Source organism: Pantoea sp. RG18, from assembly GCF_025910075.1.
In the GTDB taxonomy this organism is placed as follows: Bacteria; Pseudomonadota; Gammaproteobacteria; order Enterobacterales; family Enterobacteriaceae; genus Pantoea; species Pantoea agglomerans.
In genome coordinates this window covers 115,344-171,538 of sequence record NZ_JAPCIL010000006.1, presented here as the reverse complement: position 1 = coordinate 171,538, position 56,195 = coordinate 115,344, and the positions used below count along the sequence as shown (strand labels likewise).

General features: G+C 55.9%; 60 protein-coding genes (2 of these 60 cut by a window edge). 41 read left to right on the top strand and 19 right to left on the bottom strand.

Going from position 1 to position 56,195, the window contains the following annotated elements; genetic code table 11:
• From OK409_RS07470 to OK409_RS07435, 8 genes are all read left to right on the top strand, one after another.
• Positions 1 to 1,108: the final stretch of an MMPL family transporter gene (locus tag OK409_RS07470; protein WP_264366932.1), read on the top strand. The gene continues 1,199 nt to the left of window position 1, outside the view; only the last 1,108 of its 2,307 coding nucleotides appear in the window; its start codon lies beyond the left edge, outside the window; it ends in the stop codon at positions 1,106 to 1,108.
• Positions 1,105 to 1,677, top strand: coding sequence for a DUF3261 domain-containing protein (locus OK409_RS07465; RefSeq protein WP_033779437.1), 573 nt, complete (start codon positions 1,105 to 1,107; stop codon positions 1,675 to 1,677). Before OK409_RS07470 ends, OK409_RS07465 begins: the two co-directional genes overlap by 4 nt.
• A complete protein-coding gene (locus OK409_RS07460; protein ID WP_264366931.1) occupies positions 1,674 to 2,834 on the top strand; it encodes a beta-ketoacyl-[acyl-carrier-protein] synthase family protein in 1,161 nt (386 codons plus the stop codon). Before OK409_RS07465 ends, OK409_RS07460 begins: the two co-directional genes overlap by 4 nt.
• Positions 2,824 to 3,300 carry a 3-hydroxy-fatty acyl-ACP dehydratase gene (locus OK409_RS07455; RefSeq protein WP_010246435.1) on the top strand — a complete coding sequence of 159 codons (477 nt, stop codon included), beginning with the start codon at positions 2,824 to 2,826 and terminating at the stop codon, positions 3,298 to 3,300. Before OK409_RS07460 ends, OK409_RS07455 begins: the two co-directional genes overlap by 11 nt.
• Positions 3,297 to 4,028 (top strand): 3-ketoacyl-ACP reductase FabG2, encoded by a 732-nt coding sequence (locus tag OK409_RS07450; RefSeq protein WP_060679923.1) that lies wholly within the window; start codon positions 3,297 to 3,299, stop codon positions 4,026 to 4,028. The genes OK409_RS07455 and OK409_RS07450 overlap by 4 nt, the downstream gene beginning before the upstream one ends.
• Positions 4,025 to 5,260, top strand: coding sequence for a beta-ketoacyl-ACP synthase (locus OK409_RS07445; protein WP_171820328.1), 1,236 nt, complete (start codon positions 4,025 to 4,027; stop codon positions 5,258 to 5,260). The genes OK409_RS07450 and OK409_RS07445 overlap by 4 nt, the downstream gene beginning before the upstream one ends.
• Positions 5,261 to 5,392: 132 nt before the next feature.
• Complete coding sequence (locus tag OK409_RS07440; RefSeq protein ID WP_010246429.1) at positions 5,393 to 5,536, top strand: hypothetical protein; 144 nt, start codon at positions 5,393 to 5,395, stop codon at positions 5,534 to 5,536.
• 39 nt (positions 5,537 to 5,575) lie between these two features.
• A complete protein-coding gene (locus OK409_RS07435) occupies positions 5,576 to 5,749 on the top strand; it encodes a hypothetical protein (RefSeq protein WP_010246427.1) in 174 nt (57 codons plus the stop codon).
• Here the strand turns inward: OK409_RS07435 and OK409_RS07430 are convergent.
• Positions 5,737 to 6,900, bottom strand: coding sequence for a beta-glucosidase (locus OK409_RS07430; RefSeq protein ID WP_010669826.1), 1,164 nt, complete (start codon positions 6,898 to 6,900; stop codon positions 5,737 to 5,739). The two genes, OK409_RS07435 and OK409_RS07430, sit on opposite strands and share 13 nt — an antisense overlap.
• A gap of 155 nt (positions 6,901 to 7,055) precedes the next feature.
• Between OK409_RS07430 and OK409_RS07425 the strand changes: the two genes are divergently transcribed.
• Complete coding sequence (locus OK409_RS07425; protein ID WP_010246423.1) at positions 7,056 to 8,516, top strand: phospholipase D family protein; 1,461 nt, start codon at positions 7,056 to 7,058, stop codon at positions 8,514 to 8,516.
• A 296-nt stretch (positions 8,517 to 8,812) separates the two neighbouring features.
• Here OK409_RS07425 and mdoC read toward each other — a convergent pair whose 3' ends face one another.
• A complete protein-coding gene (gene mdoC / locus OK409_RS07420; protein WP_010246421.1) occupies positions 8,813 to 9,946 on the bottom strand; it encodes a glucans biosynthesis protein MdoC in 1,134 nt (377 codons plus the stop codon).
• 268 nt (positions 9,947 to 10,214) lie between these two features.
• On the opposite strand from mdoC, the gene OK409_RS07415 reads away from it, so the two are divergent.
• The 3 genes from OK409_RS07415 to OK409_RS07405 all read left to right on the top strand — a co-directional run bounded on the left by OK409_RS07415 (position 10,215) and on the right by OK409_RS07405 (position 14,669).
• Positions 10,215 to 11,750: a glucan biosynthesis protein G gene (locus OK409_RS07415; RefSeq protein ID WP_170933489.1), complete on the top strand. Its 1,536-nt coding sequence runs from the start codon at positions 10,215 to 10,217 to the stop codon at positions 11,748 to 11,750.
• Positions 11,743 to 14,295: a glucans biosynthesis glucosyltransferase MdoH gene (gene mdoH, locus OK409_RS07410; protein ID WP_010669828.1), complete on the top strand. Its 2,553-nt coding sequence runs from the start codon at positions 11,743 to 11,745 to the stop codon at positions 14,293 to 14,295. The genes OK409_RS07415 and mdoH overlap by 8 nt, the downstream gene beginning before the upstream one ends.
• A 134-nt stretch (positions 14,296 to 14,429) precedes the next feature.
• Entirely contained in the window at positions 14,430 to 14,669 is a 240-nt protein-coding gene (locus OK409_RS07405; RefSeq protein ID WP_033779799.1) for a YceK/YidQ family lipoprotein, read from the top strand.
• Here OK409_RS07405 and OK409_RS07400 read toward each other — a convergent pair.
• The 3 genes from OK409_RS07400 to OK409_RS07390 form a co-directional block, all read right to left on the bottom strand.
• Positions 14,660 to 15,061: a MysB family protein gene (locus OK409_RS07400; protein ID WP_010246413.1), complete on the bottom strand. Its 402-nt coding sequence runs from the start codon at positions 15,059 to 15,061 to the stop codon at positions 14,660 to 14,662. The genes OK409_RS07405 and OK409_RS07400 overlap by 10 nt on opposite strands.
• Positions 15,062 to 15,191: 130 nt before the next feature.
• The gene (locus OK409_RS07395; protein ID WP_010669830.1) at positions 15,192 to 15,458 is read right to left on the bottom strand and encodes a hypothetical protein; all 267 of its coding nucleotides are present in this window, start codon (positions 15,456 to 15,458) and stop codon (positions 15,192 to 15,194) included.
• Positions 15,459 to 15,987: 529 nt separating this feature from the next.
• The gene (locus tag OK409_RS07390) at positions 15,988 to 16,911 is read right to left on the bottom strand and encodes a Kdo(2)-lipid IV(A) acyltransferase (protein WP_010246409.1); all 924 of its coding nucleotides are present in this window, start codon (positions 16,909 to 16,911) and stop codon (positions 15,988 to 15,990) included.
• 252 nt (positions 16,912 to 17,163) lie between these two features.
• Between OK409_RS07390 and OK409_RS07385 the strand changes: the two genes are divergently transcribed.
• A complete protein-coding gene (locus OK409_RS07385) occupies positions 17,164 to 18,213 on the top strand; it encodes a rhodanese-related sulfurtransferase (protein WP_256844817.1) in 1,050 nt (349 codons plus the stop codon).
• A gap of 39 nt (positions 18,214 to 18,252) precedes the next feature.
• Here the strand turns inward: OK409_RS07385 and OK409_RS07380 are convergent, their stop codons facing one another.
• The 9 genes from OK409_RS07380 to grxB form a co-directional block, all read right to left on the bottom strand.
• Entirely contained in the window at positions 18,253 to 18,828 is a 576-nt protein-coding gene (locus tag OK409_RS07380) for a YceI family protein (protein WP_022625884.1), read from the bottom strand.
• 1 nt (position 18,829) lies between these two features.
• Entirely contained in the window at positions 18,830 to 19,405 is a 576-nt protein-coding gene (locus OK409_RS07375) for a cytochrome b (RefSeq protein ID WP_052270900.1), read from the bottom strand.
• Positions 19,406 to 19,700: 295 nt separating this feature from the next.
• Positions 19,701 to 20,813 (bottom strand): N-methyl-L-tryptophan oxidase, encoded by a 1,113-nt coding sequence (gene solA / locus OK409_RS07370; RefSeq protein WP_264366930.1) that lies wholly within the window; start codon positions 20,811 to 20,813, stop codon positions 19,701 to 19,703.
• Between the two features lie 94 nt (positions 20,814 to 20,907).
• Positions 20,908 to 21,162 (bottom strand): biofilm formation regulator BssS, encoded by a 255-nt coding sequence (bssS, locus tag OK409_RS07365; protein WP_010246399.1) that lies wholly within the window; start codon positions 21,160 to 21,162, stop codon positions 20,908 to 20,910.
• 246 nt (positions 21,163 to 21,408) lie between these two features.
• Positions 21,409 to 21,681: a hypothetical protein gene (locus OK409_RS07360; protein ID WP_010246397.1), complete on the bottom strand. Its 273-nt coding sequence runs from the start codon at positions 21,679 to 21,681 to the stop codon at positions 21,409 to 21,411.
• A 145-nt stretch (positions 21,682 to 21,826) separates the two neighbouring features.
• Entirely contained in the window at positions 21,827 to 22,072 is a 246-nt protein-coding gene (gene dinI, locus OK409_RS07355; protein WP_010246395.1) for a DNA damage-inducible protein I, read from the bottom strand.
• Between the two features lie 62 nt (positions 22,073 to 22,134).
• Positions 22,135 to 23,178 carry a dihydroorotase gene (gene pyrC, locus OK409_RS07350; protein WP_089414335.1) on the bottom strand — a complete coding sequence of 348 codons (1,044 nt, stop codon included), beginning with the start codon at positions 23,176 to 23,178 and terminating at the stop codon, positions 22,135 to 22,137.
• A gap of 501 nt (positions 23,179 to 23,679) precedes the next feature.
• A complete protein-coding gene (locus tag OK409_RS07345; RefSeq protein ID WP_010246390.1) occupies positions 23,680 to 24,243 on the bottom strand; it encodes a lipoprotein in 564 nt (187 codons plus the stop codon).
• 114 nt (positions 24,244 to 24,357) lie between these two features.
• Positions 24,358 to 25,005, bottom strand: coding sequence for a glutaredoxin 2 (grxB, locus tag OK409_RS07340; protein WP_033757257.1), 648 nt, complete (start codon positions 25,003 to 25,005; stop codon positions 24,358 to 24,360).
• Between the two features lie 299 nt (positions 25,006 to 25,304).
• Between grxB and rimJ the strand changes: the two genes are divergently transcribed.
• The 4 genes from rimJ (at position 25,305) to murJ (ending at position 29,133) form a co-directional block, all read left to right on the top strand.
• Positions 25,305 to 25,895 carry a ribosomal protein S5-alanine N-acetyltransferase gene (rimJ, locus tag OK409_RS07335; RefSeq protein WP_010246386.1) on the top strand — a complete coding sequence of 197 codons (591 nt, stop codon included), beginning with the start codon at positions 25,305 to 25,307 and terminating at the stop codon, positions 25,893 to 25,895.
• Between the two features lie 16 nt (positions 25,896 to 25,911).
• Positions 25,912 to 26,550: a YceH family protein gene (locus OK409_RS07330; RefSeq protein ID WP_033779429.1), complete on the top strand. Its 639-nt coding sequence runs from the start codon at positions 25,912 to 25,914 to the stop codon at positions 26,548 to 26,550.
• Position 26,551: 1 nt separating this feature from the next.
• Positions 26,552 to 27,472 carry a Gfo/Idh/MocA family protein gene (locus tag OK409_RS07325; RefSeq protein ID WP_010246381.1) on the top strand — a complete coding sequence of 307 codons (921 nt, stop codon included), beginning with the start codon at positions 26,552 to 26,554 and terminating at the stop codon, positions 27,470 to 27,472.
• Between the two features lie 122 nt (positions 27,473 to 27,594).
• Positions 27,595 to 29,133 (top strand): murein biosynthesis integral membrane protein MurJ, encoded by a 1,539-nt coding sequence (gene murJ, locus OK409_RS07320; protein ID WP_010246379.1) that lies wholly within the window; start codon positions 27,595 to 27,597, stop codon positions 29,131 to 29,133.
• 306 nt (positions 29,134 to 29,439) lie between these two features.
• On the opposite strand, the gene flgN is transcribed toward murJ, so the two are convergent.
• From flgN to flgA, 3 genes are all read right to left on the bottom strand, one after another.
• Positions 29,440 to 29,871 carry a flagellar export chaperone FlgN gene (gene flgN / locus OK409_RS07315; RefSeq protein ID WP_010246377.1) on the bottom strand — a complete coding sequence of 144 codons (432 nt, stop codon included), beginning with the start codon at positions 29,869 to 29,871 and terminating at the stop codon, positions 29,440 to 29,442.
• Positions 29,872 to 29,876: 5 nt separating this feature from the next.
• Complete coding sequence (flgM, locus tag OK409_RS07310; protein ID WP_010246375.1) at positions 29,877 to 30,185, bottom strand: flagellar biosynthesis anti-sigma factor FlgM; 309 nt, start codon at positions 30,183 to 30,185, stop codon at positions 29,877 to 29,879.
• 104 nt (positions 30,186 to 30,289) lie between these two features.
• On the bottom strand, positions 30,290 to 30,949 hold the full coding sequence (flgA, locus tag OK409_RS07305; protein ID WP_010246373.1) for a flagellar basal body P-ring formation chaperone FlgA: 660 nt from the start codon (positions 30,947 to 30,949) through the stop codon (positions 30,290 to 30,292).
• Positions 30,950 to 31,104: 155 nt separating this feature from the next.
• Here flgA and flgB point away from each other — a divergent pair, with 155 nt between their 5' ends.
• The 11 genes from flgB to flgL all read left to right on the top strand — a co-directional run bounded on the left by flgB (position 31,105) and on the right by flgL (position 41,076).
• Positions 31,105 to 31,518, top strand: a complete 414-nt coding sequence (gene flgB / locus OK409_RS07300) for a flagellar basal body rod protein FlgB (protein ID WP_009090882.1) — start codon at positions 31,105 to 31,107, stop codon at positions 31,516 to 31,518.
• 2 nt (positions 31,519 to 31,520) lie between these two features.
• Positions 31,521 to 31,925 (top strand): flagellar basal body rod protein FlgC, encoded by a 405-nt coding sequence (gene flgC / locus OK409_RS07295; protein WP_013357440.1) that lies wholly within the window; start codon positions 31,521 to 31,523, stop codon positions 31,923 to 31,925.
• 12 nt (positions 31,926 to 31,937) lie between these two features.
• The gene (gene flgD / locus OK409_RS07290) at positions 31,938 to 32,612 is read left to right on the top strand and encodes a flagellar hook assembly protein FlgD (RefSeq protein WP_010669841.1); all 675 of its coding nucleotides are present in this window, start codon (positions 31,938 to 31,940) and stop codon (positions 32,610 to 32,612) included.
• A 26-nt stretch (positions 32,613 to 32,638) separates the two neighbouring features.
• Positions 32,639 to 33,895 carry a flagellar hook protein FlgE gene (gene flgE / locus OK409_RS07285; protein WP_022625876.1) on the top strand — a complete coding sequence of 419 codons (1,257 nt, stop codon included), beginning with the start codon at positions 32,639 to 32,641 and terminating at the stop codon, positions 33,893 to 33,895.
• A 20-nt stretch (positions 33,896 to 33,915) separates the two neighbouring features.
• Positions 33,916 to 34,671 (top strand): flagellar basal body rod protein FlgF, encoded by a 756-nt coding sequence (locus OK409_RS07280; RefSeq protein ID WP_010669843.1) that lies wholly within the window; start codon positions 33,916 to 33,918, stop codon positions 34,669 to 34,671.
• Positions 34,672 to 34,688: 17 nt separating this feature from the next.
• The gene (flgG, locus tag OK409_RS07275; protein WP_003849881.1) at positions 34,689 to 35,471 is read left to right on the top strand and encodes a flagellar basal-body rod protein FlgG; all 783 of its coding nucleotides are present in this window, start codon (positions 34,689 to 34,691) and stop codon (positions 35,469 to 35,471) included.
• 60 nt (positions 35,472 to 35,531) lie between these two features.
• Entirely contained in the window at positions 35,532 to 36,242 is a 711-nt protein-coding gene (locus tag OK409_RS07270) for a flagellar basal body L-ring protein FlgH (RefSeq protein ID WP_029518984.1), read from the top strand.
• 9 nt (positions 36,243 to 36,251) lie between these two features.
• On the top strand, positions 36,252 to 37,361 hold the full coding sequence (locus OK409_RS07265) for a flagellar basal body P-ring protein FlgI (protein ID WP_010669845.1): 1,110 nt from the start codon (positions 36,252 to 36,254) through the stop codon (positions 37,359 to 37,361).
• A complete protein-coding gene (gene flgJ, locus OK409_RS07260; RefSeq protein ID WP_010246357.1) occupies positions 37,361 to 38,323 on the top strand; it encodes a flagellar assembly peptidoglycan hydrolase FlgJ in 963 nt (320 codons plus the stop codon). The genes OK409_RS07265 and flgJ overlap by 1 nt, the downstream gene beginning before the upstream one ends.
• Positions 38,324 to 38,446: 123 nt before the next feature.
• Entirely contained in the window at positions 38,447 to 40,096 is a 1,650-nt protein-coding gene (flgK, locus tag OK409_RS07255) for a flagellar hook-associated protein FlgK (RefSeq protein ID WP_264366929.1), read from the top strand.
• A gap of 14 nt (positions 40,097 to 40,110) precedes the next feature.
• Positions 40,111 to 41,076 (top strand): flagellar hook-associated protein FlgL, encoded by a 966-nt coding sequence (gene flgL / locus OK409_RS07250; protein ID WP_022625873.1) that lies wholly within the window; start codon positions 40,111 to 40,113, stop codon positions 41,074 to 41,076.
• A 488-nt stretch (positions 41,077 to 41,564) separates the two neighbouring features.
• On the opposite strand, the gene rne is transcribed toward flgL, so the two are convergent.
• Entirely contained in the window at positions 41,565 to 45,023 is a 3,459-nt protein-coding gene (gene rne, locus OK409_RS07245) for a ribonuclease E (protein ID WP_264353165.1), read from the bottom strand.
• Positions 45,024 to 45,596: 573 nt separating this feature from the next.
• Between rne and rluC the strand changes: the two genes are divergently transcribed.
• The gene (gene rluC / locus OK409_RS07240) at positions 45,597 to 46,553 is read left to right on the top strand and encodes a 23S rRNA pseudouridine(955/2504/2580) synthase RluC (RefSeq protein ID WP_010246350.1); all 957 of its coding nucleotides are present in this window, start codon (positions 45,597 to 45,599) and stop codon (positions 46,551 to 46,553) included.
• An 11-nt stretch (positions 46,554 to 46,564) separates the two neighbouring features.
• On the opposite strand, the gene OK409_RS07235 is transcribed toward rluC, so the two are convergent.
• The gene (locus OK409_RS07235) at positions 46,565 to 47,152 is read right to left on the bottom strand and encodes a Maf family protein (RefSeq protein ID WP_129062864.1); all 588 of its coding nucleotides are present in this window, start codon (positions 47,150 to 47,152) and stop codon (positions 46,565 to 46,567) included.
• 140 nt (positions 47,153 to 47,292) lie between these two features.
• Between OK409_RS07235 and yceD the strand changes: the two genes are divergently transcribed.
• The 12 genes from yceD to holB all read left to right on the top strand — a co-directional run.
• Complete coding sequence (gene yceD / locus OK409_RS07230) at positions 47,293 to 47,814, top strand: 23S rRNA accumulation protein YceD (protein ID WP_010246346.1); 522 nt, start codon at positions 47,293 to 47,295, stop codon at positions 47,812 to 47,814.
• 14 nt (positions 47,815 to 47,828) lie between these two features.
• Positions 47,829 to 47,999 (top strand): 50S ribosomal protein L32, encoded by a 171-nt coding sequence (gene rpmF / locus OK409_RS07225; protein WP_003849870.1) that lies wholly within the window; start codon positions 47,829 to 47,831, stop codon positions 47,997 to 47,999.
• 25 nt (positions 48,000 to 48,024) lie between these two features.
• Entirely contained in the window at positions 48,025 to 49,065 is a 1,041-nt protein-coding gene (plsX, locus tag OK409_RS07220) for a phosphate acyltransferase PlsX (RefSeq protein ID WP_061704083.1), read from the top strand.
• Positions 49,066 to 50,019, top strand: coding sequence for a beta-ketoacyl-ACP synthase III (locus OK409_RS07215; protein ID WP_010246341.1), 954 nt, complete (start codon positions 49,066 to 49,068; stop codon positions 50,017 to 50,019).
• Between the two features lie 16 nt (positions 50,020 to 50,035).
• The gene (gene fabD, locus OK409_RS07210; RefSeq protein WP_010669852.1) at positions 50,036 to 50,968 is read left to right on the top strand and encodes an ACP S-malonyltransferase; all 933 of its coding nucleotides are present in this window, start codon (positions 50,036 to 50,038) and stop codon (positions 50,966 to 50,968) included.
• A gap of 10 nt (positions 50,969 to 50,978) precedes the next feature.
• Positions 50,979 to 51,713: a 3-oxoacyl-ACP reductase FabG gene (gene fabG / locus OK409_RS07205; RefSeq protein WP_010246337.1), complete on the top strand. Its 735-nt coding sequence runs from the start codon at positions 50,979 to 50,981 to the stop codon at positions 51,711 to 51,713.
• A gap of 154 nt (positions 51,714 to 51,867) precedes the next feature.
• A complete protein-coding gene (gene acpP / locus OK409_RS07200) occupies positions 51,868 to 52,104 on the top strand; it encodes an acyl carrier protein (RefSeq protein WP_003849865.1) in 237 nt (78 codons plus the stop codon).
• Positions 52,105 to 52,189: 85 nt separating this feature from the next.
• Positions 52,190 to 53,431 carry a beta-ketoacyl-ACP synthase II gene (gene fabF / locus OK409_RS07195; RefSeq protein ID WP_010246329.1) on the top strand — a complete coding sequence of 414 codons (1,242 nt, stop codon included), beginning with the start codon at positions 52,190 to 52,192 and terminating at the stop codon, positions 53,429 to 53,431.
• Between the two features lie 91 nt (positions 53,432 to 53,522).
• A complete protein-coding gene (gene pabC / locus OK409_RS07190; protein WP_061901578.1) occupies positions 53,523 to 54,338 on the top strand; it encodes an aminodeoxychorismate lyase in 816 nt (271 codons plus the stop codon).
• On the top strand, positions 54,335 to 55,354 hold the full coding sequence (gene yceG, locus OK409_RS07185; protein WP_033757268.1) for a cell division protein YceG: 1,020 nt from the start codon (positions 54,335 to 54,337) through the stop codon (positions 55,352 to 55,354). The genes pabC and yceG overlap by 4 nt, the downstream gene beginning before the upstream one ends.
• Positions 55,344 to 55,976: a dTMP kinase gene (tmk, locus tag OK409_RS07180; RefSeq protein WP_064690120.1), complete on the top strand. Its 633-nt coding sequence runs from the start codon at positions 55,344 to 55,346 to the stop codon at positions 55,974 to 55,976. The genes yceG and tmk overlap by 11 nt, the downstream gene beginning before the upstream one ends.
• Positions 55,976 to 56,195: the 5' end (the start) of a DNA polymerase III subunit delta' gene (gene holB, locus OK409_RS07175; protein WP_264366928.1), read on the top strand. It continues 770 nt past the right edge of the window; the window shows 220 of its 990 coding nt (coding positions 1–220); its start codon is at positions 55,976 to 55,978; its stop codon lies off the right edge, out of view. The genes tmk and holB overlap by 1 nt, the downstream gene beginning before the upstream one ends.

Genomic DNA, 56,195 nt, shown 5'->3' with positions numbered 1-56,195 from the left:
ATTACCGGTGCGTCCGGTGCCGCTGATGGTGCCTCTGGCGCGCTGGCTTGCCGCCTGGCGTCGCCAGCGCGGGCTGCGCGTCGGATTACCGGTGGCGATGGCGATCTTCGCGCTGGCCGGTATCGCCCAGTTAAAGGTGGATGATGACATCGCCCATCTGCAAAGTGCGCCTGCGCATCTGCTGGAGCAGGATCGCCAGCTGGCAGCCCTGACCGGACAGCGCGCCGATCAGACCTGGTTTGTGGTCTGGGGCGATGATGCGCAGCAGACGCTGCAGCGGCTGGAAAAACTGGCACCGGATCTGCACCAGGCGCAGCAGCAGGGCTGGCTGCAGCACTATCGTCTGCTGCCGCTGACGTCGCTGGCGCAGCAACAGCGGGATCTTCAGCTGTTGAAACAGGCAGCACCGGATATTACGGCCCGCCTGCAGCAGGCGGGTATCACGCTGCCGGCACCGGATCTGACCCCGATGCCGGTAACGCCAGAGGCGTGGCTGTCGAGTCCGCTGAGTGAAGGCTGGCGACTGCTGTGGCTGACGCTGCCAGACGGGCGCAGCGGTGTTTTGATCCCCACCAGCGGCGTAAAAAACAGCGCTGCACTCGCGGAGCTGACCAAACAGCATCCGGGCGTCAGCTGGATTGACCGCAAATCAGGTTACGATTCGCTGTTCAGCTTCTGGCGCACCCTGCTGAGCGGGTTACTGGCGCTGGCGCTGCTGCTGATCACCCTGAGTTTTGTCCTGCGACTGGGGTTAAAGGCGGGCTTACGCAGCGCGCTGCCGTCAGTGCTGTCGCTGGCGATGGCGCTGGCAACGCTGGGCTGGATCGGCGCGTCGCTGAATCTGTTTGCCCTGCTGGCACTGATTCTGGTGCTGGGCATCGGCATTAATTACACGCTCTTTTTCAGCAACCCGCAGGGTACGCCGCTGACCTCGTTGCTGGCGGTGTCGCTGGCGATGATTACCACCTTACTGACGCTGGGTATGCTGGTATTCAGCAGCACCAGCGCGATTGCCAGTTTTGGCACAGTGTTATGCAGCGGCATCTTCAGCGCTTTCCTGCTGTCGCCGCTGGCGATGCGACCCACCCGATCAAGGAGTAAACGATGATCCGCGCCGCTCTTATTCTGCTGACGGCTCTGCTGCTCAGCGCCTGTGCCGGACCTGCACCCGACAGCAGTCGTCCCACCGCCTGGCTGAAACCGGGCGTGAAGGTGACGCTGCCACCGCCGGGCATCCGTCCCGCCTTTCAGCAGCAGCAGTTGCTGACCGGACAGGTGAAAGGCCAGAGTCAGTCACTGCTGGTGCTGCTCAGCGCCGATGAACAGCAAATTGATCTGGCCGGACTCTCCTCGGTGGGTATTCGCCTGTTCAGCCTGCGCTACGATGCCAGCGGTATTCACACTCAGCAGCTGATGCCGCTGCCGCAGATGCCGCCTGCCAGTCAGGTGCTGGCGGATATTATGCTCAGCTACTGGCCACGGGATCTGTGGCAAAAACAGCTGCCGCCAGGCTGGACGTTGCAGGATCAGGGGTTAAAGCGACGGCTGATCGATGCCGATAACCAGCTGGTTACCGAAATCGATTATCTGCAACGCGGTAATCAGCGCCAGCCCATCAGCATTCAGCAGCATGCGTTTGGCTATCAGATCCGCATTCAACATCTGGACGGCTCATGATTTACATCTCTGCCATCGGCATGCTGAATGCCCTGGGGAACAACACTCAGCAGATTGCGGCCAGCCTTACCAGGGGTGAGGCACCCGGCATGCAGCTGCGTCATGGCTGGCTGAGCGGCGACCGCGCCTGCTGGCTTGGCAGAGTTGAAGGTGATTTGCCATCGATTCCTGCTGCCCTGAGCGTGCACAACACCCGTAATAACCAGCTGCTGCTGGCCGCACTGGCGCAAATCCGTCCGGCGCTCGACGCGGCGATTGCGCACTATGGTGCCAGCAGAGTGGCAGTTGTGCTGGGAACCAGCACCTCGGGTGTGGATGAGGGCGATCAGCAGATTGCCGGCAGTCAGTCCGGTTATCACTATCAGATGCAGGAGCTGGGCGATCCCTCCCGTTTCCTGGCTCACTATCTAAGCCTGGATGGCCCGGCCTATACCATTTCAACCGCCTGCTCCTCCAGCGCCCGCGCCATTATCAGTGGTGGGCGGCTGATCGCGGCAGGGCTGGTGGATGTGGCGCTGGTGGGCGGTGCGGACTCGCTGAGCCGGATGCCGATCAACGGATTCGACAGCCTGGAGTCGCTCTCTGAACGTCGCTGCGCTCCCTTCAGCCGCGATCGCGACGGCATCTCGATTGGCGAAGGGGCCGCACTGATGCTGCTGACGCGGGAACCGCAGCCGCTGGCGCTACTGGGAGCTGGCGAATCGTCTGACGCCTGGCACATGTCCGCTCCCCATCCGCAGGGCGAGGGCGCTGAACGGGCGATGCGTATGGCGCTGCAAAAGGCGAATCTGTTGCCAGAGCAGGTGGGTTATATCAATCTGCACGGCACCGCGACGCCGCTTAACGACCAGATGGAAGCTGCCGTGATTCAGCGTCTGTTTGGCAATGCAGTGCCGTGCAGCTCGACCAAACATCTGACCGGCCATACGCTCGGCGCGGCGGGAGTGTGTGAAGCCGCCCTCAGTGCGCTGATCCTGCAAAACGATCTGCCGCTGCCCGCGCAGGATTTCAGTGAGATGGCGCCGGATGAGACGCTGCCGGATTGCGGATTGTTATTACAGCCGCAGGCGCTGCAACGGCCTGTCATCGCTTCTAACTCCTTCGCCTTTGGCGGCAACAACACCTGTCTGATTCTGGGACGCCAACATGGTTATTAATTCTCCCGCGGCACGCTGGCTGCCGCACGCTGCGCCGATGCTGCTGCTTGATCAGCTGATCGCCGTGGATGATGAGCAGGTCCACTGTCAGGTGTCGACCTGCGCCGGTGGCGTACTGACACCGTTTCTGACGCCTCAGGGTGAACTGCCCGCCTGGTTTGGCGTGGAGATGATGGCGCAAACCGTGGGCGTCTGGTCGGGCTGGCATGCAAAGCAGGGCGGCGCCACCCTTATCCCGCCCGGCATGCTGCTGGGCGGACGCGGCTGGCGGGCAGAGCGATCCCTCTTTCCCGCCAGTGTTACGCTGGATATCAGAATGACGCTGCTGATGCGCGACGACCGCATGGGCAGCTTTGAGGGCGACATTCATTACGGCACCCAGCGGCTTGCCAGCGGTCGTCTGAATACGTATCAACCCAATGAAGCAGAATTACAGCAATTGATGTCACAAGGAAATCAGCCATGACAGATTCGGTATTAGTGACGGGCGCCAGTAAAGGGATTGGCCGCGCGATTGCGTTGCGTCTCGCCCAGGATGGCTATCAGGTTATCGTCCATTTCAACCGTGACCGCGCAGGCGCTGAGCAGTGCCTGCAGCAGATCGAAACCGCAGGCGGCAGCGGCCGTGTGCTGGGATTTGATGTGGCCGATCGGGCGGCAACCCGCGCTGCGCTGGAGGCGGATATTGAGCAATATGGCGCCTATTATGGTGTGGTGAGCAACGCCGGTATCACCCGCGATGCGGCGTTTCCTGCCCTGACGGATCAGGAGTGGGACAGCGTCATCCACACCAATCTCGACAGTTTTTACAATGTGATCCAGCCCTGCGTGATGCCGATGATCGGTCTGCGGCGCGGCGGCCGCATTATCACGCTCTCGTCGGTGTCGGGGATAATGGGTAATCGCGGTCAGGTGAACTACAGCGCGGCGAAAGCGGGCATTATTGGTGCCACTAAGGCGCTGGCGATTGAGCTGGCGAAACGCAAAATCACCGTTAACTGCATCGCGCCAGGCCTGATTGATACCGGTATGGAGGGGCTGGAACCTCAGGTGATTGAGGAAGCGATGAAGATCGTGCCGATGAAGCGCATGGGCGCGGCTGAAGAGGTCGCCGGACTGGCGAGCTATCTGATGTCCGATATTGCAGGCTACGTAACGCGTCAGGTCATTTCTATAAACGGAGGCATGCTGTGATCCAGCGGGTAGTCGTAACCGGCATGGGCGGCGTAACCGCCTTTGGTGAGTCCTGGGCTGAAGTTTCGGCACGGATCCGTGCGGGCCGCAATGCGGTGCGCTTTATGCCGGAGTGGCAGATCTACGACGGGCTGCATACGCTGCTCGGCGCACCGGTGGATGACTTTGTGCTGCCGGCGCACTACACCCGCAAGCGCATCCGCGCCATGGGCCGCGTTTCGCTGCTGGCAACGCGCGCGACCGAGCTGGCGCTGACCCAGGCGGGCCTGATTGACCATCCGGTGCTGACCAGCGGAGAAACGGGTATCGCCTACGGTTCTTCCACTGGCAGCACCGGGCCGGTCAGCGAGTTCGCCACCATGCTGACCGAAAAGCACACCAACAATATCACCGGCACCACCTATGTGCAGATGATGCCGCATACCACGGCCGTCAATGCCGGACTCTTTTTCGGCCTGCGCGGCCGGGTGATCCCGACCTCCAGCGCCTGTACCTCTGGCAGCCAGGCGATTGGCTATGCCTGGGAAGCGATTCGTCACGGGTATCAGACGGTGATGGTGGCTGGTGGCGCTGAAGAGCTCTGTCCGTCGGAAGCCGCGGTGTTTGACACCCTGTTTGCCACCAGCCAGCGTAATGACGCGCCGCACACCACGCCCGCACCCTTTGATCAGCAGCGCGATGGTCTGGTAATTGGCGAAGGGGCGGGCACGCTGATCCTTGAGTCGCTGGAACATGCCCTGGCACGCGGTGCAACGATCTACGCCGAGATCACCGGTTTTCATACCAACTGCGACGCCGCCCATATTACTCAGCCGCAGCGAGAAACCATGCAGATTTGCATCGAGCGGGCGTTGCAAAGCGCCGGTATCACGGCCGCAGACGTTGGTTATGTGAATGCGCACGGCACCGCCACTGAACGGGGTGATATGGCCGAAAGTCTGGCGACGGCGGCGGTGTTTGGCGAAACGACGCCGATCTCTTCGCTGAAGTCATATTTTGGCCATACGCTGGGTGCCTGTGGGGCGCTGGAAGCCTGGATGAGCATTGAGATGATGCGGGAAGGGTGGTTTGCGCCAACCCTGAACCTGACGCAACCGGCAGCAGATGGCGGCCAGCTGGATTACATCATGGGTGAGCCGCGTGAGATTGAAACCGACTATATCCAGAGCAACAACTTTGCCTTTGGTGGCATTAACACTTCATTGATCTTCAAACGCTGGCGCGGCGTCTGATCTCAGGCCCGTGCCGCGCTGGCACGGGCCAGTTTATTTTTCGGACGAAAGAACCGGACGATAATCAGCCTTTCATCTACACTGTCACTCACCGCATCACTCCCGGCGGCCCATGTTTTTCACAGGATAGTTATGTCTTTACCCTTGCCACCCGACGATCACGATGAGCCAATTCGCCAGTCACTTGACGATGCGCACTTTGCGATAGTGGTGCTTGCGGTGACCTCGGTAACGCTTATAATCTTTGTCCTGATGATTACGCTCTGGATGAGCTGACACGCACAGGGATTCAACGGATTGAATAAGGAGAAGGCGATGGACTCCGGAGATGACAAATTAATCGCAATTATCGGTTTGCTGGCGGCCTGCCTGATCGGGGTGACCTTCCTGTTTACCATGGTCTGGCTGACCGACGTACGTCATCCTGCCGATCCCTCTCTCGACGTTCGCTCCTGTTACCCTAAAAAGCCACCTTCTCAGCACGTCTGATTTCGTGTCGCAAACTTAATCTGCTGACTGCGCAATACCAGCGCCAGCGGCTCATGCAGATTACGGTTGCCATTGGGATCGGCTAATCCCAACAGCGGGCCAGGGGAACGCCGGTCATCGGCCCAGGCGGGATACTCCACTACCGGATAGAGCGAAATCCCCTCCACCGCAATGCCCTGATCCAGCGCCACCGCCACGTTTTCACTGATCTCCTGCAGCCAGGGGGCACGCGCCTCACCCTCAGCGCCGGTTTCGGCAATCAGCATCGGACGCTGGTAGCGCTGCCAGCACTGCGCCAGCAGGATATGCAGCGGCACACGCTCCGGATCCTCCAGCGACATCGGCTGGTCGGGGAAAAACCAGTGGTTATCGGGATAGTAGTTCAGGCCGAGGATATCCAGGCAATCTTCACTGCCGCCTAGCTCCTTATCGACGCGACCGGCCAGCATGTCCCAGGCTTCGAACTGCGCCTGATGCTGCGCATCGGCATAGGGTTTGCTGTCCGGATTATCAGGATGATGAGCGATCTGCACCAGCGGGTCAGTCAGTACAAAACGCGCCTCCGGATAGACCTCGCGAATGGCATGTATCGCCGCCAGCGAGGCGCGAACCAGCTGGCGCTTCAGCTCTTTACCGCGCTGCGCAGCATGAGGATTAAACCAGGCCACATCCGCCCCGGCCCATGACCAGAATGAGATTTGATTAACCGGTGTAAAGAAGGGGCGTTCGATGCCCTGATCGCGCATCAGTTGTGCCATCGCACGGGCGAAACGACTAAAATGGTCAACAAATTCGGCTTTCCAGATATTAAGATGATCGGGATAACCGAAATGAGCCAGCTCCCAGATGATCTCCATCTGCTGACGTCGCGCGGCGTCGACCATCGGCAGAAAGCTCTGCCAGTCATACTGGCCAGGGATCTTTTCGATCAGATGCCAGCGCGCACCGTCGCGGGCGGTGAGCAGATGCTGCTCAGCCAGGGCGGCATAATCTTTTTCCAGCAGCATATCGTGTCCGCTGCTGATCACCATATCCAGCCGTTTACCGGGCGTACGGCAGGCAGTGGAACAGGGGAAACTGCCCTGGAAAAAGCTGCGAAACAGGCTGGGATGATAGCGCTGGCGGGCATCTGTAAGGGATTGATGAGACATATTCCTCTCCTGCCGGGATAATACCGGTCACAGATCGTCCGGTTAAGTCTAGACTAAAAAACGCCCGTGACCCCTCACTAACTCAGAACAGAGGAATAGCATCAGAGGTCGGACCGGGGAATAATAAAAATAACTGCATTTTACAGGGAAATGTCATGACCGAAGCGTTTGAGCTCTCCCAGCCATTGGAACGGTCCAGCTGGCTGGAAACACAGCTGGAGCCAGAGTGTCTGCGCCATCCGGGTCTGAGCGGCGTCCATCAGCTGAGCGACGGGCTGGATGCTTTTGCTGCCCGCTATCTGCTGATGCAAAAAGCGGAGCGTTCACTCGATATCCAGTATTACATCTGGCAAAACGATCTCTCTGGCCGGTTGCTGTTCAGCGCCGTGCTGGAAGCTGCCCGACGCGGGGTGAAAGTGCGGCTGCTGCTGGATGACAACAATACGCCGGGCCTGGACGACACGCTGGCCCAGCTCAACCGCCATCCCAACATTGAGGTGCGACTGTTTAATCCATTCTCGTTTCGCACCCTGCGCGCGCTGGGTTATCTCACCGACTTTGCCCGTCTGAACCGCCGCATGCACAACAAAAGCTTTACGGTGGATGGCGTCACGACCGTGGTCGGTGGGCGCAATATCGGCGACGAATATTTCGGCACTGGCAATGAACCGCTGTTTGCCGATCTCGACGTCATGGCAATAGGCCCGGTGGTTAAAGAAGTCGCAGAGGATTTTGAGCGCTACTGGCGCAGCAAGCCGGTCTCTCCGCTGCAGCAGGTGCTGGATGAAGAGGAGCCGGAAGAGGACAGTGTGAGTCTGCCAGCAGAGTGGCGTCACAGTGAACCGGTGCAGCGCTATCTTCAGCGGCTGGAAAATTCTTCGCTGCTGCAGGAGCTGGAAGAGGGCACGCTGGCTCTGACCTGGGCAAAAGCGCGACTGCTGAGCGATGATCCGCGTAAAGGGCTGGGCAAAGCGCGTGCCAGAAGCCTGCTGCCGCAGCGAATGCTGGAGGTGATAGGCACGCCGCAAAAGCAGTTCGACATCATCTCGGCCTATTTCGTGCCGACCCGCGCAGGGGTCGCTCAGCTGCTGTCGCTGAAGCGCAAAGGGGTAAAAATTGCCATTCTGACCAATTCGCTGGCGGCTAACGATGTGTCGATTGTCCATGCCGGCTACGCTAAGTGGCGCAAAAAATTGCTGCGTCATGGTATTGCGCTCTATGAGCTGAAACCGCAGGCGGGCGTGCCTGATGCCCCGCACGACCGGGGATTAACCGGTAACTCCGGCTCCAGCCTGCATGCCAAAACCTTCTCAGTGGATCAACAGACGCTGTTTATCGGCTCGTTTAACTTCGATCCCCGTTCAGCGGTGCTGAATACGGAAATGGGACTGGTGATTGAGAGTGCGGCGCTCGCCGGAGAGACGCATCAGCGTTTCAGCCAGTCAATGCGCGATCGGGCATGGACGCTGCGGCTGGATAAGTGGGGCAGGGTAAACTGGCTGGAGTATCCGGGTGAGCCGGAGCAGATTGTGCATAAACACGAGCCAGGCTGCTCCTGGTGGCAGCGCCTGCAGGTACGCCTGGTGTGGCGACTGCCGATTGAGTGGCTGCTGTAAGCTGGACCTTGCCTGGGTACAGGCGCTGGCTCAGGAAGCATGCGCCCTCCGTAAAGACGCAAAACCCGCCATCCCTGGCGGGCTCAGCGCGGGCGATTACGCACCTCATCCCTGAGGTGCGCCCGTTGCCGGGCCAACGCGTTGCTTTGTTCAAAAACGCTCCCGGCGTTTTTGTCCCTGGCCCGCTATGCTTTGCTACTGGCGTATGCGCCCATCGCTTTAAACTCTTAAGCTGTCTGTGAGACACATCATTTATAGCCTGACCTCACTTATGGCCCGAGGTCACTGATCGCCTGTCATTGTGCTTGTTTACGCTCAAATTTCCCCGAGAACAGGAACCGCAGCAGCGGGATGCGCAGGTGAATCTCATACAGCAGAAACGCGATGCCAAACACCATCAGCAGGCCAACGAAGAAGCCCAGCGTGTTATTTTCAATCCGTGGCGTCACGTAAATGCCATACAGTAGCGTCAGCGGATGGTGCACCAGATAGATAAACAGTGACGCATTGACCAGATACATAATGCGCGGCGAATGTGAATTCAGCAGCTTATGACCAAAGCAGAAGCAGACATTCAGCATGCAAATGCCCATCAGCGTCGAGATAATCGCATCCAGCTCATACAACCAGCCCTCACCGCTGCTCAGTCGCTGGTTGGCGCAATAGGCCGCAAACATCAGCAGCGCACCGACCCACATCACCAGATTGAAGCGGACAAACAGCTGCTTCAGCGGGGGATGTTTCCACGCCAGCGCTCCCAGCATAAAGAACGGCAGATAGAAGAGTGTCTGCATCACTATGATGCTAAACAAACCATCCATCAGCCACGCAGGCTGGAAAATAAACACCAGACGCCGGAACACGCACCAGAGCAGTGCCCACGCCAGTACGCCCGCCGTCAGCGATCCCCAGCCAACCCGCGAATAATCAATGGTGCGATGCTGATCGCGCAGCCAGCGGAAGGTCACCATCCCCAGCGTGGTCAGCATCACCAGCACCACCAGGAACCACAGGTGTGAAATCAGCTCCCACATCAGGTTATTAAACTTCTGATAGGGCGTGAAACGGGGCCAGTCAGCCAGCTTATCCGTCCACTCTTTCAGCATAAAAAATTGCGGCAGCGTCAGCAGCGGAATGGCGGTCAGCATTGGGATACCTACCCGTTCCAGACGCACCTTCAGGAAGCGACGTGGCTGATAGCGCAGATACAGCATGTAGGAGAAATAGCCCGAAATGACGAAAAACACCTGCATACGAAACGCATGAATAAAATCATTCAGCAGCGTCAGCCATAACGACGCTTCATGACTGTTTACTGCCCATTTCTGCGCAGAGTAGATGAGGGAAACGTGAAACGGCACCCCCAGTAACATCAGATACGCGCGGATGGAGTCGAGGAAGTATTCACGTTCAGGTTTTACAGTACTCATAAAGTTCCAGTTCGTTAGTACGTTTAACCGGTTTCACCCTGAAACCGGATTATGCTCTGTGAAAATTCTACCTGGGATAAACCAGGTATACTATCAGTGGAATCCGTAGTGTCTAATTGTCCTAAAAGCAGGGTTAAGCCTGACGAAATGCGGGAACAATGTTGCGCATAAGCTGTCGGAAAACCGAATAATCCTTTAAGATAAACGGGTTTGATTTAAGCACACGAAAGGGGGGGATGTGCTGACTAAAGAAAAAAATAAAGCCGGACTGATGAAGGTACGCTGGATTGGTACTGCAGTTCTGCTGGCGTTGTACGCCAATAACAGTTGGGCGTTTAACATCGACGATGTTGCCAAACAAGCCAAAGCGTTGGCAGGGAAAAGCTTCGAAGCGCCTAAAAGCAATTTACCCTCTCAATTTCGTGAAATGAAATTTGCTGATTATCAGCAGATCCAGTTTAACCACGATAAAGCGTATTGGGGCAAACTGCGCACGCCGTTCAAGCTGGAGTTTTATCATCAGGGAATGTATTTCGATACCCCGGTGCAGATCAACGAAGTGACCGCCAGCGCGGTGCGCGAGATTAAATACAACCCCGATTATTTTAATTTCGGTAATGTAAAACATGACGCAGATGCGGTAAAAAACCTCGGTTTTGCCGGTTTCAAAGTACTTTACCCACTCAACAACAAGGGTAAAAACGATGAGATCGCCAGCTTCCTGGGCGCGAGCTATTTCCGTGTCATCGGTGCCGGTCAGGTTTATGGCCTGTCGGCGCGTGGACTTGCCATCGATACGGCGCTGCCGTCCGGTGAAGAGTTCCCGCGCTTTAAAGAGTTCTGGATTCAGCGTCCTAAACCACAGGACAAACAGCTGGTGATCTACGCACTGCTCGATTCGCCGCGTGCGGCGGGTGCGTATCGCTTTGTGCTGCATCCGGGTGACGCTTCAACGGTTGATGTGCAGTCAAAAGTTTACCTGCGTGATAACGTCGGCAAACTGGGTGTTGCACCGCTGACCAGTATGTTCCTGTTTGGTCAGAACCAGCCATCGACGGTGAACAACTTCCGTCCGGCACTGCACGACTCTGACGGTCTCTCTATCCACAATGGCAACGGGGAGTGGATTTGGCGTCCGCTGAACAACCCGCGTCATCTGGCAGTGAGCACCTTCACCATCGAGAATCCGAAAGGGTTTGGTCTGCTGCAGCGTGGGCGTGACTTTAACAACTATCAGGATCTTGATGACCGCTATGATCTTCGTCCAAGCGGCTGGGTTGAGCCAATAGGCGACTGGGGTAAAGGCCGGGTTGAACTGGTTGAAATCCCGACGGCAGATGAAACCAACGACAACATCGTTGCGTTCTGGACGCCGGAGACGCTGCCAGAGCCTGGCAAAGAGATGAACTTCAAATATCGTCTGCACTTCTCGCGCGACGAAAACCAGCTGCACTCCGATGATACCGCCTGGGTCAAAAATACCCTGCGTTCAGCGGGTGACGTGAAGCAGTCTAATCTGGTGCGTCAGCCGGATGGCACCGTGGCTTTCACCATCGACTTCGTGGGTAAAGACATGAGCAAGATGGCGGAAAACAGTCAGGTGGCACCGCAGGTCAGCGTGGGTAAAAATGCTGATGTGGTTGAGCAGAGCGTACGTTATAACCCGGTCACCAAAGGCTGGCGTCTGGTGTTGCGTCTGCGTGTGAAAGATGCCAAGCAGTCCACCGAAATGCGTGCGGCCTTGGTTAGCGGCGACAAGACATTGACGGAAACCTGGAGCTATCAGTTACCTGCCAATGAATAAATCGACTTTTACACCTCAACGTTATGTGGAATCTCTGCCGCTGGATGCGGCAGGGAAGGCCCGACTGAGCGTCTCATTGCAGAATGCCAGCGAGTTCCACTTCATCCATGATGTGCTGGGCAGGGATGTCGCAGCCAGTGACCGTCCCGACGATGCGCCGTTAAAATCGGTCTCATCGCGGGTTGAAATGGCCTGGCCCGATTCGCTGGCCGAAGGTCAGCAGTTGGGTAAAGATTACCTCGACCGCACCACGCTGAAGGCGATGCCGAAGGTCAAACGCTCACTGATGTTCCCGGAAGCCTGGCGTACCAACCCGGTCGCCCGTGCCTGGGACTCACTGCGTGGACACAAATCGGTGCCGCGTTATAGCAATGCCGAAGAGCGGCGTGCCGAGGAGAAGTGGCGTCATGTCGGTTCAATTCGCCGCTACATTCTGCTGATCCTGACCATTTTCCAGACCGTGGTCGCCACCTGGTACATGAAGAGTATTCTGCCGTATCAGGGCTGGACGCTTCTGGATCCGATGGAGATGATCAATCAGAACTGGCAGCAGTCAGTGATGCAGATCCTGCCTTATTTGTTGCAGACCGGCATCCTGTTCCTGTTCGCCATACTTTTCTGCTGGGTCTCTGCCGGTTTCTGGACGGCGTTGATGGGCTTCCTGCAGCTGCTGATTGGACGTGATAAATACAGTATCTCTTACTCAACGGTCGGAGATGAACCGCTTAACCCGGAACATCGTACCGCGCTGATTATGCCGATCTGTAATGAAGACGTTGAGCGTGTTTACGCCGGTCTGCGTGCGACCTGGGAGTCGGTGGTTCGTACCGGTAACGCTGAACACTTCGACGTCTACATCCTCAGCGACAGTTACGATGCGGATATCGCGATTGCCGAACAGAAAGCCTGGATGGAACTGGTGCGGGATGTTGGCGGGGCAGGCAAGATTTTCTATCGCCGTCGTCGTCGTCGCGTGAAGCGTAAAAGCGGAAACATCGATGACTTCTGCCGTCGCTGGGGCAGCAACTACAGCTACATGGTGGTGCTGGATGCCGATAGCGTCATGAGCGGAGAGTGTCTCACCGGTCTGGTACGCATGATGGATGCCAACCCGAATGCCGGGATCATCCAGTCGTCGCCGAAAGCATCGGGTATGGATACGCTTTATGCACGCTGTCAGCAGTTTGCGACCCGCGTCTACGGTCCGTTGTTCACCGCCGGTCTGCACTTCTGGCAGCTGGGTGAGTCTCACTACTGGGGTCACAACGCCATTATCCGCGTGAAACCCTTTATTGAGCACTGTGCCCTGGCACCGTTACCGGGAGAGGGCTCCTTTGCGGGTTCAATCATGTCGCATGACTTCGTAGAAGCTGCGCTGATGCGTCGTGCCGGTTGGGGCGTCTGGATTGCCTATGACCTGCCGGGATCCTATGAAGAACTGCCACCGAACCTGCTGGATGAGCTGAAACGTGACCGCCGCTGGTGTCACGGCAACCTGATGAACTTCCGCCTGTTCCTGGTGAAAGGGATGCACCCGGTACACCGTGCGGTGTTCCTGACGGGTGTGATGTCCTACCTCTCGGCTCCGCTATGGTTTATGTTCCTGGCGCTCTCCACTGCCCTGCAGGTAGTGCATACGCTGATGGAACCGACCTACTTCCTGCAACCGCGGCAGCTCTTCCCGGTCTGGCCGCAGTGGCGTCCGGAGCTGGCGATAGCGCTGTTCTCAACCACCATGGTGCTGCTGTTCCTGCCGAAAATGCTGAGTGTCGTGTTGATCTGGTTTAAAGGATCGAAGGCCTACGGCGGACCTCTGCGGCTGCTGGCTTCACTGGTGCTGGAAACGCTGTTCTCGGTGCTGCTGGCACCAGTGCGTATGCTGTTCCATACGGTGTTTGTGGTCAGCGCCTTCCTCGGCTGGGAAGTGGTGTGGAACTCACCGCAGCGTGATGACGATGCAACACCGTGGAGCGAGGCGTTTAAACGTCACGGTTCGCAGATGGCATTGGGTCTGGTGTGGGCGATTGGTATGGGACTGCTGGATCTTAACTTCCTGTGGTGGCTGGCACCGATCGTGTTCTCACTGATTCTGTCGCCGTTTGTCTCGGTCATGTCGAGCCGCGCAACGCTGGGCATTAAGAGCAAGAAAGCGAAGCTGTTCCTGATCCCGGAAGAGTACTCGCCGCCGCAGGAGCTGGTGGATACCGATCGCTATGTGGTGCTGAACCGTGAGCGCGCGCTGGAAAATGGCTTTATGCATGCCTTATTCCATCCTGCTTTCAACGCGCTGGCAACGGCACTGGCCACATCGCGCCACAAGCAGAGTCAGTTACTGGACTATGCGCGTGACCGTCGGGTTGATCAGGCGCTGAGCGATGCGCCGGATAAACTGGGCCGCGAACAGCGTCTGCAGTTGATCAGCGATCCGGTGGTGCTGGCCCGTGTTCATACCCGACTGTGGGAAGATGCGGACAAGTATCATCAGTGGGTTGAGAGTTATCAAAAACTCACGCTCAACCCCAACGCGCTGGCAAACAACGCGTAATCTGAAAAAGCGGCAGCGATGCCGCTTTTTTTATCGGATTAAAACAGCGATTGGCTGATAAATTTATTGCTGGCAGTCACCGCGAGCAGCGCGTGACGATCTCAATGGCTGTTTCTTCATGGCGGATATGAGTGGTGAAAGGGTGCTTAAAGGCGGGTGTTATCGTCGTGGCTGTACTCTGCTTAAGCGGATGCGGCAGTATTATCAGCCGTACCATTCCCGGGCAGGGGCACGGTAATCAGTACTATCCCGGCGTACAGTGGGATGTTCGCGACAGCGGATGGCGGGTCCTGACGATCCTCGACCTGCCGCTGTCGCTGGTGGTTGATACCCTGTTGCTACCGGTGGATGCCAGCCACGGTCCTTACGAGTAACTGCGATCGGAATCGCTGTTATCATCTTCCCACTCTTGCGCGGCGGCTTCACCCTCTTCGGTGTCCAGCGGCGGCTCCAGCTGGAACTCGCCGTCATCCCACTCGTGCAGGGTATTTTCTGCTAACCACTCCTGACGTAGTTCAACTTCGTCAAAATCTGCATCAAAAATGGCCTGTGCCGCTTCACCGCTACGGTAAGGCAGACATTCGCCTGCTTCACCTTCTTCCGCCATGAACTCAGCCTGCCACATGATATCGCCATCCTGCATCACATACTTTTGCAGACCAAACTGACTGATCGATGCATCCCCTTCCTCGAGCTCCGGGTGGTTAGCGAGGAACTCTTCACGTGCAGCATCGATGGCTTCCTCTAAGGTACTGTACATGCTCATCGCTCTTCTCCTTCACGGGTCTTTGACTATGGATTTATTTGATTTCAGTGAAGGATAGACGAAATCTGAAGGAGGGAAAGGTCAGGCCGGTGCAACTGGCGGGAAATAAGCCATTTCCCGCCAGTCAGGGTCAGATCATCTTTTGCGGGAAATGCAAAACAGGTTGAACGGACTCATGAATCACGGGGGCTGAGTAGCGGATACAACATTTTATACATGGCTTAACTTTCTTAAAATTAATTCTGGCGATGGAGAGGGCCTGACTCAAATTATATAACGTGCCGATAAATATGACCTCTTCTTTATCAGGCATACGCTTGCACCCTTTACGATGAAGAAAGTGATAATTTTCCTGATCGGTACCGATTGTAACGTAATAGTAGAGACCTTTGTTCATATTAACTGTCCCATTAGAGGTTTGCTGTGTTGTCTTTTTTATAATTCTGGCCAGAGCCCTTAAAGGCCTGACTGTTACAAACGAAACTACCGATAAGCATTAATGAGTTCAAATTCCATAATGGTCTATCGGGGTGTTAAAAAAATGTAAAATGGAATATAAGCTAAATCAGCAAGGCAATCGCTTGTAAAATAAGTTAATTTTTATCGATTCATAAGCGGTGAGACACCGTTAAGACCAGCTAAATAGGATTAGGCCTGGCGTGCAGAATAATCAGCGCCATCACGCATTTAATAGCACTCGCTGCAATATTAATTAATAAAAAGCGAAACAGGCTGAATGCCGCCTGCCGTCCTGTTAATTGATAAGTAGTTTTAACTTTAAACAGAGAGAAATTATATTATCAATATAGGTGTTTATTAATTACTGGACCTGCGGTTTCGCTTACAGGCTGAGTCAGCCATGAGTGATTTATTTAGCAGGGGAGTAAAACGCGCTAAATGCCTGACAGACATTTAGCGCGAACAGATTAATAACGGGAGGGTTCGCCCTCGGGGCGCGTTTTAAAGCGGCGGTGGAGCCACATATACTGTTCAGGTGCCAGCAGCACACCCTCTTCAACAACCTGATTCATTCTGGTTGCGGTTGCGACATCACTTTCCAGCGTAAATTCGCCGCTGATGTCAGGCAGTATCATCAGTTCATAGCCGCGACCTCCAGGCAGACGACGCGGTACGAAAGGGATGACAGCCGGTTTACCGGTGCGGATCAGCAGATGAGTGCCCACCGTTGTGGCTGCTTTTTCCACGCCAAAGAAGGGGACAAAGACGCTGCTGCGCGGGCCATAATCGTGGTCGGGCGCATACCAGATAATGTCACCCTGTTTCAGTGCGCGGATCATTCCTTTGAGATCTTTACGATCGAGCATGCTTTTATTCGACCGCATCCGACCTTTGACCTGAAGCCAGTCGATCAGTTTGTTGTCATTCGGGCGATAGACGCCAATGCCAGGGTTATGGATACCAAACATGCGTGCACCAATCTCCAGCGTCAGAAAGTGCATGCCGATAAGCAGCACGCCGCGCTGGCTATCGCGCGCCTGCTGAATATGCTCCAGCCCCGAAGGCGTATGCCATTTATTGATGCGCCAGTCAGGCCAGAACCACGCCATACCGGTCTCAATTAATCCCATGCCGACCGATTCGAAATTGTGTTTAACCATCGCTTCGCGTTCATTTACCGGCATATCCGGAAAACTTAATTCCAGATTACGCCGGGAAATACTGACGCGGTGTTTCATAAAACGCATCCCAATGCGGCCAATATTACAGCCGAGAACATAAAGCAGGGGATAAGGAAGTAGCACCAAAAGATAAAGAGAAGCGACACCCAGCCAGGTCAGCCAATAGCGCGGGTGAAGCAGTTCTCGTGAAAACTGAGGCAACTGAGTCATGTGAAGGTTAATTTTCCTGCGTCGCGCACCGTGCGGTGCTGATATCTCGTTGATTTACGCCATTGTGCCAGTTTTTGACGTGCGCTTAAATATCACTATCGGAACGTGCCATCAATGAACAAAGGTTAATAGTCCAATGTTGCTGCAAAAAACGGCAACAGGCGATCAATCTGGTCACTGGCCTTTGCATCCCGGTGAAATCAGGTATCATGTGCGCGCTAAATTTCTTCTATTGATAACAGGACGAACACCATGCCAGTGTTACATAACCTCGTTTCCAATAAAGAGCTGAAGGCGCGCATGCTGGCTGAAACCGAGCCGCGCACCACTGTCTCTTTTTATAAATATTTCCAGATTGCCGATCCCAAAGCATTCCGTGACGCGCTCTATCTTGGCCTGACAGCTCTTAAGGTCTTTGGTCGCGTCTACGTGGCCCACGAAGGCATCAATGCGCAGATCAGCGTGCCAGCCAGCCAGTATGAAAAGATGAAAGAATGGCTGTATGGCTTTGATCCGGCGCTGAACAACCTGCGGATGAATATTGCGCTGGATGATGATGGTAAATCGTTCTGGGTGCTGCGTCTGAAAGTGCGCGACCGCATTGTCGCGGACGGTATTGAAGACGACAGTTTTGATGCCAGCGATGTGGGTCAGTATCTTAAAGCGGCGGACGTAAACGCCATGCTGGACGATCCTGACGCCCTGTTCGTGGATATGCGTAACCACTACGAATATGAGGTGGGTCGCTTCGACAACGCGCTGGAAGTGCCGGCTGATACTTTCCGCGATCAGCTGCCGATGGCGGTTGAGATGCTGCAGGATCAGAAAGACAAAAAGATCGTGATGTACTGCACCGGCGGGATCCGCTGTGAAAAGGCCAGTGCCTGGATGCGGCACAACGGCTTTGAAGATGTCTATCACATTGAGGGCGGTATCATCGAGTATGCCCGACGCGCCCGTGAGCAGGGATTACCGGTACGCTTCAAAGGCAAAAACTTTGTTTTTGATGAGCGGATGGGTGAGCGGATCTCTGACGATGTGTTGTCGAACTGTCATCAGTGCGGCGAACCCTGTGATACTCACGTTAATTGCGTCAATGACGGTTGTCATCTGCTGTTTATTCAGTGCAAAAACTGCGCGGAGAAGTTTGAGAACTGCTGTAGCCCGATCTGCCAGGAAGAGGCGAAGCTCTCACCGGAAGAGCAGCGCGCGCGTCGGGCAGGACGTGAAAATGGCAACAAGATCTTTAACAAGTCGCGTGGCCTGTTAAACATGACCATTCCCTCGCCGCTGAAGAAATAAGCGTGGCCGCCTGAAGTCAGCTTCAGGCGGCTTGCTGTTTTACTGGCGTACACCCTCAACCGAGATCATCAGCTGAACCTTCTGCGAAGCTGGCCCCAGATCTTTGGTGATGTTGAAATCTTTCAGTGCAATTTCCCCTTCAGCCTCAAAGCCAGCGCGGTAGCCGCCCCACGGATCTTTACCTTCACCCAGCATTTTCGCCTCGAGCGTTACCGGTTTGGTCACGCCATTCAGCGTAAGATCGCCAGTAATCTTCAGCTCATCACCCTCTTTTTCCACCGCTGTGGATTTGAACGTGGCCTGCGGGTTTTTGCTGGTGTTCAGGAAGTCGGCACTGCGCAGGTGCTTGTCACGTTCAGCATGGTTAGTATCGATGCTGCTGGTGTTAATGGTGACGTCGACTTTATCTGCGGCAGGATTCTTCTCATCAAAGGTAAAGCGGCCATCAAAATCCTTAAAGGTGCCGTAGAGCCAGCTGTAACCCAGATGCTGGATACGGAACTGAATAAAGGCGTGCTGGCCCTCTTTATCGATTTTGTAGTCAGCGGCAGAGGCGGTGAGTGAGCCGAGCAGCAGACTGGCACCGGTCATCGCCAGCAGGGTCTTTTTAAACATATTATTTATCCTTTTCAGAGGGAGAGGTGAAACGCAAACCCGACATCCGTTTTAAGGTGATATCGCGATCGATAAAGTGATGTTTTACCGCAGCCAGCCCATGCAGCAGTGACAGGACCACAACCGTCCAGGCCAGCCAGAGGTGAATGTCGCCCGCAAGATCAGCCTGTTCGCCAGCACCGCTGAACAGCGCGGGCAGGGTAAACCAGCTGAATACTGAGATGGGTTTGCCATCGGCGGTGGAGATCAGATAGCCGCTGATCAGAATCGCCAGCAGCAGGGTATACAGTAACAGGTGGGCCACCACCGAACTGATGCGTACCAGCGGGGAATAACTGCTAAGCGGTTTTGGCGGCGGTGAAATAACGCGCCACAGCAGGCGAATGATCAGCGTCAGCAACAGGATTACGCCGATGCTTTTATGGATCTCAGGCGCGTCGTGATACCAGCTGTCGTAATAGCCGAGGCCGACCATCCATAATCCCAGCGCAAACATGGCATAAATCGCCAGCGCCATCGACCAGTGCAGCAGCACGGCAACCAGGCCAAACTGATGAGATGAATTACGTAATAACATAATGGGGTTTTCATGAAGTAATAATCTGAAATAAGCATCCACATTATGAAATATAAAAGCAATCATCCTTACGCTTCTATAACTTTAATTTTATATTGTGAAAAGGTTGAATAAATCAGGTGTGAAATGCGCAATATTATTGAATGAGTTATTTCTGAGGCGCTGGTCGTCAACTAAAAAGAGCCGGAATTAACCAAAAGGGCGAAATATATTCTGACTTTATGTCAGTAATAGTCAATTTTCGTCAAAGTCTGTCATTCGGGCGGCATCAGGCTGATACCACCCTTTATCAGAGTCAGAAACGTGAGAGGCGGAAGGGTGTCAGATCAAAAGAGAACGTTTTTTGCTGGGCAAATTCTGCAGCCAGTTCGCCCAATACGCTGGCGAATTTAAACCCGTGTCCACTGAGCCCGGTAATTAACAAGCGGTCTGGTTCACCCGGCAGGGTATCAATAATAAAGTCTTCATCCGGGCTAAAATCGTAGCTGCAGGCTTCGCCATGCAGACAGACACCGACGCCAGGTAAAAACTGACGGAGGAATCCAAAAGCTTCACTGCCATCGGCCGCCACCGCGCCAAAAGGTTTACGATCCTCAGGCTGCTGCATCAACTGACCGCCATCATGACGACCCACTTTCAGGGCGTTGTTATCCGCCGGGAAGCCATAAAACTGGCTGCCATCGCCCATTTCCACCGTAAAACCGGGAAACTTATTGTTCTCACTGTAGCGGCCATCTGCCTGATACCAGGCGAACACCTTGCGGGTGGGCGCGACCGGCAGGTCAGGAACTAATTTGCCAACCCATGTGCCCGCACTGATCAACATTTTGCGGCCCCGATAGACGCCATCCAGGGTAGTGACCTGCTGCAGATCGCCATCGCGACCCAGTTCTGAAACCGGGCAGTTAAACAGCTGCGCGCAGCCCGCCTGCTCCGCCAGTTGGATCCAGCTGCGTACCGCCTGTTCACATTTCAGATAGCCGGACTGCGGCTCAAATACGCCCAGATAGCCCTCAGGGACATTGATTTGTGGCCAGCGCTTGCGCACGTCATCAGGCTGCATCACCTCAATATTGAGCTGCCAGCGGGTCGCGCTGTCGATGACGTTCTGAATAAACGGCGACTGATTCGGGGCGAGATTAAGTACGCCACTGCGATGCATGATGCGCTCACCGGCACGCTGTTCCAGCTCATCCCACAGCGTTTGCGCCCGCAGAACCAGGGGGACATAGCGTTCACCTTCACCATAGGCGTGACGAATCAGCCGGCTCTCGCCATGATGTGTGCCCTGATTATGGGGAGGATGGGCGCTGTCGATCATTAACACCGATAAACCCGCCTGGGTGGCATAGTAGCCTGCCGCCGCGCCCACGGAACCGCTGCCAACGACGATAAGATCATAAATCATGGTAACTACGCTCTAAGAGACAGATAATCAAAAGCATACCAGAAACAGAAACGAAAAAGGCACCCCTGAGGGCGCCTCTTTGATGCGGCAGAAATTAATGCTTTTTGAGGAGTCGTTCTATCTGCTCGGCTGATTCTATCTTGGCGATGCCTGCTTCGAGGATCGAGATAAATTGCCTTGCCACATCCGTTGTCAGCCAGTATGTCGGGCCAACATCCGCTTCTTCTTCTTTTTGATCCTGCGACGACAACGAGTGCAGGCGGATCATCATGGCGTCATAGCTGTCAACGGTACTGATATCCCAGCCCACCAGTGGGTGAGTCTGTATAACATCTTTTCTTCTGTCCATTATAACCTCCTTATTACTCGTTAAACGAAGTGCATGATGAGGTTCAATGCGGCTTTTTTATTCCAATAGCGAAACAATTATAACAGTAAACGAGGGTATCACTGTTTAAAAAATGCCGTGAGTCAGCTTCTCACAGAATATTTGCGTTTGAAAGGCGGACGTAAAAAAATAAAATGCCTGACGGGCAGGCATTTTTATCAGCAGTCAAAAGACAGGCAAAAAGCGGGCTTAGCCGCGTGACCGGACTCAGAGAGCCGGCGTTTCTGGCACTACGCCGCCGCCGCGTTTTTGCAGTGTTTCTGCCAGACGGGCAAAGTGCTGCTGAAGCTGCTCATCATGGTTTTGATTTTGGGCTTCCAGCGACAGATTGTGTACCAGTAGCTGACTGGCACGATCGTCAAGACAGAAAATCAGACTGGAAAAGGCATTTTCCAGCACCGTTAAACGACGCTTCTGATCACCAATCAGTGCTAACAACTCACCAAAGGTCATCGCCTCTTCCGGTTTATCAGTAGTCATGGTGTCGCACCTCCTGTTATGCGTGACGAGCGCAAGGATAGGGCATTGATCATTAAGAGTCTAGATGCAGGACGGGGTAAGTGCGAGAGGGGAGAAAAGATAAAAAAACCGGGTGGCGACACCCGGAAAAAAAGCACAGTGGCGGTTAATCAGTATTGAACCAGTCGTCAGCGCTTTCCCACGTCTGCTGCAGGATCTCGCTGATCTGGTCGCGCGTCTCTTTTCCACCGCCCAGCACGCTGAGATTATTGGCACTGGCATAACGTACCTTGACGTGATTGGTCGAGTCAGGGAACTGTTCATCAATGCGGCGCGATAATTCATCGCTCAACGCTTCTATCGCGCCAGCAGGAAGAGGTCGGGTATTTGATACGGTAATTTCAACGCGCATAACAGCCTCCGTTTAAGGTACTGTATATATTTACAGTATCAGCAGGCCGGAGGCAAGTAAAATTATGCGATGCGCCAGTTAAGCGTTTCACCCGCCAGGAACGGCACCAGTGAATGGCTGCCGAGGGCGATGGACTCTGGCACCTGCCAGGACTCACGCACCAAAGTAATCGTCCCTTCATTCAGCGGCAGGCCGTAAAAACGCGGGCCATTCTCCGAACAGAACGCTTCAAAATGTTCCAGCGCGTTCAGCTCTTCAAAAACGGTGGCGTAAGCGGGTAACGACGCTGGCGCATTAAATACCCCCGCGCAGCCGCAACTGGCCTCTTTGAGATGACGCAGATGCGGTGCTGTGTCGGTGCCTAGGAAGACGCGCGGATGACCACTCGCTACTAATTTGCGCAATGCTTCCTGATGCACGTTGCGTTTAAGAATCGGCAGGCAATAGAGGTGCGGACGAATACCGCCCACCAGCATGTGATTGCGGTTAAACATCAAATGCTGCGGGGTAATGGTCGCGCCCAGCGTCTCATCGGCGGCGGCAACATATTCTGCGGCGTCCTGAGTGGTAATGTGCTCCATCACCACTTTCAGTGCCGGAAACTGGCTGCGCAGCGGCACCATAACCGTTTCGATAAACCGGGCTTCGCGGTCAAAAATGTCGACATGCGCATCGGTGACTTCGCCGTGGATCAGCAGTGGCATACCGAGCTTCTGCATCCGCTCCAGCACGCGGGCAATGGAGGCGATATCGGTAACGCCATGGCTGGAGTTCGTCGTAGCGTGCGCCGGATAGAGCTTAGCCGCGGTAAACAGACCGGAGGTGAAACCGCGCTCAAGCTCATCAGGATCAAGCGAGTCGGTCAGATAGCAGGTCATCAGCGGCGTAAAGGCGTGATCGGCGGGCAGCGCCGCCAGGATGCGATCGCGGTACGCTTCACCTGCTGCCACGCTGGTCACCGGTGGCACCAGGTTAGGCATCACAATGGCACGCCCATTCACCGCGCTGGTATAGGGCAGGACCGTGTTGAGCATCTCATCGTCGCGCAGATGAATATGCCAGTCGTCAGGGCGACGCAGGGTAAGTTGCTGAGGTTGTGCTGTCATCAGTGAAGCTCCGGCAGAAGGGAAACAAAAGGCGTGTTTTGGCCGGGGTCTAAGCATAAGGATTCAGGCAACCGTTTGCACCTGCTTTTTATGCTGTCAAAGAAAATCCGCTGCCCAACAGGGTAATGCTGGTCAGTTAAGATTAGATTTGTAAAGGCTGTCACGGTCAAACGTGGCAGCTTTTTTCCGGGCGAGCGAGCCGCAGTGCGGGCCAGAGCACCTCTGCTGCTGCCGGGCCGTCCTCGCGCCGCTCACGCGGTACCTTCGGCTTTGACGTCGTGCCGACGAACCGTTCGGGGATCGGCCCTCCCTGGCCGGCCCCGAACTGTCCACGCTTCCCGGCGTGGACTTCTGGCCCACCGTCACGCCTCAGCGCTGCGGATAGCCCTTTCAGCAGCAGAGGCGCTCAGGCCTCCACTTTCGTGCCCTTTCTGACAACATTCACTTAAGTTTCAGAGCGGCACCAGACTGCGTTGTCACCTGTCGCTTAACTGACTGGCGTTACTGCGTAAAGGGAATAACCAGTTCGCCAGGTTTCACTTCCAGTCCTTTGGCAAATTTCTTCGCCAGCGACTCGCCTTTGCTGCGGTCGGCGCTGAGCACGTAAGCCGGCTTTTGATCAAAGTAGTTTTTCAGCGACTGATTCAGATAAGGCGTCAGCGTTTTCATAATGGAGGCCATTTTTTCCGGAGCAACCTGCGCATCAACAATTTCCAGATCGCGCAGATAGATTGCACCCTGCTGCTGGTCATAGACCGGCTGAGCACGCATCTTCAGTTGCATATCGGCCTGCTGCGGACCAAACAGTGACGTCACATTGATTTTAGCATTGCCAGAGAGCGTCACTTTACCTGGCTCTTCACGGCCAATCTGACTGGTCAGATTGTTCAGGACGATGTGCGCATTAACCAGCCCGGAAACGCCAATATCTTTCTCATAGTTGTTGTGCTTCTGCAGCGCCTGGTTTACTTCCTGTTCGCTGATGGTGTATTGCGTCAGTTGATTACAGCCGCTCACCAGCAGCGCGATCAACAGGGCAGTCAGCCCGAAAAAAGCCTTTTTCATCGATCTTTATCCTGAATATCAGAGCCAATAAACAGGCCATAGCCTGCCTGAATGCGTAGCGGGTGTCATCAGGAAAGAGATGAGAAACGCCGCAGCGTCTCTCATCGGGAGGGGTTAGTGAGCTATCGAGGAGAGCAGATTCACCTGGGTCTGTTTAGCCATGTTATCGCGGTAGTCAGCGACCCGGCTCGGCCAGTCGATTCCGGCCACCAGCGTCAGAGAGCGCAGCAGCGGGAAGAGATTAAAATCATCTTCGGACAGCTCGCCATTCACCGCATTGGGCTGGGCGATTAATTTGTCCAGCTTGCGCAGATCGTCGCTGACGTTTTTGATCAGGCCGGCAGAATGACTTTTCAGCGTGTCGAAATCACCGATGCTCGCCTGCTTTTTGTTGCGGAAATAGTCACGCGCCTCCGGCGTCGCGAATTCGGCAAACGCCGCCTCTGCAATGCGCGGCAGCAGCAGTTTATTGACATAGCTGTTCATGTGACGCAGCCAGTCGCCGATCGCCGGATTCAGCGCGCCGATGATAAGCGGCTCGCCATCCTGCTGATCGACATAGTGTACGATCTCCATACTCTCAGGCATCGCGCTGCCATCCTGCTTCTGCAGAATGGGCGCCATTTTCTGTCCGATCAGTCGTTTCGGCGTCTCTTCATCGTCGTTGAGCATTACCACCAGCTCAACCGGTTTGTTTTTCAGGCCAAAAATCATTCGCGCTTTAACGCAGAAAGGGCAGTGGTCGTAGATATAGAGCTTCATCCTGATCTCCCGGGTTTTACAGGTTTAGTGTTTAACAGAGTGAATCAATTCATCCTGCTTTCGGGCTCGTAAAAAGTATGGAAGAGATTACTCCACAGGGCAAACCTGCCTGTCAGGCGCGCTGCAGGATCCGCTGCTGATGCTGCCTGCAGCAGGGGTTATCCGCGGTGCGACCCGAGCAAAATCAGCCTCTTTATCGCTAAACCGCTGTAACGTTTTACCGCAGCCCAGGCGGCGGTTATAGTGAAAGCCGGGTAATGACGGCTCATCTCTATCAGCCATTGATTTCAGGAGTCAGGATGTTTGGCTATCGTTCTGCCGCGCCCAGGGTGCGATTAACCACCGATCGGCTGGTGGTCCGTCTGGTTCACGAGCGTGATGCCTGGCGAATGGCAGATTACTACGCGGAAAACCGCCTGTTTTTAAAACCGTGGGAGCCGGTGCGCGATGACAGCCATTGCTATCCCTCGGGCTGGCAGGCGCGGCTTGGGCTGATTTCCGACATGCATAAGCAGGGTTCGGCCTTCTATTTCATTTTAATGGACAGCGATGAAACCGAAGTGAGGGGAGTGGCGAACTTCAGCAATGTGTTGCGCGGATCCTTTCATGCCTGTTACCTCGGCTATTCACTGGGTGAAAAGTGGCAGGGGCAGGGGTTCATGTTCGAAGCGTTGCAGGTGGCTATCCGCTATATGCAGCGCCAGCAGCATATTCACCGCATCATGGCTAACTACATGCCGCACAACCAGCGCAGCGGCGATCTGCTGGCGCGACTCGGTTTTGAGAAAGAGGGTTACGCGAAAGATTATCTGCTGATCGACGGACGCTGGCAGGATCACGTGCTGACAGCCTTAACCCTGCGGGAATGGACGCCTGACCGGCGTGGATAATAATGAGGATGCGAGCATGAAGATGACTTTATCGGCGCAGGCGATGCGCGTGCTGGGTTGCCTGCTGGAGAAGCAGGTCACCACGCCGGAACAGTATCCGCTGTCACTGAATGGCGTGGTGGTTGCCTGTAACCAGAAATCGAACCGCGAGCCGGTGATGGAGCTGAGCGAAAGTGAGGTACAGGATCAGCTCGATCAACTGGAAAAACGGCATCTGATTACCGCCAGCAGCGCCGCCGGGCAGCGGGTCGTGAAATATGAGCAGCGTTTCTGCAACTCCGCGTTTGGCACGCTAAAGCTTAACAGTGCAGAAGTCGCTCTGCTGACGCTGCTGTTACTGCGCGGACCCCAGACGCCAGGCGAACTGCGTACCCGCAGCGGCCGTCTGCACGAGTTCAGTGATGTCAGCGAAGTTGAGCAAACGCTGGAAGGATTGATGCAGCGCGACGACAGTGCTCAGGTGATCCGTCTGCCGCGTGAACCTGGCAAGCGCGAAAGTCGCTTTATGCATCTGCTGGGCGATGAGCCTGACCAGCCGCAGGCCGCAGACGCGTCAGAAGAGCAGGGCGATCTGGCGGCGCGCGTCGCAACGCTGGAACAGCAGGTTGCAGCGCTTCAGGCACAACTCACCCAACTGCTGCAACCGGAGAGCTGAGATGACCTTACGTATTGGCATGGTGGGATTAGGCGGTATCGCGCAGAAAGCCTGGCTGCCGGTGCTGTCGGCGGCGACGGACTGGACCCTGGCAGGGGCGTTTTCCCCGAACCAGGCCAAAGCCCGGCCGGTCTGTGACAGCTATCGCATGCCATATTTTGGTTCGCTGAATGAATTAGCCGCTGCCTGCGACGCGGTCTTTGTCCACAGCAGCACCGCCACGCACTATGAAGTGGTCAGGGCGCTGCTGCTGGCAGGAAAGGATGTCTGCGTCGATAAGCCGCTGGCTGAAACCCTGGAGCAGGCTGAGGCGCTGGTGGCGCTGGCGGAAAAACGGCAGCGTAAACTGATGGTGGCGTTTAACCGGCGGTTCGCCCCGCGCTATCAGCAGCTGCGGGCAGAGATGGCGGACGCCGCTTCTCTGCGGATTGAAAAGCACCGTAGCGACAGCGTCGGGCCACAGGATCTCCGCTTTACCCTGCTCGATGACTATCTACATGTGGTGGACACCGCCCTCTGGCTGGGCGGGAAACCCTTTCGTCAGGTTCAGGGACGCATCGACACCAACGAACAGGGGCAGATGCTCTATGCTGAGCACCATTTCGCTGTTGAGGGCTTGTCGATTACCACCAGCATGCACCGGCGCGCAGGCAGTCAGCGCGAGCGGGTCAGCGCAGTGTGTGACGGTAAATGCATCGACATTAGTGAGATGCGCGACTGGCAGGAAGAACGGCGTGACGGGCTGCTGATTACGCCACCGCCCGCCTGGCAGAGTCATCTGACCCAGCGCGGTTTCAGCGGTGCGGCTCGCCATTTCATCGACTGCGTACAAAATCAGACGAAGCCTGAAACCAGCGGTGAGCAGGCGCTGATGGCGCAGCGTGTGGTGGAAAAATTGTGGCGTGAGGCGACGCAGGAATAACGCCTTGTAACACTCCGTGCTGGTCATTTCCCTCCGTGGCAGTAGACTGTCGCCGGGCATCTTCTGGGTGCCCGCGCTAATTCTCCTTTTTTGCCGATTCTTTTCAGGATGCGCCGTCAATTATGAATTTGTTGAAATCGCTGGCAGCGGTCAGTTCTATGACCCTGTTTTCCCGCGTACTGGGCTTTGCCCGTGATGCCATCGTGGCGCGGGTGTTTGGCGCCGGAATGGCGACCGATGCGTTCTTTGTTGCGTTTAAACTTCCCAATCTGCTGCGGCGTATTTTTGCTGAAGGCGCCTTTTCTCAGGCCTTCGTGCCCATTCTGGCTGAATATAAAAGCAAGCAGGGCGAAGAGGCGACGAAACTGTTCCTGGCTTACGTCTCGGGCCTGCTGACGCTGGCGCTGGCGCTGGTCACGGTGGCGGGCATGATTGCTGCGCCCTGGGTCATCATGGTGACGGCACCCGGCTTTGCCGACAGTCCCGATAAGTTTGCGCTCACCAGCTCGCTGCTGCGGGTGACCTTTCCCTACATTATGCTGATTTCGCTGGCGTCACTGGCGGGTGCGGTGCTGAACACCTGGAACCGCTTCTCGGTACCGGCCTTTGCACCGACCCTGCTGAACGTCAGCATGATTGGCTTTGCGCTGTTTGCCGCGCCGCACTTCCACCCACCGGTAATGGCGCTGGCCTGGGCCGTCGTGGCTGGCGGCGTGCTGCAGCTCGGCTATCAGCTGCCACACCTGAAGAAGCTCGGGATGCTGGTGCTGCCACGCCTGAATCTGCGTGATGCGGGCGTCTGGCGGGTCATGCGTCAGATGGGACCTGCCATTCTGGGCGTTTCTGTCAGTCAGATCTCACTGATCATCAATACCATCTTCGCCTCGTTTCTGGTCTCAGGTTCGGTCTCCTGGATGTACTACGCGGACCGCCTGATGGAGTTCCCCTCGGGGGTGCTGGGCGTGGCGCTGGGCACCATTCTGCTGCCGTCGCTGGCCAAAAGTTTTGCCAGCGGCAACCATGATGAATATTCCCGGCTGATGGACTGGGGTCTGCGCCTCTGTTTCCTGCTGGCGCTTCCCAGCGCGGTGGCGCTGGGCATGCTCTCCGGCCCGCTGACCGTGGCGCTGTTCCAGTACGGTAAATTCACTGCCTTTGATGCTCTGATGACGCAGCGCGCCCTGATCGCCTACTCCGTCGGACTGATGGGGCTGATCGTGGTCAAAGTGCTGGCTCCGGGCTTCTATTCCCGTCAGGACATCAAAACGCCGGTTAAAATCGCGATTATCACGCTGATCATGACGCAGGTAATGAACCTGGCGTTTATTGGTCCGCTGAAACACGCCGGTCTGTCACTGTCGATTGGGCTTGCAGCCTGTCTGAATGCGTCGCTGCTCTACTGGCAGCTGCGTAAGAAGAATATCTTTATGCCGCAGCCGGGCTGGAGCAGCTTCCTGATCCGCCTGCTGATAGCCGTAGTGGTGATGGCAGGCGCGCTGTTTGCCATGCTGCAGTGGATGCCAGCCTGGGAGCAGGGATCGATGCTGTGGCGGCTGCTGCGTCTGGCCGCAGTCTGTGGGGTGGGCGGCGGGGCTTACTTCCTGGCGCTGGGACTGCTGGGCTTCCGGTTGCGCGACTATGCGCGTCGCACCGCTGTGTAAAGCTTGCCGCAATAAATAAATTCAACGCGCAGGGAACAGGGGCAGAGGAGGAAAGCGTCCCGCGCCATGGACAAAAACGCCGGGAGCGTTTTTGAATAACGCAACGCGTTGGCCCGGCAACGGGCGCACCTCAGGGATGAGGTGCGTAATCGCGCGGGCCGAGCGGCCAGGGATTGGCTTTAGCGTCTTTCCGATCTGCCCCTGTTCCCTGTGCAGGCTCAATTTTAAAGCTCATCATGGTGAAGGAAAAAACGCACCAATAAAAAATCCCGCACCAGGCGGGATTTTTTTTCGCTACTTTCCGGTTCAGGCTTTGCGACTTAACGTCGCCTGGCCTTTACCCATCCCATCCGGGCCGTAAAAGGCCTGGGTCTGATGCGGCTTCAGCACGTCAAGCGCATCCTGGGTGTAGCGGATCTGGTGTTGCAGCAGCAGGCCGTTATGAACATTGGCATCCTGCAGACGACGGCTGTGCTGCTGGATAGTGTCCCAGCGGCGCGCCATGTCGTTCTGACCACGATAAGGTGCCGATGTCGCCTGACTCTGCTCAGCGGTGCGGCGCATCTCATCCAGATAGTTCAGCGTACTGAGCAGCGCGCTTTTATCTTCGGTAATACGCTGCAACAGATTACTGTTAATGTTTCCGGCTGCCAGCTGCTGCTGCTCTTCTTCCAGCACGGCTGAGAGCGACGCCAGCACGTCCTGCATCTTATCTAAGGTGGTCTGCAAATTACTCATGGGAACTAATTACCCTCTAAATACGCCTTGGTGTCGGCAATCAGCGCATCGGCGATTTTGCCGGTATCCATCTTCAGTTCGCCATTACGAATGGCGGTTTTCAGTTGTTCAACGCGCTCGACGTTAATATCTTTGCTGCTCGGCTGCATCAGCTGCGACTGCGCGCTGCTCAGGCTGACCTGGGCTGCTGCAGGGGTCGTGGCTGCTGCCACCGGGCTGGCGCTCTGGCGCACTTTGCTGCTGCCGGACTCACTGCTATCGCGGCTCTGTACGGTGCTGGCGGGTTTCAGAGGTTGCGTTCTGTCAATGCTCATGTTCGGGCTCCTGTACGGTCAGGGGAAGTCTGCCACCTGAATCAGAATAGCGTTATCGCTTCGTTGATTCTTCTATCGGCAGCACTACTGGCTTCTTTAACACTTTACAGCGTTATAAGAATATTCCCATCCTCGCGTACCTTACCGCTGACAATCTGGCCATTTCCCATCCTGACCCGGACCGACTGCGATCGGGCGGCGTTATTCAGCGCCTTGCCCTCACCGCTGGCGTCAAAGCCGTCACCGCTGGCAATCACCATCACATTCTGACCCGCCTTCACACGCCACGGCTGACGCAGCGTGGAGGGATTAATCGGCTGTCCTGGCTGGATATCGCGCAGCACCACAGCATCTGCGACCGAGTCCGCATTCAGCAGGGCGCGGGCAGGCAGAGTATCAAGGCGGCCGGTCTGCAGAGTGAAATCACTCTCGCTCACGCTACTGCCCTGGCTCAGCAGCCGGTTCGCCACCAGATAGGAACCGGTGACCTGCACCTGAACCTGAATATAACGGCGGTTCTCGCCACAGTTTGCCGCCACGCTCATATTGCCCCACAACCGGCTGTTGCCGGGCAGGGTGAACTGTGGCGCCTCACAGGCTGGCCACTGTTCCTGCGGCGTGCGTACCACCACGACCATGCCATCAGCATGCTGGGCGTCACGCGCTTTAAAAAATTGATTCAGTTGTGCATTGAGATCCCCGGCGGAAACCGGCAGGGCGATCGCGACCAGCAGACTGGTCAGCAGGGTCAGATATCGACGCATTGTGCATTTCCTCACTGATGATGGCGACGAGTGTACTCCCTTAAGAAAAATCCTTAATTGTCAAAATAGCGGTCATTTGAGGCCTTATTCAGACGATGACCCCTTGCGTTTTCAAATTAAGCTGCGAGCTCGAAATTCTCATACGCGGAGGAAACATGCTCGACAAACTGGATGCGGCGCTGAAATTTGGTACGGAGGCCCTCAACCTGCGTGCTCAACGTCAGGAGATCCTGGCGTCAAATATTGCCAACGCCGATACCCCTGGTTATCAGGCCCGGGATATCGACTTTGCCAGCGAGCTGAGTCGGGTGATGTCCAATGGTCGTGCGGAAGGCAGCAGCATGGCGTTAAAAGTCACGTCAGCTCGCCATATTGAAGCACAGACAAACGGCGTGCCATCGATGGATATGCTTTATCGCATTCCTGACCAGCCTTCTGCCGACGGCAACACCGTAGATATGGACCGTGAGCGTACGCAGTTCGCGGATAACAGCCTGAAATATCAAACCGACCTCACCCTCATCAGTAGCCAGATCAAAGGCATGATGAGCGTGTTACAAGGACAATAATTATGGCCTTGCTGAATATTTTTGACATTGCCGGTTCAGCGATGACCGCGCAATCACAGCGATTAAACGTCAGTGCCAGTAACCTGGCGAACGCCGACAGCGTCACCGGCCCCGATGGCAAGCCTTACGTGGCAAAGCAGGTGGTTTTCCAGACCGATGCGGCGCCAGGCTCAGCCACCGGCGGCGTGAAAGTGGCAAGAGTCGTGGATGACCCTACACCGGCCAAGCTGGTCTATGACCCGGGCAATCCGATGGCAGATGCCAAAGGCTACGTGAAGATGCCGAACGTGGATGTGGTCTCTGAAAGCGTCAACACCATGTCGGCGTCACGCAGCTACCAGGCCAACGTCGAAGTGCTCAACACCGTGAAGTCGATGATGATGAAAACCCTGACGATCGGGCAATAACGGAGAAAAATTATGGCTATCGCGGTAGGCGTTAACGAAAGACTGGACCCCACGGTCCTTAGCTCCTCTAACACCAGTGGCACCGGCAACAATGCGCAGGATCTGCAGAATCAGTTCCTGACCATGCTGGTGACGCAGTTAAAGAACCAGGATCCCACCAATCCAATGGATAACAGTCAGCTCACCACGCAGCTGGCACAGATCAATACCCTGAGCGGCATTGAAAAACTGAATACCACGCTGGGATCGATCTCCGGCCAGATCAGCACCAGCCAGTCGCTGCAGAGCTCCACGCTGATTGGGCATGGCGTAATGGTCAATGGCGGACAGGTTCTGGTAGGCAACGGCACCACAACGCCATTTGGCGTTGAGCTGGCCTCCGCCTCAACCGGCACATCGGCCACCATTAAAGATGCCAGTGGCACGGTGATCGACACCGTCGATCTGGGCGCGCTGAGCGCTGGCGTGCACACCTTCTCGTGGGACGGCAAGCTGACAGATGGCTCTGTCGCCCCGGATGGTAAATACAGCGTTGCGATTGCCGCAAGCAATGGCAACACACAACTGGTGGCACAACCGCTTAACTACGCCTACGTCAATGGGGTGAGTACTGCGAACAACACCACAAAACTGGATCTCGGCACCATGGGCTCCGCCACCCTTGACGACGTACGTCAGATTCTCTGATTAACCTGTAGACAGGAAACAAACACATGTCATTTTCCCAAGCGGTCAGCGGCCTTGGTGCTGCTTCAAGTAACCTTGATGTCATCGGTAACAACATTGCCAACTCCGCCACTGCGGGCTTTAAATCGAGCACCATCGCGTTTGCCGATATGTTTGCCGGTTCTAACGTCGGCCTCGGTACCAAAGTTGCTGCGGTAATCCAGAACTTTAACGACGGCGCCACCACCACGACCAGCCGTGGCCTGGACGTTGCGCTGAGCGGTAACGGTTTCTTCCGTATGACCGACAGCAGCGGCGGCGTCTTCTATTCACGCAATGGTCAGTTAACGCTGGATGCCAACCGTAACCTGGTCAACACCCAGGGTCTGAACGTGACCGGCTATCCGGCCAGCGGTTCACCGGCCACTATCCAGGCAGGTGCTAACCCGGTGGCGCTGCGTATTCCTACCGAGCAGATGTCAGCCCGTGCGACCACTACCGCCGGTCTGGTTGCCAACCTGAACTCAACGGACAAAACGCCATCTGTGGCCACCTTCTCGACGGCGAACGCAGACAGCTACAACAAGAAAACCACGGCAACCGTGTTCGACTCGCAGGGTAATGACCACGCGCTCGACATGTATTTCGTGAAAGACACCACCAGCAACAGCTGGACCGTGCGTACCATTGATGGCAACACCGGCAGTTCAGCGGGTGACTTCAGAATGGCGTTTGACACCAGCGGTAAGCTGACCAGCGTCTCTAAGCTGGATGCCACCGGCGCTGTCGTCAGCACGACGACCGATGGCACCGTTGGCCTGACGCTGAACGTGGGCGGAGCGAATGGCGCAGTCGCCAATCAGCCAATCAACCTGAGCATGCTGGGCAGCCTGCAGCAGAACACCGGCAGCACCACCTTTGGCAGCCCGACCCAGGATGGTTATGCACCTGGCGATCTGACCAGCTACGCGATCAATGATGACGGCACCATCACCGGCAGCTATTCAAACCAGAAAACCCAGCTGCTGGGTCAGATTGTCCTGGCGAGCTTCTCTAACCCGGAAGGTCTGCAGTCTCAGGGCGACAACGTCTGGTCTGCGTCAAGTGCATCCGGTCAGGCAGCAATCGGTCTGGCGAATACCGGCACCTTTGGTTCACTGACGGCTGGCGCACTGGAATCTTCCAACGTCGACATGAGTAAAGAGCTGGTGAACATGATCGTCGCGCAACGTAACTATCAGGCGAATGCGCAGACCATCAAAACTCAGGACCAGATTCTCAACACGCTGGTTAACTTACGTTAATTCGCTAACAGGATTGCCATATGGATCACGCGATATATACCGCGATGGGCGCGGCCAGCCAGACGCTGGATCAGCAGGCGGTTACCGCCAGCAACCTCGCCAACGCCTCTACACCGGGTTTTCGTGCGCAGCTGAATGCGCTGCGCGCCGTGCCGGTGAGTGGCTGGTCGCTGCCAACCCGTACGCTGGTCGCCGCCTCGACACCGGGCGCCGACATGAGTCAGGGCGCGATGGATTACACCGAGCGTCCGCTCGATGTGGCGGTGCAGCAGGATGGCTGGCTGGCGGTGCGTACCGCTGACGGCAGCGAAGCCTATACCCGCAACGGCAATATGCAAATCAGTCCGACCGGTACGTTGACGGTTCAGGGCAATCCTGTGATGGGCGATGGCGGTCCGATTGTGATCCCGCAGGGCACTGAAATCACCATTGCAGCCGACGGCTCGATCACCGGGCTGAATGCCGGTGATTCGCCGAACGCCACGGTTCAGCTGGGCAAGCTGAAGCTGGTCAGGGCAACCGGGCAGGAGCTGCAGCGCAGTGATGACGGCATGTTCCGGCCTACTGCGTCGACGCAGGCGACCCGCGGTGCCGCGCTGCAGGCTGATGCCACCATGCAGGTGATGCCTGGCGTGCTGGAAGGCAGCAACGTCAAACCGGTAGAAACCATGGTCGATATGATCGCCAACGCCCGACGTTTTGAGATGCAGATGAAAGTCATCACCAACGTCGACGAAAATGAACAAAAAGCCAACCAGCTCCTGAGCATGGGCTAAGGCACGAGGATAACAACATGATTCGTTCTTTATGGATCGCTAAGACCGGTCTTGATGCGCAGCAGATGAACATGGACGTCATTGCCAACAACCTGGCAAACGTCAGCACCAACGGCTTTAAGCGTTCACGTGCCGTGTTCGAAGATCTGATGTACCAGACCATGCGCCAGCCGGGCACCCAGTCATCAGAACAGACAACGCTGCCCTCTGGTTTGCAGATCGGTACCGGTGTACGTCCGGTGACCACTGAACGTCTGCATACGCAGGGCAACCTGTCGCAGACCAGCAACTCAAAAGATATCGCCATTAACGGCCAGGGTTATTTTCAGATTCAGATGCCGGATGGCACCTCTGCTTATACCCGTGACGGCGCGTTTCAGGTTGATCAGAACGGCCAGCTGGTGACCAACTCCGGTTTCCCGGTACAGCCAGGCATTACCATTCCGGCTAACGCCACCAGCATCACGGTGTCGCGTGACGGTGTGGTCAGCGTAACGCAGCAGGGGCAGGCCCAGGCCGCGCAGGTCGGTCAGTTAACCCTGAGCACCTTTATGAATGACGCCGGTCTCGATAGCGTGGGTGAAAACCTCTACAAGGAAACGCAGGCATCGGGCGCTCCGACAGACAGCACGCCAGGCCAGAACGGCGCGGGCCTGCTCTATCAGGGCTATACCGAAACCTCAAACGTTAACGTAGCGGAAGAGCTGGTCACCATGATCCAGACGCAGCGCGCCTACGAAATCAACAGCAAGGCGATCAGTACCTCTGATCAGATGCTGGCGAAATTAACTCAGCTTTAATCCCGAACAGGGCCAGCCCGTGCTGGCCTGAATGACAGACATTAATAAGGTCGTGACGCCGTGGCGAAGCAACAGATTCTCAAGCCTGGACATTGGTTAGTCGCCTCGTTGCTGCTAACTCTCAACGGATGTGCCCTGGTCCCGCGTACCCCGCTGGTCGAAGGTGCAACGACAGCGCAACCAATGCCGTCCGCGCCACCGGTGGTCAACGGCTCTATATTCCAGGGCGTCGCGCCGCTTAACTACGGCTATCAGCCGCTGTTTGAAGATCGCCGTCCACGCAACATTGGCGATACCCTGACCATTACGCTGCAGGAAAACGTCAGCGCCAGCAAGAGCTCCTCAGCCAATGCCAGTCGCGATGGCAGCAACAGCTTTGGTGTGAGCGCGGTGCCGACCGGTCTGGCAGGCCTGGTGGGTGCAGGTGGTGAAAAAGCCAACCTCAGCGCCGAAGGCAAAAACGATTTCGCAGGTAAAGGCGGCGCATCCGCCAATAACACCTTTACCGGCACCATTACCGTCACCGTGGATCAGGTGTTGTCAAACGGCAACCTGCACGTGGTCGGTGAAAAACAGATCGCCATTAATCAGGGCACGGAGTTCATTCGCTTCTCGGGCGTGGTCAACCCACGCACCATCAGCGCCAGTAACGCCGTGTTATCTACCGCTGTCGCCGATGCACGTATTGAGTACGTCGGAAATGGTTACATCAATGAGGCGCAGACCATGGGTTGGTTCCAGCGTTTCTTCCTGAACATCTCGCCGATGTAAGAGGTTTCAATGAAAAAGTTAACGCTGTTACGCGCCGGGCTGGCGCTGCTGCTGGGCGTCAGCCTGCTGGCAAAAGCCGATTTGATTCGTGATTTAACCACGGTACAGGGCGTTCGTGATAACCAGCTGCTGGGCTACGGCCTGGTCGTGGGCCTGGATGGCACCGGTGACCAGACCACCCAGACGCCATTTACTACCCAGACAGTGAGCAATATGCTGTCACAGCTTGGTATTACCGTTCCCACCGGGACCAACATGCAGCTGAAGAACGTGGCGGCCGTCATGGTCACCGCTAAACTGCCCTCGTTTGCCCGTCAGGGACAGAACCTGGATGTGGTGGTCTCGTCGCTGGGTAACGCCAAAAGCCTGCGCGGCGGCACGCTGTTAATGACGCCGATGAAAGGGGTCGATAACCAGGTTTATGCGCTGGCGCAGGGTAATATCCTGGTCGGTGGCGCGGGTGCGTCAGCGGGCGGCAGCAGTGTTCAGGTTAACCAGCTGAACGGTGGCCGTATCACCGGCGGTGCAACCGTTGAGCGTGAACTGCAGAGCAACTTTGGTACGCAGAACACCATTAACCTGCAGCTTAACAGCGAAGATTTCTCAATGGCGCAGCGAATTGCTGATGCCATTAACGCCCGTGGCGGCTACGGCGCAGCGCAGCCGCTGGATGCCCGTACCGTGCAGATCCGCGTATCGCCTAATAATGGTGCGCAGGTACGTCTGCTGGCTGAGATCCAGAACATTAATGTGTCTATCCCGGTTGAAGATGCCAAAGTCATCATCAACTCCCGTACCGGTTCGGTGGTAATGAACCGTGAAGTGACGCTGAATCAGTGTGCGGTGGCGCAGGGCAACCTGTCGGTGACGGTTAACCAGCAGCAGAACGTCAGTCAGCCTGATACCCCACTGGCCGGTGGTCAGACGGTGGCGACGACGCAGACTCAGATCGATCTGCGCCAGACCGGCGGTGCGCTGCAACGCGTCAACGCCAGCGCCAACCTGAACAACGTGGTGCGTGCGCTGAATGCGCTGGGTGCGTCACCTATCGAACTGATGTCAATTCTGCAGTCGATGCAGAGTGCCGGCTGTCTGCGTGCCAAACTGGAAATTATCTGATGGCTGATATGCAATCTCTGACGAGTTCGGCTTTCGACAGCCGTTCCCTGAATGAACTGAAACGGCAGGCCAGCAACGATCCGAAAGGACAAGCGTTGCAGGTGGCGCGTCAGGTCGAAGGGATGTTTGTACAGATGATGCTGAAGAGTATGCGCGAGGCGTTGCCGCAGGACGGCATTATGGGCAACGAGCAGACCAAACTCTTTACCTCTATGTATGACCAGCAGATTGCACAGGAGATGGGGAAACGCGGCCTCGGCCTGGCGGAAACCATCGTCAAACAGATGCAGCCCGCCACCGCGCCGGATGAAAAAGCCGGTACGGTGCCGATGAAGCTGGATAACAGCTTTATTCTCAGCACCAGCGGGGCAACACCACTGCCCGCGCAGCAGCTGGAGCAGATTGTGCGTAAGGCAATGCCGCGTCTGCCGCCGGTCGCTTCACCGACGGGTCTGCCCAGTGACAGCCGCGAGTTTATCGCCCAGCTGACGCAACCGGCGCAGGCTGCCAGCCAGCAGAGTGGCATTCCTCATCACCTGATTCTGGCGCAGGCTGCGCTGGAGTCGGGATGGGGCCAGCGTCAGATCCTGACCCGCGACGGCAAACCGAGCTACAACGTGTTCGGGATTAAAGCCAGCGGCGACTGGAAAGGTGACACTACCGATATCATGACCACCGAATATGAGCAGGGTGAAGCGAAGAAAGTGCGTGCCAGCTTCCGCGTCTATAACTCCTATTTTGAGGCGCTGACCGACTACGTCAAACTCCTGACCAAAAACCCACGCTATGCGGCGGTGACGAACGCCTCAAGCGCAGAGCAGGGTGCGCAGGCCTTACAGGCGGCCGGTTATGCCACCGATCCAAAATATGCGCAAAAGCTGGTGGGAATGATTCAGCAATTCAAAAGTATGGGCGACAAAGTCGTCAAAGCTTACAGTCAGGATATGGGCGACCTGTTCTGATCATTGCGCCTCAAGTTTCACTTTAGCAAGCCGATAACATCCCTATAGCCAGAAGCGTTTTCGCCTGCTGGCGCCCACTTTGATGTCTGCCAGCCCGGTTGACGGGGAACGTAAGGAACCGAGATGTCCAGCATAATTAACTCCGCGATGAGCGGATTGAGTGCCGCGCAGGCCGCTCTGAGCACCACGAGTAACAACATTTCCAATTACACCGTGGCGGGCTATTCACGTCAGACCACGGTACTGGCGCAGGCGAACAGTACCCTGCAGGGCAATAGCTATTATGGTAACGGCGTGAATATCACCGGTGTACAACGTGAATATGATGCGTTTATTGCTACGCAGCTGCGCGGTTCCAGCGCGAACTACAGCGCGGTAAGCACCCAGCACAGCCAGATTTCTAACATTGACGATCTGCTGTCGACTTCGACTACCAGCCTGTCGACCTCGCTGCAGGGCTTCTTTACTAACCTGCAGAACGTGGTCAGCAACGCCAACGATCCGTCGGCGCGTCAGTCGATGCTCAGCAATGCGCAGGGGCTGGTCAGCCAGTTCCAGACATCAGCGCAATACCTGAACAATATGCAGAACAGCGTCAATGCCGATGTCGATTCCAGCATCAAGCAGGTCAATACCCTCACCAGCCAGATTGCCGATCTGAACAAACAGATTGGCAAACTGAGCACGGCAAACGGTGCCGCACCTAACGATCTGCTCGATAAGCGCGATCAGCTGGTGAATACCCTGAATAACGTGGTTGGTGTGACGGTATCGCAGCAGGATGGCGGCTACACGGTCGCGATGGCCAATGGCCTGACGCTGGTGAACGGCGACAAATCTCACGATCTGGTGGCGATGCCTTCCAGCAGCGATCCGACACGCACCACCATCGGCTATGTCGATAAGCAGGCGGGCAACGTCGAGATCCCGGAGAAGCTGATCACCACCGGTTCGCTGGGCGGTCTGCTGGCGTTCCGTACTCAGGATCTGGATCTGGCACAGAACCAGCTGGGTCAGTTAGCGGCGGCGTTTACCACCAGTTTCAACGATGTTCACAAGCAGGGCTTCGATAGCAAAGGCAATCAGGGCGTCGATTTCTTTAATATCGGCAGCCCGATCGTGGTGGGCAACAGTAAAAACAGCACCGCCGCGTCCGTCACCGCTGAGTGGACCGATACCAGTGCACTGAAAGCATCCAATTACACCGTGAGTTATGACGGCAATAACTGGACCGCAACCCGCGCCTCAGACAGTACGGCCGTTACCATCACGCCAGGTACTGATGCCAGTGGCAACACCACGCTGAGCTTTGACGGCCTGAAACTGACCGTCGCCGGCACGCCTGCACCTGCTGCCAAAGACAGTTTCCTGGTGAAGCCGGTCCAGAACGCCATCAACGATATGTCAGTCGCGATCACCAGTGAATCGCAGGTGGCCGCCGCGAGTGCCCTAGGCGGTGAGAGTGATAACCGTAATGCGCAAAAACTGCTGAATCTGCAGGATGTGAAACTGGTCGGCGGCAACGCCACGCTGTCTCAGGCCTACGCCACCATCGTCAGTAGTGTGGGTAACAAAACCAGTTCACTGGAAACCACCAGCACCACTCAGAAAAGCGTGGTCAGTCAGCTGACCCAGCGCCAGCAATCGGTCTCTGGGGTAAACCTCGATGAGGAGTACGCCAACCTGACCAAATATCAGCAATATTACATGGCCAATGCGCAGGTGCTGCAGACTGCCAGCACCGTGTTTAATGCATTGATCAATATTCGCTAAGGGCAGGAGATAACATGCGAATCAGTACAAATATGATTTTTGAGCAGCAGGTGCGTGGCATCACTGACTCACAGGCCTCCTGGCTGAAATCAGGCCAGGAGCTCTCCAGCGGCCGCCGTGTGAATAATCCTTCGGACGATCCGATTGCCGCGTCTCGTGCTGTCGTGTTGTCACAAACCCAGCAGCAGGGCAAGCAGTATGCGCTGGCGCGTACCTTTGCCGAGCAGGGTCTCTCACTGGAAGAGAATACGCTGAAAGGCGTCACCGATGGGATCATTGCGGCGCAAGGGCTGATCGTCAACGGTTCAACCGGTACGCTGAGCGACGATGACCGTGGTTCGATTGCTACCCAGCTGGAGGGTATCCGTGCCCAGTTGCTGAACCAGGCAAACAGCCAGGATGCCAATGGCCGCTATATTTTTGCCGGTTATAAAACTGACAGTGCGCCATTTGTGGATGCGGCAGGCACCGGCGTCGGCTACGCAGGCGGCACTGAGGCGATCACTCAGAAGGTCGATACCAGCCGTACCATGACCGTGGGCCATACCGGTGACAATATCTTTATGGCGATCTCTGGCAATGCCACCAAAGAGCCGGATGGCAGTGCCAGCGAAACGAATGTGTTTAAGATGCTGGATAGCGCCATTGCTGCACTGAAAGTGCCGCAGGATGATGCTGATGCCGCAACCAAACAGACCTTCCAGGCGGCGATGGATAAAACCAACCGTGGCCTGGGTAACTCGCTGAATAATGTCTTAACCGTGCGTTCTGAGATTGGTACCCAGCTTGGTGAGATCGATACGCTGAATGCCCAGGGTGATGACCGTAGTGTGATTTACAGCTCGCAGATGAGTGACCTGGTTAACGTGGATTTAACCGAAGCAGCTTCTAACTACACCATGCAGCAGACGGCATTACAGGCGTCCTATAAGACCTTTACCGATATGTCTAAGATGTCGCTGTTCCAGATGAATTCGTAGTCTGACCTGAAATTTTGAGCGTACTTTAACCGGATGCGCTTACTTTTTCCCACCCTCCCGCTAAAGGAGGGTGGGATTTTTTTGCCTGCGATTCAGCCGGTGGCGGGAACCATAGAAATTAAACCGGGTTGATTTACAGCGACAGTCAGCTCGCATGTCAGTCTTGCTTTCACGCTTTCACGCTTTCACGCTTTCACGCTTTCACGCTTTCACGCTTTCACGCTTTCACGCTTTCACGCTTTCACGCTTTCACGCTTTCACGCTTTCACGCTTTCACGCTTTCACGCACACACGCACACACGCACACACGCACACACGCACACACGCACACACGCACACACGCACACACGCACACACGCACACACTTTCCTGATTCCTGATAAGCGAGGAGGGGAGGTTAATTATCCTCTGTCCGCTGGCGGGCAGAATCGCAGGCATAAAAAAACCCCGGCTTGCAGGCCGGGGTTCAGTTCACAACAGCTTGTGCGTTACGGCTTGGTCGCCGGGGCAGTGGCATGATGTGTGGCGCTATGACCACCCGCAGAACCGCGACCGTCGAACTCATACGGTGCACGCACCCAGTCACTGTGCGGTGCCGGTTCTGACTGCCAGACTGGCGCAGGTGCTTTAGTCATCGGCGCAGAGGCAAAATGCTTCCAGCGCGTACCGTCATTCGGCACTGAGGCAGTTGCAGGCTCGGATGCCGTTGCAGGCACTGATGCAACAGGTTCGGCCGCAGTCACCGGTGCTGCAGGGGCGACATCGCGTGCGGCCACCGGAGCATGAGGTTCACGAACTGGCGCTGTTTCAGCTTCTGCAGCGACCGGCGCATTCAGAACTTCTTCAACTTCTGCTGCGATCGCTTCGCTGACGTCGGTAGCCGATTGCTCAGCAACCTCTGAAGGCTGTGCTTCTTCTGCAACCGCTGCAGGCTGTGCAGTCTCAACCGCATGTGCCACAACCGGCGCTTCGGTGACAGGCTCAGCAGGCACGGCTTCGGCTGCTACCGCTTCCGCTTTTGCTTCATCTGCCGCCGGAACAACGGAAGGCTGCTCGTCAACCGGCGCGTCGATAGCACGAGTATCGTCAGTATTCACAACCGGCACTGGCGTTTCTGCCTGCGGCTCGGCCTGTTGCACTGGCGCTTCCTGAGCAACAGATTCAACAGCGGCAGCAACGGGCAGCGCACTGGCGGCGTCTGCTGTCTCTTCGCGGTTGTACGCTGGCGTCTCGTGAGTCACATTCTGAACCTGCTCTTCGCTGGCCTGGCTCACCGGGTAACGGATCCAGACTTTACCGGATGCCATCTCTGGTGATGCAGCTGCAGCGGCAAGCGGCATTGCTGACTGAGTCGGATAACGCTCATCACGGTAACGACGACGACGCTGTCCGCTGACGCGCAGATGACGAGGCGAACGACGTGAACGACGCGGCATATTGGCGTTATCACGGTTGTCGTTGTCATCCTGCTCTTCACCCTGCGGTGCCTGGAACTCAGGCTGCGGCTGAGCCACGTCTGTCTGCTGAGGCTGACGCACTTCAGCCGGCTGGGCAAAGTCGCTGGCTTCGGCTGGCATAGGTGGACGGTTATCATCAACACGCACCTTCTGGTTCAGCTGACGCGGCTTGCGACGCGGCATAACCTGTACGCGCTCATCATCCTGCGGCTCGGTCACGTCCGGAACGTCGGCTACCACTACCGGCTGCTCAGCCACTTTGGCGGCTTCTTCACCGGCGCGTTTCTCTTCCTGACGACGACGCTGACGCTCAGCACGCTGTTCACGACGCTGTTGCTGCTGCTCATCACGCTGCTGGCGCGCTTCTTCGCTCAGTGCCGGACGCTCTTCACGCACTTCACCAGCCTGGGACTGACGCTTGTTACGGCGATTATCGTTACCCTCGCGCGGCTCGCGATTTTCACGTGGCTCGCGACTTTCGCGCGGTTCACGACTTTCACGAGGTTCGCGGTTTTCACGAGGCTCACGGTTTTCGCGTGGTTCACGGCCTTCACGCGACTGCGCGTTATCTCCGTTACGCGGCGTACGCTCACGACGATTATTGTTACGACGGTTGTTATTGTTGCTGCGGCGCTCGCCACGGCCATTGCCGTTTTCCTGCTCGCTTTCAGGCGCTTTCTGCGGTTCTGCAACCTCAGTGGCCACGGGTGCAGCGGCAGGGGCTTCTTCGCCTGCGAACATTTTTTTCAGGCCACCAAGCAGACGGCCAAAGAAGCCGGTGCTGACGGTAGCAGGCGCAGCCACAGCAGGTGCTGCTTTTGCGGCTGGCTGGGCTTCAGCGCGTTGCGCTTCTGGCTCAACTTCTACCGGTGCCGGAGGCGCATCAGGCATTACAAACGCGGCCAGAGCAGGCTGCTCAGGACGACGACGTTCAGCATGTTCCTCTTCCGACGGCATCGCCATTTCGGCTTCATGCAGCTTCGGCAGATGATAGCTCAGGGTCTGCGTCTCTTCGCCTTTGCGCACGCGCAGCACGGAGTAGTGTGGGGTCTGCATCTTGTCATCAGGAACGATGATAGCCCGCACGCCACCCTGGCGTGTTTCAATAGCGTTAACCGCTTCACGTTTTTCATTCAGCAGGTAAGAGGCCACCTGAACCGGAACAATGGCGTGAACTTCTTTGGTGTTGTCTTTCAGCGCTTCTTCTTCAATCAGACGCAGGATCGACAGCGCCAGTGACTCGTTATCACGGATGGTGCCGGTGCCGCTACAGCGTGGGCAGACGTGATGACTGGATTCACCTAATGACGGGCTCAGACGCTGACGGGACATCTCCAGCAGGCCGAAACGTGAAATGTGGCTGATCTGAATGCGGGCGCGGTCCTGACGGACAGCTTCACGCAGACGATTCTCAACCGCGCGCTGATGGCGTACCGGCGTCATATCGATGTAATCGATAACGATCAGGCCGCCCAGGTCACGCAGACGCAGCTGACGAGCAATCTCATCGGCCGCTTCAAGGTTGGTGTTGAACGCCGTCTCTTCGATATCACCGCCGCGTGTTGCACGTGCTGAGTTGATATCGATAGCGGTCAGTGCTTCGGTACTGTCGATCACAATCGAGCCACCGGAAGGCAGGCGGACTTCACGCTGGAAAGCGGATTCGATTTGCGATTCGATCTGATAGTGGCTGAACAGCGGGATTTCACCGGTGTAGAGCTTAATTTTGCTGCTGAAGTCCGGACGGCCCAGCGCAGCGATATGCTGACGCGCCAGTTCCAGTACTTTCGGGTTATCGATAAGGATTTCACCGATGTCCTGACGCAGATAGTCGCGGAAGGCACGCACAATCACGTTACTTTCCTGATGGATCAGGAACGGAGCAGGGCGGTTTTCAGCGGCTTTCTTGATCGCTTCCCAGTGTTTTAGACGGAAGCTTAAATCCCACTGCAGCGATTCGGCTGATTTACCGACGCCCGCAGTACGGACAATCAGGCCCATGCCTTCCGGCAGTTCCAGCGCCGACAGGGCTTCTTTCAGCTCGGTACGATCGTCACCTTCGATACGGCGAGAGATACCGCCTGCACGTGGGTTATTCGGCATCAGTACCAGATAGCTGCCCGCCAGAGAGATAAAGGTGGTCAGCGCAGCGCCTTTATTACCGCGTTCTTCTTTATCGATCTGAACGATGACTTCCTGACCTTCACGCAGCACGTCTTTAATATTCGGACGACCATGCGCGTTGTAGCTGGAGGGGAAGTATTCGCGGGAGATTTCTTTTAACGGGAGGAAACCGTGACGCTCTGCGCCGTAATCGACAAACGCAGCTTCAAGGCTGGGTTCAATGCGAGTGATTTTACCTTTGTAAATGTTGGCTTTTTTCTGCTCGTGTCCAGGACTTTCAATATCCAGATCGTACAGACGCTGACCGTCAACCAGGGCAACGCGCAACTCCTCCTGCTGAGTTGCGTTTATTAACATTCTTTTCATCGTGACTTACTCGTTATTCTTTCATGAGTGATTACAGCTGCGGGCATAGTTACCCTGGACGAGTATCAACCGATGGCCCCGTGACTTAGTGCAATGTCGTCAACCTCACGGCTGTCGACCGCGCGAGGGGCGCAAATAACGTCGGTGGCCTGTTTTTCATAAGGGAAAACAGCACCAGATAGTGGAAATGCCTGAGAGAATAAAGAAAACCCGTGCATCCCATACTGTTGTCCAGGCCGCAACCCGCAGCCCGCTAAGTGCCTGATTTCGCATTACGTCTTACGCCATTGCTGCGTGTCTGCTCAATCCGGCAAAATGACAATTTCGCTCTTTTTCTGCCCTGAAATGGTTCAGGTAAGAAACTCAAGCATTATTCCATTGCTAACCTTCATATAGCAAGGCGACTTTAGCCAGCTTGTGAAGTTTCTTTACATTTAAATCGCTAATGTGTCGGACAAAACAGCGCTTTGCTGAAAAAGCCAGCAGAGAGGCGACCTGCCGTCACATCAACTCCAGAGTTAAGCACAGAAAAAGGGGTGGCGCTATCAGGGGACACTATTTAGAATCGCCGCCATGAAAACAGAGAATCCCGGCGTACATTTTGTCGCCATCACGGCTGAAAATGCCGGACAACGCATTGATAACTTTTTGCGCACCCAGCTCAAGGGTGTGCCCAAAAGCATGATTTATCGCATCGTTCGCAAAGGCGAGGTGCGGGTGAATAAAAAGCGCGTCAAGCCAGAATATAAGCTGGAGGAGGGCGATGAGGTGCGCATTCCGCCGGTTCGGGTAGCGGAACGCGATGAAGATGCCGTTTCCCCCAAACTGGCGAAAGTGGCGTCACTGGCCGATGCCATCCTGTTTGAGGATGAGTCGCTGCTGGTGATGAACAAGCCTTCCGGCACAGCCGTGCATGGCGGTAGCGGACTCAGCTTCGGGGTGATTGAAGGGTTACGTGCCCTGCGACCGGAAGCACGCTTTCTGGAGCTGGTGCATCGCCTGGATCGTGACACCTCCGGCATTCTGCTGGTCGCTAAAAAGCGTTCGGCGCTGCGTTCCCTTCATGAGCAACTGCGTGAAAAGGGGATGCAGAAAGATTATCTGGCCCTGGTGCGCGGCAACTGGCCGTCACACCTGAAGGTGGTTCAGGCGCCGCTACTGAAAAACATCCTGCAGAGCGGTGAGCGCGTGGTGCGCGTCAGCAGCGAAGGCAAAGCCTCAGAAACCCGCTTTAAAGTAGAAGAGCGGTTCGAGTTTGCCACGCTGGTGAAAGCGAGCCCGGTCACCGGTCGTACGCATCAGATTCGCGTCCATACGCTGCATGCCGGGCATCCCATTGCCTTCGACGATCGCTACGGAGAACGTGAGTTTGACAGTCAGCTGGCGGCAACCGGTTTAAAACGCCTGTTCCTGCATGCTGCGGCGCTGACCTTTACGCATCCCGGCACCGGCGAAGTGATGCGGGTCGAAGCGCCACTGGATGATGGCCTGAAGCAATGCCTGCTTAAGCTGCGTCAACTGAAAGCGTAATCTCTCCGGCATCAGTTCGTTAAAGGATTGATGCCGGCCTGCTGCAACATCTCATTGAGCGCGATCAACGGCAGCCCGACTAGCGTATTGGGATCGCGTCCCTCCAGCCGATCAAACAGACAAATCCCCAGACCTTCACTTTTAAAACTGCCCGCACACTGAAGCGGCTGCTCCTTTTCCACATAGCCGCTGATTTCAGCGTCAGTCAACGTGCGGAAATGAACCACAAAGGGCTCACAGCAGTGCAGCAGCGTGCCACTGACCGGATGAAATAGCGCCAGACCGGTATAAAAGGTAATGGCTTTTCCGCTGGCGGCACGCAGTTGCGCCCGCGCATTCTCAGCCGTGTGAGGCTTACCGGCGATAGCGCCATCCAGCACGCAAACCTGGTCGGAGCCGATTATCCAGTGTCTGGGATACGTTTTTGCCAGTGCCTGCGCTTTAGCTACGGCAAGACGGGTTACCAGCGCTTCAGCGGTTTCATCGGGCTGGGGTGACTCATCAACCTCAGGCGCGGCGGTAATAAAAGGCAGGCCGAGTTTATGCAGTAATGCCTGCCGAAAGGGCGAGGTTGAAGCTAAAAGAATCGATGGCGTCATTTTTTTTCAATAGTGATAGCGAATTGGTGACAGTCATTTTAAACTGTGCGCCGCACTGGATGCGAATAGTGGTTGAAAGATGCTGTTTAACGGCCTTTTTCTTTGACTCTATGACATTACAAAGTTAATATGCGCGCCCTATGCAAAAGGTAAAATTACCCCTAACGCTGGACCCTGTCCGCACTGCTCAGAAGCGCCTTGATTATCAGGGTGTCTACACATCTGTACAGGTGGAGCGTGTGGCCGAGTCGGTCGTTAGTGTGGACAGTGATGTGGATTGTGCCATGTCGTTTGCGGTTGATAACCAACGTCTGGCAGTACTGACGGGTACTGCTGAAGTACAAGTGACGTTGCGTTGCCAGCGCTGCAACCAGACCTTTCCTCATCACGTAAAAGTGAGTTACTGCTTCAGCCCTGTCTCTTCTGAAGAGCAGGCCGAGGCATTGCCGGAAGCGTACGAGCCGGTCGATGTCAACGAGTTTGGTGAGATCGATCTGCTGGCGGTTGTCGAGGATGAAATTATTCTCGCGCTGCCGGTCGTTCCGGTGCACGATTCTGAACACTGTGAAGTGTCCGAGGCGGACATGGTCTTTGGTAAACTGCCTGCAGAGGTGGAGAAACCAAATCCATTTGCCGTATTAGCCAGTTTAAAGCGTAAGTAATAGGAGTAAGGTCCATGGCCGTACAACAGAATAAACCCACCCGTTCTAAGCGTGGTATGCGTCGTTCGCACGATGCGCTGACCACTGCTGCTCTGTCAGTAGATAAAGTTTCTGGCGAAACTCATCTGCGTCACCACATCACTGCGGACGGTTACTACCGCGGTCGCAAGGTTATCGTTAAGTAAGTTTCTTGCTTAGCAAGGCGATACCTTGACACGTTTGACCCTGGCGATTGATGCCATGGGCGGGGACTTCGGTCCCTGCGTGACAGTGCCTGCAGCATTGCAGGCACTGGCCTCTCATTCGGAACTATTCCTTCTTCTGGTCGGACATCCCGACACCCTCATGCCATTGCTTGCCAAAGCGGATTCCTCCCTGATGGGGCGTTTGCAGGTCATCCCTGCCGAATCGGTTATTGCAAGTGATGCGCGGCCCGCTCAGGCCATCCGCAACAGTCGCGGCAGCTCAATGCGTGTGGCACTGGAGATGGTTAAAGAGGGACGTGCGCAGGCCTGCATCAGCGCCGGGAATACCGGTGCGCTGATGGGGCTGTCGACGCTCTTATTAAAACCGCTGGATGGCATTAAACGTCCGGCGCTGATGTCCGTTTTACCGCACCAGCAACAGGGTAAAACCGTGGTGCTGGATCTGGGCGCAAATGTGGGCTCAGACAGTGCGATGCTGGTGCAGTTTGCTGTAATGGGGTCGGTAATGGCTGAGCATGTGCTTGGTATTGCACGGCCCCGTGTCGCGTTGCTCAATATTGGTCATGAAGAGACCAAAGGGCTGGAAACGATCCGCGACGCCGCGGCAGTGCTGCGAGAATCACCGCAAATCAACTATATTGGTTACCTTGAAGGTAACGAACTGCTCACCGGTAAAACGGATGTGATGGTCTGTGACGGTTTTGTCGGAAACGTCACGCTGAAGACTATGGAAGGCGTGGTAAGAATGTTTCTTTCTCTGCTGAAGTCATCAGGGGAAGGTAAAAAACGGTCATGGTGGCTTCAGTTGCTGGGGCGCTGGATTCAGAAACGTCTGACGAAGCGCTTCGGGCATCTCAACCCTGACCAGTACAATGGCGCTTGTCTGTTAGGATTGCGCGGAACAGTGATCAAGAGTCACGGTGCGGCAAATCAACACGCCTTCGCTGTGGCCATAGAACAGGCAGAGCAGGCGGTGAGGCAGCAAATTCCCGAGCGAATTGCTGCGCGCCTTGATGCTGTATTAGCCAGGAGTGACAAAGCCTAGATGTATACCAAAATTATCGGTACGGGCAGTTATCTGCCAAGCCAGATCCGCACCAATGCCGATCTGGAAAAAATGGTGGAGACGTCGGACGAGTGGATTGTTACCCGTACCGGCATCCGCGAGCGTCGTATTGCTGCGCCTGACGAAACCGTCGCCACCATGGGATTCAGCGCGGCGCAACGCGCCCTTGAAATGGCAGGCATTGAAGCGAACGATGTTGGGCTGATTATTGTCGCCACAACCTCTTCCAGCCATGCCTTCCCCAGCTCTGCCTGCATGATCCAGCAAATGCTGGAAATCAAAGACTGCGCGGCGTTTGACCTCGCTGCCGCCTGTGCAGGTTTCACCTATGCACTGAGCGTGGCCGATCAATACATCAAAAATGGCGCGGTGAAACATGCGCTGGTGATTGGTGCTGATGTCCTGGCACGCGCACTTGATCCGGAAGATCGCGGCACGATCATCCTGTTTGGCGATGGTGCTGGCGCGGTCGTGCTGGGTCAGAGCGAAGAGCAGGGGATCATCTCTACCCATCTTCATGCTGATGGTCGCTATTCACAGCTGCTGACGCTGCCTTATCAGGATCGTGCGCATCAGGATCAGCCCGCTTATGTCACCATGTCAGGCAACGAAGTCTTCAAGGTTGCCGTCACCGAGCTGGCTCACATCGTTGATGAAACGCTGCAGGCCAATAATCTCGATCGTGAAATGCTGGACTGGCTGGTGCCGCATCAGGCGAACCTGCGCATTATCAGCGCCACCGCGAAAAAACTCGGCATGACCATGGATAAAGTGGTCGTCACACTGGATCGTCATGGCAATACCTCTGCCGCATCGGTGCCAAGCGCACTGGATGAAGCGGTCCGTGATGGCCGCATCAAACCCGGACACCTTATTCTGCTGGAAGCCTTTGGTGGCGGATTCACTTGGGGTTCTGCGCTGGTTCGCTTTTGATTGACAGGAACGAAAAATGACGCAATTTGCATTTGTTTTCCCCGGTCAGGGTTCACAGACCGTGGGCATGCTGACTGAATTAGCGGCAACGTATCCGCTGGTAGAAGAGACCTTCCGTGAAGCCTCTGACGCGCTGGGATATGATCTGTGGCAATTAGTAAGTCAGGGGCCGGCTGAAGAGCTGAACAAAACCTGGCAGACTCAGCCTGCACTGTTAGCTGCCTCCGTGGCAATCTACCGTGTCTGGCAGCAGCAGGGCGGTGAACAGCCAGCCCTGATGGCCGGTCACAGCCTGGGTGAATATTCAGCGCTGGTTTGCGCGGGTGTGCTTAACTTTGCGGATGCAGTGAAGCTGGTTGAACTGCGCGGCAAACTGATGCAGGAAGCGGTGCCTGAAGGCACTGGCGCGATGCAGGCGATTATTGGCCTGGATGACGCGGCTATCCGCAAAGCCTGTGAAGAGAGCGCGCAGGGTCAGGTTGTCTCACCGGTTAACTTTAACTCGCCGGGCCAGGTGGTCATTGCGGGTAACAAAGAAGCCGTTGAACGTGCGGGTGCCGCCTGTAAAGCAGCGGGCGCTAAGCGTGCCTTGCCACTGCCGGTCAGCGTTCCTTCTCACTGCGCACTGATGAAGCCTGCGGCCGATAAACTGGCGGTGGCGCTGGAGAGCATCACCTTTAACGCGCCTGCGGTACCGGTGATCAACAACGTCGATGTGAAAGCTGAAACCGACGCTGCGGCCATCCGCCATGCGCTGGTCCGTCAGCTCTACAGCCCGGTTCGCTGGACCGAGAGCGTGGAAGCGATGGCAGCACAGGGCGTGACGCAGCTCCTGGAGATGGGGCCAGGTAAAGTCCTGACCGGACTGACGAAACGTATTGTCGATAGCCTGACAGCGGCTGCCGTTAACGATACTGCATCCCTGACGGCTGCACTCGGTAAGGAATAAGAGGAAAATCATGAGCTTTGAAGGTAAAGTTGCGCTGGTTACCGGCGCGAGTCGCGGCATTGGTCGTGCGATTGCAGAAACACTGGCGGCACGCGGTGCTAAAGTGGTAGGAACTGCAACCAGCCAGAGTGGCGCCGACGCCATCAGTGCTTACCTTGGCGACAAGGGCAAAGGCCTGTTACTGAATGTGACTGACGCTGACTCAATCAGCACTGTTTTAGAGAATATTCGTGCTGAATTTGGCGAAGTGGATATTTTAGTCAATAATGCAGGCATTACGCGTGATAATCTTCTCATGCGCATGAAGGACGATGAGTGGGAGGATATCCTGGATACCAACCTCACATCGGTATTCCGCCTTTCCAAGGCGGTCCTGCGTGCCATGATGAAAAAGCGCGTGGGCCGTATCATCACCATTGGTTCCGTTGTTGGAACTATGGGTAATGCGGGCCAGGCAAACTATGCGGCAGCAAAAGCGGGTTTGATTGGCTTTAGCAAATCACTGGCGCGCGAAATCGCGTCACGTGGCATTACCGTCAACGTCGTGGCTCCAGGCTTTATTGAGACTGACATGACGCGGGCACTGAACGAAGATCAACGTTCCGGTATTTTGGCGGAAGTTCCTGCGGGTCGCTTAGGCGATGCTCAGGAAATCGCCAATGCTGTGGCATTTTTAGCCTCTGACGAAGCAGCCTACATCACAGGTGAAACGCTGCACGTCAATGGCGGAATGTACATGGTCTGATAAATCACGAAATGATTTGCTTTATTTGCGGTTAGAACCGCAAAATAACGCAAAATCGTGGTTCGACCAGCCGGGATTTTGTTGCATCTTTTTCACCATTTTATACACTACGAAAACCATCGCGAAAGCGAGTTTTGATAGGAAATTAAATAGTATGAGCGATATCGAACAACGCGTTAAGAAAATCATCAGTGAGCAGCTGGGTGTGAAAGAGGAAGAAGTCACCAACTCTGCATCTTTCGTAGAAGACCTGGGTGCCGATTCTCTTGATACCGTTGAGCTGGTGATGGCTCTGGAAGAAGAGTTTGATACTGAGATTCCAGACGAAGAAGCTGAGAAAATCACTACCGTTCAGGCAGCGATCGACTATATCAATAGCCATAAAGGCTAATGAATATCTTCAGGCGGTCGCTCGACCGCCTGATTTTTTTGTTTGTCCCACATAGTTCCCTATTTCCCCTCCCTGGAGGACGAACGTGTCTAAGCGTCGTGTAGTTGTGACTGGTCTTGGCATGTTGTCTCCTGTCGGCAATACCGTAGAGTCTACCTGGAGTGCTCTCCTTGCCGGTCAGAGCGGCATTACCCTGATCGACCATTTTGATACCAGTGCTTATGCAACACGTTTTGCAGGTCTGGTAAGAGATTTTAATTGTGATGACTACATCTCGCGCAAAGATCAGCGCAAGATGGATGCCTTCATCCAGTACGGCATTGTGGCCGGTATGCAGGCCATGCAGGACAGTGGTCTGGTAGTTACCGACGAAAATGCAAGCCGTATGGGCGCAGCAATTGGCTCCGGCATCGGTGGTTTAGGTCTGATTGAAGAGAATCATACTTCACTGGTTAACGGCGGCCCGCGCAAAATCAGCCCATTTTTTGTGCCTTCAACCATCGTTAACATGGTGGCGGGTCATCTCAGCATCATGTATGGCCTGAAAGGTCCAAGCATCTCTATCGCGACAGCCTGTACCTCTGGTGTGCATAACATCGGTCATGCCGCACGTATCATCGCCTATAACGATGCTGATGTGATGCTGGCGGGTGGCACAGAGAAAGCCAGTACGCCATTAGGCGTCGGTGGCTTTGGTGCAGCACGTGCTCTCTCAACCCGTAACGAAAACCCGCAAGCGGCCAGCCGCCCGTGGGATAAAGATCGTGACGGTTTTGTGCTGGGTGACGGCGCTGGCATTGTGGTACTCGAAGAGTATGAGCATGCGAAGAAACGTGGTGCGAAAATCTACGCGGAAATCGTAGGTTTTGGTATGAGCAGCGATGCCTACCACATGACTTCACCACCAGAAGATGGATCAGGCGCCGCGGCGGCAATGATCAACGCATTGCGCGATGCTCAGCTTACGCCAGAGCAGATCGGCTATGTCAACGCGCACGGCACCTCCACGCCAGCGGGTGATAAAGCGGAAGCGCGGGCGGTGAAATCGGTCTTTGGGGCAGCAGCCAGCAGCGTGATGGTGAGCTCGACCAAATCAATGACCGGGCACTTACTGGGTGCGGCAGGCGCGGTTGAATCGATCTATTCGATTCTGGCGCTGCGCGACCAGGCCATTCCACCGACCATTAACCTCGACAATCCGGATGAGGGCTGCGATCTCGACTTCGTGCCCCACACCGCGCGTCAGGTTCCCGGTCTGGAGTACACACTGTGTAACTCCTTCGGTTTCGGCGGAACCAACGGTTCGTTGATCTTCCGTAAAGTGTAATCGTTGTTGATTGCTAAAAAGGCCCGCGATGCGGGCCTTTTTTTATCCTGCAGAATGCGCTGAAATCACGAGTCACGCTCAGGAGAGAACCATGTGGATTAACGGGTTAAAACAATCGATGCTGGCCGCCAGCGACCGCGGCCTGCAGTTTGGGGATGGCTGTTTTACTACCGCCGCGGTGCGTCAGGGTAAAATCGTGCTGCTGGAAAGTCACATTCAGCGCCTCAAAGAGGGCTGTGAGCGGTTATGGATTGATGGCGTCGACTGGCTTCAGCTTGAGACTGAAATGCGACAGGCCGCGCAGCAACAAACCCAGGCGGTGCTAAAAGTGATTATCAGCGCGGGCAGCGGCGGGCGGGGCTACAGCCGGCGCGGCTGTGGTGAATCCACGCGGATCGTCTCGCTGGCGCCCTGGCCGCAACACTACGCCGATATACAGCAGCGTGGCGCGTCACTCCGGCTCAGCCCGATCCGTCTGGCACGAAACCCACAGTTTGCCGGTATCAAGCACCTTAATCGTCTGGAGCAGGTGATGATCAGAGCTCATCTTGACCAGACAGACGCCGACGAGGCGCTGGTGCTTGACACTGAAGGTTGGGTGGTGGAATGCTGTGCGGCCAATTTATTCTGGCGTCAGGGCTCGCAAATTTTCACGCCTGATCTGTCAGCGTCGGGTGTGGATGGCATTATGCGGCGAAGTCTGATGGCGCAACTTGCGGCCGAAGGCCAGGCTTGCCAGGTAATAAAAAGCGAACCGGCGCAGCTGCTGGCCGCCGATGAAGTGGTGATATGTAATGCGCTGATGCCGGTCCTGCCGGTCCGACAGATAGAAGCGGTAGAGTTTACTGAGCGTTCGCTGTTTAATCAGTTGCGCGCAAGCTGTGAAAAGATAATGGATGCATCATGATTCGAAGCAAAAAAATCGTCGTCAGCCTGCTGGCGATCGTGGGTCTCGCGGCTGTGCTGAGTTACTGGCAGGTTAAGCGGTTTGCGGCCACCCCGTTAACCCTGCAGCAGGAAACGATCTACACGCTGCCTGCCGGCACGGGCCGGGTCGCACTTGAAGCGCAGCTGGAAGAGCAGAAGATTATTCCGCACAGTATCTGGTTTGGCGCGCTGCTGCGTCTGGAACCTGAACTGGCGACCTTCAAGGCGGGTACCTATCGCCTTGAGCCGACCATGACGGTGCGTTCGCTGTTACAGCTGCTGGCCAGCGGTAAAGAGGCGCAGTTCCCGGTGCGGTTCGTGGAAGGCCAGCGGCTGAAAGAGTGGCTGAGTGAGCTGCGCAAAGCGCCTTATATCCGGCATACCCTGAAAGATGATCAGTTCGCCACCCTTGCCAGCGCACTAAAAGTGGAGCCTGAACAGCTGGAGGGCAACTTCTTCCCGGATACCTGGCTCTACACGGCTAACACTACCGATATGGCGCTGCTACAGCGCGCTCATGATCGGATGAAAAAAACCATTGCTGAGGTGTGGCAGGGACGGGCGGATAATCTGCCCTATAAAACCCCACAGGATCTGGTGACCATGGCCTCAATCATTGAGAAAGAGACCGGCGTCAGCGAAGAGCGCGCGCGCGTAGCCTCGGTGTTTATCAATCGCCTGCGCACCGGTATGCGGTTACAGACCGATCCCACCGTCATCTATGGCATGGGCGACAGCTATAACGGGACGCTGACCCGCAAAGATCTTGAGACGGCCAGCGCTTACAATACCTATATCATTAACGGTCTGCCGCCGGGTCCGATCGCCATGCCGGGTAAAGCCTCTCTGCAGGCAGCGGCTCATCCCGAGAAAACCAACTATCTCTACTTTGTTGCGGACGGCAAGGGCGGCCACACCTTTACGACTAATCTTGCCAGCCATAACAAGGCGGTGCAGGTTTACCGGCAGACGCTAAAGGAAAAAAATGAACAGTAAGTTTATCGTCATTGAAGGCCTGGAAGGTGCCGGCAAAACCACCGCGCGTGACGCCATCGTCGCCACGCTGCGTGCACGTGGCATTCACGATCTGGTCTTTACCCGTGAGCCAGGCGGTACGCCGCTGGCAGAACAGCTGCGGGTGCTGGTTAAGCAGGGTATTGAGGGCGAGCAGGTTACAGATAAAGCGGAACTGCTGATGCTCTATGCGGCGCGGGTTCAGCTGGTGGAAACGGTCATTAAACCGGCGCTGGCGCGCGGTGCCTGGGTGATCGGCGACCGCCATGATCTCTCCTCTCAGGCTTATCAGGGGGGCGGACGTGGACTTGACGCCGGTCTGATGCAGACGCTGCGTGATACCGTCTTAGGCGATTTCCGTCCCGATCTCACGCTCTATCTTGATGTGACACCCGACATCGGTCTGCAGCGCGCCCGTGCGCGCGGTGAGCTGGATCGCATTGAGCAGGAGTCATTGCGCTTCTTTGAACGCACCCGCGCGCGCTATCTGGCGCTGGCAGCGGAGGACCCCACCATCATCACCATCGATGCGACACAATCACTGGGTGATGTGACAGCGTCACTTCAGTCGGTGCTGGATGGCTGGCTGGCGGAGCAGGCGTGATGAACTGGTATCCGTGGCTGAATCAGCCTTATCGCCAGGTAATTGGCCAGCATCAGGAGAATCGCGCTCACCATGCGTTGTTGATCCAGGCGATGGCAGGTATGGGCGATGAGGCGCTGGTCTGGGGGATGAGCCGCTGGCTGATGTGCCAGCAGCGGGATGGCCTGAAAAGTTGCGGACAGTGTCACGGTTGCCAGCTGATGCAGGCCAATACCCATC

Bases quoted from the DNA above. Each gene is read 5' to 3' on its own strand.
- OK409_RS07465 (WP_033779437.1), top strand. From the start codon at position 1,105: ATGATCCGCGCCGCTCTTATTCTGCTGACGGCTCTGCTGCTCAGCGCC.
- OK409_RS07460 (WP_264366931.1), top strand. From the start codon at position 1,674: ATGATTTACATCTCTGCCATCGGCATGCTGAATGCCCTGGGGAACAAC.
- OK409_RS07455 (WP_010246435.1), top strand. From the start codon at position 2,824: ATGGTTATTAATTCTCCCGCGGCACGCTGGCTGCCGCACGCTGCGCCG.
- OK409_RS07450 (WP_060679923.1), top strand. From the start codon at position 3,297: ATGACAGATTCGGTATTAGTGACGGGCGCCAGTAAAGGGATTGGCCGC.
- OK409_RS07440 (WP_010246429.1), top strand. From the start codon at position 5,393: ATGTCTTTACCCTTGCCACCCGACGATCACGATGAGCCAATTCGCCAG.
- OK409_RS07435 (WP_010246427.1), top strand. From the start codon at position 5,576: ATGGACTCCGGAGATGACAAATTAATCGCAATTATCGGTTTGCTGGCG.
- OK409_RS07430 (WP_010669826.1), bottom strand. From the start codon at position 6,900: ATGTCTCATCAATCCCTTACAGATGCCCGCCAGCGCTATCATCCCAGC.
- OK409_RS07425 (WP_010246423.1), top strand. From the start codon at position 7,056: ATGACCGAAGCGTTTGAGCTCTCCCAGCCATTGGAACGGTCCAGCTGG.
- mdoC (WP_010246421.1), bottom strand. From the start codon at position 9,946: ATGAGTACTGTAAAACCTGAACGTGAATACTTCCTCGACTCCATCCGC.
- mdoH (WP_010669828.1), top strand. From the start codon at position 11,743: ATGAATAAATCGACTTTTACACCTCAACGTTATGTGGAATCTCTGCCG.
- OK409_RS07400 (WP_010246413.1), bottom strand. From the start codon at position 15,061: ATGAGCATGTACAGTACCTTAGAGGAAGCCATCGATGCTGCACGTGAA.
- OK409_RS07395 (WP_010669830.1), bottom strand. From the start codon at position 15,458: ATGAACAAAGGTCTCTACTATTACGTTACAATCGGTACCGATCAGGAA.
- OK409_RS07390 (WP_010246409.1), bottom strand. From the start codon at position 16,911: ATGACTCAGTTGCCTCAGTTTTCACGAGAACTGCTTCACCCGCGCTAT.
- OK409_RS07385 (WP_256844817.1), top strand. From the start codon at position 17,164: ATGCCAGTGTTACATAACCTCGTTTCCAATAAAGAGCTGAAGGCGCGC.
- OK409_RS07380 (WP_022625884.1), bottom strand. From the start codon at position 18,828: ATGTTTAAAAAGACCCTGCTGGCGATGACCGGTGCCAGTCTGCTGCTC.
- OK409_RS07375 (WP_052270900.1), bottom strand. From the start codon at position 19,405: ATGTTATTACGTAATTCATCTCATCAGTTTGGCCTGGTTGCCGTGCTG.
- solA (WP_264366930.1), bottom strand. From the start codon at position 20,813: ATGATTTATGATCTTATCGTCGTTGGCAGCGGTTCCGTGGGCGCGGCG.
- bssS (WP_010246399.1), bottom strand. From the start codon at position 21,162: ATGGACAGAAGAAAAGATGTTATACAGACTCACCCACTGGTGGGCTGG.
- OK409_RS07360 (WP_010246397.1), bottom strand. From the start codon at position 21,681: ATGACTACTGATAAACCGGAAGAGGCGATGACCTTTGGTGAGTTGTTA.
- dinI (WP_010246395.1), bottom strand. From the start codon at position 22,072: ATGCGCGTTGAAATTACCGTATCAAATACCCGACCTCTTCCTGCTGGC.
- pyrC (WP_089414335.1), bottom strand. From the start codon at position 23,178: ATGACAGCACAACCTCAGCAACTTACCCTGCGTCGCCCTGACGACTGG.
- OK409_RS07345 (WP_010246390.1), bottom strand. From the start codon at position 24,243: ATGAAAAAGGCTTTTTTCGGGCTGACTGCCCTGTTGATCGCGCTGCTG.
- grxB (WP_033757257.1), bottom strand. From the start codon at position 25,005: ATGAAGCTCTATATCTACGACCACTGCCCTTTCTGCGTTAAAGCGCGA.
- rimJ (WP_010246386.1), top strand. From the start codon at position 25,305: ATGTTTGGCTATCGTTCTGCCGCGCCCAGGGTGCGATTAACCACCGAT.
- OK409_RS07330 (WP_033779429.1), top strand. From the start codon at position 25,912: ATGAAGATGACTTTATCGGCGCAGGCGATGCGCGTGCTGGGTTGCCTG.
- OK409_RS07325 (WP_010246381.1), top strand. From the start codon at position 26,552: ATGACCTTACGTATTGGCATGGTGGGATTAGGCGGTATCGCGCAGAAA.
- murJ (WP_010246379.1), top strand. From the start codon at position 27,595: ATGAATTTGTTGAAATCGCTGGCAGCGGTCAGTTCTATGACCCTGTTT.
- flgN (WP_010246377.1), bottom strand. From the start codon at position 29,871: ATGAGTAATTTGCAGACCACCTTAGATAAGATGCAGGACGTGCTGGCG.
- flgM (WP_010246375.1), bottom strand. From the start codon at position 30,185: ATGAGCATTGACAGAACGCAACCTCTGAAACCCGCCAGCACCGTACAG.
- flgA (WP_010246373.1), bottom strand. From the start codon at position 30,949: ATGCGTCGATATCTGACCCTGCTGACCAGTCTGCTGGTCGCGATCGCC.
- flgB (WP_009090882.1), top strand. From the start codon at position 31,105: ATGCTCGACAAACTGGATGCGGCGCTGAAATTTGGTACGGAGGCCCTC.
- flgC (WP_013357440.1), top strand. From the start codon at position 31,521: ATGGCCTTGCTGAATATTTTTGACATTGCCGGTTCAGCGATGACCGCG.
- flgD (WP_010669841.1), top strand. From the start codon at position 31,938: ATGGCTATCGCGGTAGGCGTTAACGAAAGACTGGACCCCACGGTCCTT.
- flgE (WP_022625876.1), top strand. From the start codon at position 32,639: ATGTCATTTTCCCAAGCGGTCAGCGGCCTTGGTGCTGCTTCAAGTAAC.
- OK409_RS07280 (WP_010669843.1), top strand. From the start codon at position 33,916: ATGGATCACGCGATATATACCGCGATGGGCGCGGCCAGCCAGACGCTG.
- flgG (WP_003849881.1), top strand. From the start codon at position 34,689: ATGATTCGTTCTTTATGGATCGCTAAGACCGGTCTTGATGCGCAGCAG.
- OK409_RS07265 (WP_010669845.1), top strand. From the start codon at position 36,252: ATGAAAAAGTTAACGCTGTTACGCGCCGGGCTGGCGCTGCTGCTGGGC.
- flgJ (WP_010246357.1), top strand. From the start codon at position 37,361: ATGGCTGATATGCAATCTCTGACGAGTTCGGCTTTCGACAGCCGTTCC.
- flgK (WP_264366929.1), top strand. From the start codon at position 38,447: ATGTCCAGCATAATTAACTCCGCGATGAGCGGATTGAGTGCCGCGCAG.
- flgL (WP_022625873.1), top strand. From the start codon at position 40,111: ATGCGAATCAGTACAAATATGATTTTTGAGCAGCAGGTGCGTGGCATC.
- rne (WP_264353165.1), bottom strand. From the start codon at position 45,023: ATGAAAAGAATGTTAATAAACGCAACTCAGCAGGAGGAGTTGCGCGTT.
- rluC (WP_010246350.1), top strand. From the start codon at position 45,597: ATGAAAACAGAGAATCCCGGCGTACATTTTGTCGCCATCACGGCTGAA.
- OK409_RS07235 (WP_129062864.1), bottom strand. From the start codon at position 47,152: ATGACGCCATCGATTCTTTTAGCTTCAACCTCGCCCTTTCGGCAGGCA.
- yceD (WP_010246346.1), top strand. From the start codon at position 47,293: ATGCAAAAGGTAAAATTACCCCTAACGCTGGACCCTGTCCGCACTGCT.
- rpmF (WP_003849870.1), top strand. From the start codon at position 47,829: ATGGCCGTACAACAGAATAAACCCACCCGTTCTAAGCGTGGTATGCGT.
- OK409_RS07215 (WP_010246341.1), top strand. From the start codon at position 49,066: ATGTATACCAAAATTATCGGTACGGGCAGTTATCTGCCAAGCCAGATC.
- fabD (WP_010669852.1), top strand. From the start codon at position 50,036: ATGACGCAATTTGCATTTGTTTTCCCCGGTCAGGGTTCACAGACCGTG.
- fabG (WP_010246337.1), top strand. From the start codon at position 50,979: ATGAGCTTTGAAGGTAAAGTTGCGCTGGTTACCGGCGCGAGTCGCGGC.
- acpP (WP_003849865.1), top strand. From the start codon at position 51,868: ATGAGCGATATCGAACAACGCGTTAAGAAAATCATCAGTGAGCAGCTG.
- pabC (WP_061901578.1), top strand. From the start codon at position 53,523: ATGTGGATTAACGGGTTAAAACAATCGATGCTGGCCGCCAGCGACCGC.
- yceG (WP_033757268.1), top strand. From the start codon at position 54,335: ATGATTCGAAGCAAAAAAATCGTCGTCAGCCTGCTGGCGATCGTGGGT.
- tmk (WP_064690120.1), top strand. From the start codon at position 55,344: ATGAACAGTAAGTTTATCGTCATTGAAGGCCTGGAAGGTGCCGGCAAA.